The 57,671-nt window shown below is 43.6% G+C and carries 45 protein-coding genes and 3 tRNA genes (1 of these 48 cut by a window edge); 31 read left to right on the top strand and 17 right to left on the bottom strand.

From position 1 onward, the window contains the following. Together potB and potA are read right to left on the bottom strand one after the other, a co-directional pair. A protein-coding gene (gene potB, locus GYK50_RS11450) for a spermidine/putrescine ABC transporter permease PotB (RefSeq protein WP_212563978.1) crosses the window boundary here: on the bottom strand, window positions 1-40 show its 5' portion. Its footprint begins 839 nt before the window's first position; the window shows 40 of its 879 coding nt (coding positions 1-40); its start codon is at window positions 38-40; the stop codon falls past the left edge of the window. After that, complete coding sequence (potA, locus tag GYK50_RS11445) at window positions 40-1,281, bottom strand: spermidine/putrescine ABC transporter ATP-binding protein PotA (RefSeq protein WP_093067429.1); 1,242 nt, start codon at window positions 1,279-1,281, stop codon at window positions 40-42. Before potA ends, potB begins: the two co-directional genes overlap by 1 nt. Before the next feature lie 431 nt (window positions 1,282-1,712). Between potA and GYK50_RS11440 the strand changes: the two genes are divergently transcribed. The 3 genes from GYK50_RS11440 (at window position 1,713) to GYK50_RS11430 (ending at window position 4,116) form a co-directional block, all read left to right on the top strand. Further along, window positions 1,713-2,351: a carbonic anhydrase gene (locus tag GYK50_RS11440; protein WP_093067434.1), complete on the top strand. Its 639-nt coding sequence runs from the start codon at window positions 1,713-1,715 to the stop codon at window positions 2,349-2,351. 152 nt (window positions 2,352-2,503) lie between these two features. Continuing rightward, complete coding sequence (gene gloA, locus GYK50_RS11435; RefSeq protein ID WP_201587571.1) at window positions 2,504-3,064, top strand: lactoylglutathione lyase; 561 nt, start codon at window positions 2,504-2,506, stop codon at window positions 3,062-3,064. A 77-nt stretch (window positions 3,065-3,141) separates the two neighbouring features. Beyond that, a complete protein-coding gene (locus tag GYK50_RS11430) occupies window positions 3,142-4,116 on the top strand; it encodes a mechanosensitive ion channel family protein (protein WP_212563977.1) in 975 nt (324 codons plus the stop codon). A 270-nt stretch (window positions 4,117-4,386) separates the two neighbouring features. On the opposite strand, the gene GYK50_RS11425 is transcribed toward GYK50_RS11430, so the two are convergent. The 3 genes from GYK50_RS11425 to ribA form a co-directional block, all read right to left on the bottom strand. Continuing rightward, a complete protein-coding gene (locus GYK50_RS11425; protein WP_212563976.1) occupies window positions 4,387-4,860 on the bottom strand; it encodes a c-type cytochrome in 474 nt (157 codons plus the stop codon). 290 nt (window positions 4,861-5,150) lie between these two features. Next, window positions 5,151-6,149: an oxygen-dependent coproporphyrinogen oxidase gene (gene hemF, locus GYK50_RS11420; protein ID WP_212563975.1), complete on the bottom strand. Its 999-nt coding sequence runs from the start codon at window positions 6,147-6,149 to the stop codon at window positions 5,151-5,153. A 7-nt stretch (window positions 6,150-6,156) separates the two neighbouring features. Further along, window positions 6,157-6,828, bottom strand: a complete 672-nt coding sequence (gene ribA / locus GYK50_RS11415; RefSeq protein WP_093067447.1) for a GTP cyclohydrolase II — start codon at window positions 6,826-6,828, stop codon at window positions 6,157-6,159. 533 nt (window positions 6,829-7,361) lie between these two features. Between ribA and dxs the strand changes: the two genes are divergently transcribed. Then, window positions 7,362-9,419 (top strand): 1-deoxy-D-xylulose-5-phosphate synthase, encoded by a 2,058-nt coding sequence (gene dxs, locus GYK50_RS11410; protein WP_212563974.1) that lies wholly within the window; start codon window positions 7,362-7,364, stop codon window positions 9,417-9,419. A gap of 353 nt (window positions 9,420-9,772) precedes the next feature. Beyond that, window positions 9,773-10,600, top strand: coding sequence for an inositol monophosphatase family protein (locus tag GYK50_RS11405; protein ID WP_071003709.1), 828 nt, complete (start codon window positions 9,773-9,775; stop codon window positions 10,598-10,600). A gap of 57 nt (window positions 10,601-10,657) precedes the next feature. Here the strand turns inward: GYK50_RS11405 and GYK50_RS11400 are convergent, their stop codons facing one another. Then, window positions 10,658-12,085 (bottom strand): WS/DGAT/MGAT family O-acyltransferase, encoded by a 1,428-nt coding sequence (locus tag GYK50_RS11400; protein WP_212563973.1) that lies wholly within the window; start codon window positions 12,083-12,085, stop codon window positions 10,658-10,660. A gap of 134 nt (window positions 12,086-12,219) precedes the next feature. Continuing rightward, complete coding sequence (locus GYK50_RS11395; protein ID WP_201587609.1) at window positions 12,220-13,002, bottom strand: thiazole synthase; 783 nt, start codon at window positions 13,000-13,002, stop codon at window positions 12,220-12,222. A gap of 384 nt (window positions 13,003-13,386) precedes the next feature. On the opposite strand from GYK50_RS11395, the gene gspE reads away from it, so the two are divergent. Next, a complete protein-coding gene (gspE, locus tag GYK50_RS11390) occupies window positions 13,387-14,940 on the top strand; it encodes a type II secretion system ATPase GspE (protein WP_212563972.1) in 1,554 nt (517 codons plus the stop codon). Window positions 14,941-15,087: 147 nt separating this feature from the next. Here gspE and GYK50_RS11385 read toward each other — a convergent pair whose 3' ends face one another. Further along, the gene (locus GYK50_RS11385) at window positions 15,088-15,564 is read right to left on the bottom strand and encodes a RidA family protein (RefSeq protein WP_284718980.1); all 477 of its coding nucleotides are present in this window, start codon (window positions 15,562-15,564) and stop codon (window positions 15,088-15,090) included. 87 nt (window positions 15,565-15,651) lie between these two features. Further along, window positions 15,652-16,380 carry a DUF4442 domain-containing protein gene (locus tag GYK50_RS11380; protein ID WP_212563970.1) on the bottom strand — a complete coding sequence of 243 codons (729 nt, stop codon included), beginning with the start codon at window positions 16,378-16,380 and terminating at the stop codon, window positions 15,652-15,654. A gap of 309 nt (window positions 16,381-16,689) precedes the next feature. Between GYK50_RS11380 and GYK50_RS11375 the strand changes: the two genes are divergently transcribed. From GYK50_RS11375 to tfpZ, 22 genes are all read left to right on the top strand, one after another. Continuing rightward, entirely contained in the window at window positions 16,690-18,153 is a 1,464-nt protein-coding gene (locus GYK50_RS11375) for an McrB family protein (protein ID WP_212563969.1), read from the top strand. Between the two features lie 12 nt (window positions 18,154-18,165). After that, a complete protein-coding gene (locus GYK50_RS11370; RefSeq protein ID WP_420070461.1) occupies window positions 18,166-19,716 on the top strand; it encodes an McrC family protein in 1,551 nt (516 codons plus the stop codon). 233 nt (window positions 19,717-19,949) lie between these two features. Further along, window positions 19,950-20,026, top strand: a tRNA-Pro gene (locus tag GYK50_RS11365). A 108-nt stretch (window positions 20,027-20,134) separates the two neighbouring features. Further along, a tRNA-Arg gene (locus GYK50_RS11360) sits at window positions 20,135-20,211 on the top strand. Window positions 20,212-20,253: 42 nt separating this feature from the next. Then, window positions 20,254-20,329: transfer RNA gene (locus GYK50_RS11355), tRNA-His, on the top strand. A 434-nt stretch (window positions 20,330-20,763) separates the two neighbouring features. Beyond that, window positions 20,764-21,699 (top strand): AraC family transcriptional regulator, encoded by a 936-nt coding sequence (locus GYK50_RS11350; protein WP_212563968.1) that lies wholly within the window; start codon window positions 20,764-20,766, stop codon window positions 21,697-21,699. Window positions 21,700-21,990: 291 nt separating this feature from the next. Next, complete coding sequence (locus tag GYK50_RS11345; RefSeq protein ID WP_186475189.1) at window positions 21,991-23,046, top strand: hypothetical protein; 1,056 nt, start codon at window positions 21,991-21,993, stop codon at window positions 23,044-23,046. A gap of 228 nt (window positions 23,047-23,274) precedes the next feature. Beyond that, window positions 23,275-24,477, top strand: coding sequence for a type II secretion system inner membrane protein GspF (gspF, locus tag GYK50_RS11340; protein ID WP_071002395.1), 1,203 nt, complete (start codon window positions 23,275-23,277; stop codon window positions 24,475-24,477). Window positions 24,478-25,035: 558 nt separating this feature from the next. Further along, window positions 25,036-25,476 (top strand): type II secretion system major pseudopilin GspG, encoded by a 441-nt coding sequence (gspG, locus tag GYK50_RS11335; RefSeq protein ID WP_058025683.1) that lies wholly within the window; start codon window positions 25,036-25,038, stop codon window positions 25,474-25,476. Window positions 25,477-25,717: 241 nt separating this feature from the next. Further along, window positions 25,718-26,284, top strand: a complete 567-nt coding sequence (locus GYK50_RS11330; RefSeq protein ID WP_212563967.1) for a protein-disulfide reductase DsbD domain-containing protein — start codon at window positions 25,718-25,720, stop codon at window positions 26,282-26,284. A gap of 47 nt (window positions 26,285-26,331) precedes the next feature. Next, the gene (gene dsbD / locus GYK50_RS11325; RefSeq protein WP_212563966.1) at window positions 26,332-28,506 is read left to right on the top strand and encodes a protein-disulfide reductase DsbD; all 2,175 of its coding nucleotides are present in this window, start codon (window positions 26,332-26,334) and stop codon (window positions 28,504-28,506) included. 369 nt (window positions 28,507-28,875) lie between these two features. Beyond that, on the top strand, window positions 28,876-30,288 hold the full coding sequence (locus GYK50_RS11320) for a phospholipase A (protein WP_212563965.1): 1,413 nt from the start codon (window positions 28,876-28,878) through the stop codon (window positions 30,286-30,288). Window positions 30,289-30,340: 52 nt separating this feature from the next. After that, a complete protein-coding gene (locus tag GYK50_RS11315; RefSeq protein WP_420070460.1) occupies window positions 30,341-31,165 on the top strand; it encodes a ComF family protein in 825 nt (274 codons plus the stop codon). Between the two features lie 268 nt (window positions 31,166-31,433). Next, window positions 31,434-31,931: a GspH/FimT family pseudopilin gene (locus GYK50_RS11310; RefSeq protein WP_071002390.1), complete on the top strand. Its 498-nt coding sequence runs from the start codon at window positions 31,434-31,436 to the stop codon at window positions 31,929-31,931. Further along, the gene (gene pilV, locus GYK50_RS11305; RefSeq protein ID WP_075105693.1) at window positions 31,931-32,497 is read left to right on the top strand and encodes a type IV pilus modification protein PilV; all 567 of its coding nucleotides are present in this window, start codon (window positions 31,931-31,933) and stop codon (window positions 32,495-32,497) included. Before GYK50_RS11310 ends, pilV begins: the two co-directional genes overlap by 1 nt. Beyond that, the gene (locus GYK50_RS11300; protein ID WP_212563964.1) at window positions 32,497-33,480 is read left to right on the top strand and encodes a prepilin-type N-terminal cleavage/methylation domain-containing protein; all 984 of its coding nucleotides are present in this window, start codon (window positions 32,497-32,499) and stop codon (window positions 33,478-33,480) included. Before pilV ends, GYK50_RS11300 begins: the two co-directional genes overlap by 1 nt. Before the next feature lie 69 nt (window positions 33,481-33,549). Then, window positions 33,550-34,377 (top strand): pilus assembly protein PilX, encoded by an 828-nt coding sequence (locus tag GYK50_RS11295; protein ID WP_212563963.1) that lies wholly within the window; start codon window positions 33,550-33,552, stop codon window positions 34,375-34,377. Then, window positions 34,353-38,555 (top strand): pilus assembly protein, encoded by a 4,203-nt coding sequence (locus tag GYK50_RS11290; protein ID WP_420070459.1) that lies wholly within the window; start codon window positions 34,353-34,355, stop codon window positions 38,553-38,555. Before GYK50_RS11295 ends, GYK50_RS11290 begins: the two co-directional genes overlap by 25 nt. Window positions 38,556-38,567: 12 nt before the next feature. Then, window positions 38,568-39,119 carry a type IV pilin protein gene (locus tag GYK50_RS11285; RefSeq protein WP_212563962.1) on the top strand — a complete coding sequence of 184 codons (552 nt, stop codon included), beginning with the start codon at window positions 38,568-38,570 and terminating at the stop codon, window positions 39,117-39,119. Beyond that, window positions 39,119-39,547 (top strand): type IV pilin protein, encoded by a 429-nt coding sequence (locus GYK50_RS11280; protein ID WP_212563961.1) that lies wholly within the window; start codon window positions 39,119-39,121, stop codon window positions 39,545-39,547. Before GYK50_RS11285 ends, GYK50_RS11280 begins: the two co-directional genes overlap by 1 nt. Window positions 39,548-39,947: 400 nt before the next feature. Then, on the top strand, window positions 39,948-40,436 hold the full coding sequence (locus tag GYK50_RS11275) for a pilin (RefSeq protein ID WP_212563960.1): 489 nt from the start codon (window positions 39,948-39,950) through the stop codon (window positions 40,434-40,436). A gap of 94 nt (window positions 40,437-40,530) precedes the next feature. Further along, on the top strand, window positions 40,531-41,265 hold the full coding sequence (tfpZ, locus tag GYK50_RS11270; RefSeq protein WP_212563959.1) for a TfpX/TfpZ family type IV pilin accessory protein: 735 nt from the start codon (window positions 40,531-40,533) through the stop codon (window positions 41,263-41,265). A gap of 58 nt (window positions 41,266-41,323) precedes the next feature. On the opposite strand, the gene GYK50_RS11265 is transcribed toward tfpZ, so the two are convergent. The 3 genes from GYK50_RS11265 to mutS form a co-directional block, all read right to left on the bottom strand. Next, a protein-coding gene (locus tag GYK50_RS11265; protein WP_212563958.1) for an IS3 family transposase occupies window positions 41,324-42,411 on the bottom strand; the annotation gives its coding sequence in 2 pieces (ribosomal slippage) (window positions 41,324-42,159 and window positions 42,159-42,411; 1,089 coding nt in all). 171 nt (window positions 42,412-42,582) lie between these two features. Beyond that, entirely contained in the window at window positions 42,583-42,906 is a 324-nt protein-coding gene (gene fdxA, locus GYK50_RS11260) for a ferredoxin FdxA (RefSeq protein ID WP_075101791.1), read from the bottom strand. Between the two features lie 97 nt (window positions 42,907-43,003). Next, a complete protein-coding gene (mutS, locus tag GYK50_RS11255; protein ID WP_212563957.1) occupies window positions 43,004-46,087 on the bottom strand; it encodes a DNA mismatch repair protein MutS in 3,084 nt (1,027 codons plus the stop codon). A 459-nt stretch (window positions 46,088-46,546) separates the two neighbouring features. Between mutS and secA the strand changes: the two genes are divergently transcribed. Next, on the top strand, window positions 46,547-49,348 hold the full coding sequence (gene secA, locus GYK50_RS11250) for a preprotein translocase subunit SecA (protein ID WP_212563956.1): 2,802 nt from the start codon (window positions 46,547-46,549) through the stop codon (window positions 49,346-49,348). A 232-nt stretch (window positions 49,349-49,580) separates the two neighbouring features. Then, on the top strand, window positions 49,581-50,111 hold the full coding sequence (locus GYK50_RS11245; protein WP_212563955.1) for a hypothetical protein: 531 nt from the start codon (window positions 49,581-49,583) through the stop codon (window positions 50,109-50,111). Between the two features lie 100 nt (window positions 50,112-50,211). Here the strand turns inward: GYK50_RS11245 and GYK50_RS11240 are convergent, their stop codons facing one another. From GYK50_RS11240 to GYK50_RS11220, 5 genes are all read right to left on the bottom strand, one after another. Continuing rightward, window positions 50,212-50,778 carry a YsnF/AvaK domain-containing protein gene (locus tag GYK50_RS11240; protein ID WP_212563954.1) on the bottom strand — a complete coding sequence of 189 codons (567 nt, stop codon included), beginning with the start codon at window positions 50,776-50,778 and terminating at the stop codon, window positions 50,212-50,214. A 242-nt stretch (window positions 50,779-51,020) separates the two neighbouring features. Further along, window positions 51,021-51,869, bottom strand: a complete 849-nt coding sequence (locus GYK50_RS11235; protein ID WP_093067530.1) for a DUF2382 domain-containing protein — start codon at window positions 51,867-51,869, stop codon at window positions 51,021-51,023. Window positions 51,870-52,325: 456 nt separating this feature from the next. Further along, entirely contained in the window at window positions 52,326-53,507 is a 1,182-nt protein-coding gene (locus GYK50_RS11230) for a thiolase family protein (RefSeq protein ID WP_071002379.1), read from the bottom strand. A gap of 143 nt (window positions 53,508-53,650) precedes the next feature. Beyond that, the gene (locus GYK50_RS11225; protein ID WP_212563953.1) at window positions 53,651-55,009 is read right to left on the bottom strand and encodes a homoserine dehydrogenase; all 1,359 of its coding nucleotides are present in this window, start codon (window positions 55,007-55,009) and stop codon (window positions 53,651-53,653) included. A 386-nt stretch (window positions 55,010-55,395) separates the two neighbouring features. Then, on the bottom strand, window positions 55,396-56,250 hold the full coding sequence (locus GYK50_RS11220; protein ID WP_420070458.1) for a DsbC family protein: 855 nt from the start codon (window positions 56,248-56,250) through the stop codon (window positions 55,396-55,398). Window positions 56,251-56,670: 420 nt separating this feature from the next. On the opposite strand from GYK50_RS11220, the gene GYK50_RS11215 reads away from it, so the two are divergent. After that, window positions 56,671-57,600: a DUF808 domain-containing protein gene (locus GYK50_RS11215; protein ID WP_071002377.1), complete on the top strand. Its 930-nt coding sequence runs from the start codon at window positions 56,671-56,673 to the stop codon at window positions 57,598-57,600. The last annotated feature ends 71 nt before the right edge of the window (window positions 57,601-57,671 follow it).

The raw sequence follows: 57,671 nt of genomic DNA, 5'->3' as shown, positions 1-57,671 counted from the left end.
TACGAAACGGACTTTTGCTGCCTAAGTGGTTGCGGGCCATCAGCTACCATCCTTTTGTACAGTCGCCTTGTTTGTATGGTCAGCGTCTTCTGGCAATACCCACTCCCAGCCATCTACCCATGAGACTTTGACGCCTTCGTTGAGTTTGTAATCAAAGCTTGGGTCGTCTTCATCAAAAAACTCAGAGGCCTTAATGATATGGCCATTTGCCAATTCAATAATCGAGTCTAACGTACTGCCTTTATAATTACTTTCGATGACGCGCCCCAGTAGTCCGCTATGCTCATTATCTTTTGGATCATATATGCGTAAGTCTTCGGGACGAAGTAGTAAATTGACGATATCGCCCACTTGTACATCATTGGCAAAATTGGGTCGACGCAAGTTACGTAGCGTTGTTGGCCCTTCTTGCGCTTGAGCCTCACAGACTTCAACTTCGATGCGTCCATTGGTCACGTTGCCATCACGATCTGGAAGGTCTGGATAGACACCCTTGACCTCAGCTCTAAACAGATTGGTCTCGCCGATAAACTTGGCAGTAAACAAGTTGGCAGGAGTCTCATAAATCTCAATAGGCGTGCCAATTTGCTGGAACATGCCGTCTTTCATCACGGCAATGCGGTCTGACATCGACAGCGCTTCTTCTTGATCATGCGTGACAAATACAAAGGTAATGCCCAGCTCACGTTGTAGACGCTTGAGCTCTGATTGCATTTGCAAACGTAGTTTGTGATCAAGCGCGGATAGTGGCTCATCGAGTAGTAATAGCTTGGGGCGATTGATCACCGCACGGGCGATCGCCACGCGCTGCTGCTGCCCACCAGATAAATCCTGCGGTTTGCGATTGGCCAAATGCTCCAACTGCACCATAGCCAGCATCTCGCTGACGCGAGCTTGAATCTCAGCTTTTGGCACTTTTTTTAGCTTTAATCCATACGCGACATTTTGGGCGACGCTCATATGTGGAAACAATGCGTACTGCTGAAATACCGTATTGACCGGACGTTTATCAGCGGATAAGCCTGCCATCTGTACGCCATCTAGATAGATTGTCCCCGCATTGGGCTGCTCAAAACCTGCAATCAAGCGCAGCAAGGTTGTCTTACCACAGCCTGAGGGCCCAAGCAGTGTCAAAAACTCGCCGTGCTTGATATCAAGGTTGATGTCTTTTAACACTTCAGTTTGATCGTAGGTTTTTTTGATACCATTTAATTGCAGCAACGTCTTGTCATTTTGAGGTGACGCAGAGGTTTTGTGCGTGCTTGGCGATGGGTCGGTCATAATATCTGTTCCTAAGCGTCAAATAGATCAGAGCAGTAAATCAATGCAGCCATCAAGGTATCTCGATGTCATCAAAAAACTGGCAAGAGCGTAAGCACGATTTGATTGCTGCCTGATAGCTGTCTGATTGCTGCGTATTATAACAAACCCGTGATATAAATCAGTGCAAGTTCGTTATAAGTTACGCGAGTCGTACCGTCATAGCAGCGATGGTTACGGCTATATTTTTACAGTTATAAGTTGGCGTATAACGACATTTAAACAAAATTTTTTACCGTTTTTTGGCCTCTATTCCTATACAATCACGGTATGGCTGACAAACGTAAGGCATCTGATGGGTGAGTGTGAATAGTCATCTGCCCATTTATGTTTGCATACAAGTATATAAAGCCGTTTATAACTCTCATATTATTGATAATAAAGGATCTCTCATGCCTACTGATATACGTCCAACAACAGGTCAAGAAGCCCTTGAGCTTTTAAAAGAAGGTAATGCCCGTTACGTGGATAGTCTCACCAGTACCGATGAATATATGCAGCGTCGCCCAGAATTGGTCAAGGATCAAAATCCATTGGCGATTATTTTGGGCTGCTCGGATGCACGAGTACCTGTTGAGATTGTTTTTGATCAAGGCTTGGGGGATTTGTTTGTCATACGTGTGGCCGGCAATGTGGTGGCGCCATCACAGATTGGCTCAATCGAATTTGCCGCCGAAGCCTTTGGCACAAAGTTGGTGGTAGTCCTTGGACATTCAAAATGCGGCGCGGTCACGGCCTGCGTTGAGACCTTGATCAATCCTGATCAGAACTATTCTCCTAATTTGCAATCGATCGTTGATCGCATTCGCCCAAGTGTCTATAACTTGCATGAGCTGGCGACCGCCAATGGTCAAGACGTCGATGCCGATGAGTTGGTTGATCGTTCTATCCGTGCCAATGTGCGTATGTCAGTGAGTCAGCTCAGACATGGTTCGCGGGCACTAGAGGACTTGACCAATAGTGGTCAGCTACTTGTTGTCGGTGCTGAGTATGACCTAGAGACAGGTAAGGTGAGGTTCTTAGACAGCTAATATATCTAAATATGAACATACTTTGTTCATATTCTTACAAAACCCTATCAATTATTTTGCCAATTTTTATTATGATGAGAGACAGCAGTGAATCATGACAGTCGTGATTCGCTTATTTATAACACTCTTTTTTGAATAACCTTAGGATAACTATGTCTACTAACAATAATAATAATGCGACCATCGCACAGCCTGCAAGCAGTATCAGTGCAGATGGTGTTCAGTCAATCTCTACGCAAACGACAGGATTTACTTTCAATCACACTATGCTACGCGTCAAAGATCCTGCCAAGTCATTGGCGTTTTATACTGGCGTGTTGGGAATGACGTTGCTGGCGGTCAAAAAATTCCCTGATATGGAATTTGATCTGTATTTCTTGGCAAAGCTAACTGAGAGCGAGCGTGAGAACCTGCCTACTGGTGATGATTTAGAAATTTTTGCGTTCCGTCAGCGCGGTATCTTAGAGCTGACCCATAATTATGGCACTGAGACAAAAGCTGACTTTAGCTATCATGATGGCAACCAAGACCCTCAAGGCTTTGGACACATTTGTTTTAGCGTACCGAACCTAGATGAAGCCATCGCTTGGTTTGATAAGAACGATGTTGAGTTCAAAAAACGTCCAGAAGACGGCAGCATGAAAAACATTGCCTTTATCAAGGATGTTGATGGCTACTGGATTGAAATCGTACAAGCTGATTTGATGTCATAACTGGCAAAACAGCAGTGAGATGTTCATTTATTTATCCCCTTAAACGCGCGCTAAAACAGCAATAGGAGCAACCCTTTATGCCCACCCCCGACGTGAGTCGCCTATCGAACACGCTAACCGATGGTGTGACCGTCTATCAACAAGTGGTCTATACCACGCAAGACTTGGCAAGTGGCTTTATCGAGCGCATTCCATATTTTATAGCGGCGCTCATTGTGTTGGGGATTTTTTGGCTGTTGTCGATTATTTTCAAAAAAGTCGTGCATAAAACCTTAGGCGCGCGCGTGCGTCATCAAAACTTGGTGAAGGTGTTTCAGCGCATAGGCGGGGCGCTTATTCTGTTTATTGGCTTTATGATCGCCATGGTTGTCGCTATTCCAGGATTTACACCAGCCAAATTAATCGGCGCGCTGGGTATTGGTTCGGTTGCGATTGGTTTTGCTTTTAAAGATATTTTTCAAAACTTGCTCTCTGGTATTTTGTTGCTGATTTCAGAACCGTTTCGTATTGGCGATCAAATCGTCTCAGGGGACTACGAAGGAACGGTAGAAGATATCAAAATCCGTGCAACGACCATCAAGACTTATGATGGTAGGCAAGTGGTTATTCCAAACTCGGAGCTATATACCTCGGCATTGACCGTCAATACCGCTTATAAGCAGCGCCGCTTGCAGGTAGAGGTCGGTATCGGCTATGAGGATGATATTGAAGAAGCAAAGGCTAAGATTCTACAAGCTTTGGATAAAGTTGAAAGCGTATCGAGAAAAGCGACGCCAAGCGTGATTGCGACAGGGTTTGGCGGCTCTTCTATAGATCTGACAGTACGTTGGTTTATTGATAACGGCACTCAGGCTAATAAAGTCGCTTCTATTCATCAAGTCATTGTAGAAGTCAAAAAAGCGCTGGATGCAGCCGGTATCAATATTCCTTTCCCTATACGTACAATAGATTTGAGCGATCCTTCAGTGAAATCTATTGTTAAGCAGATAAATAAGCAGCAAGATGACAATGTTAATAATGATGATAATGCCAAAAAAGCGGAGACAGAGTAATTTGCTTAGAGCGTTATTTCAAAGAGCTGTCTTCACGTGATGTTTTTTGAGCAATAAAAAACCGCCATATTCAATGATATGGCGGTTTTTTTGTCTTTCTACAAACTATAGTGAATTCAGTATAAAAACGATACAGTGGGACTGGGATAAATTTTTCGCAGCATCGAGCAGCGTAGGCACAGCACGTAAGGAAAATTTAGACCAGTTCCACCTTGATATATAATGTATCTGTTTTATTTAGGATTGATTATACTAGGCCAGTACAAAAAGTTAGTCATTCTTTGCTCTAAATTCGGTATGGCACGATTTACAACTTGCACCCACTTCACCAAAGGCAGCCTGGACGTCTTCGACACTAGTAGCCGACTGTGCAGCAGCATTTAGCTCAGCCGTCACTTTTTGAAAGTTGTCCGCTTCAGCACTGAAACCATCAGCATTTGACCATACGGCTTCAGTCGCGTTGCCCATGGCTTCTTGGTTTTCAAAGTGACTCCAAGGGTTTGCCGCATCTTCTGCCAAGAATGATGCTTGCTCTTTGAAAACCGCCGCATCAAAGGTATCAGGGGCTTTGACCATATCACCCATGACGCCCATCGCATCGCCCCAGCTTTTCATGCTGTCTTGGCGCGCTTTGATATCAGGATCGTCGCCTGCACCGCTACACGCTGTCAAACCCAGCGCCGCTACCATTAAGGTGATGCTAAAAAAAGATTTCAAAGATTTTTTGGTATAAACCTGTGCCATATGACTTACTCCTTTAAACGTGGCTAATAGTAGGCATCGCTATCACGCTTGCCTTACCTCAAATATTATTATAAAAATATTTCTTAAGATTCTTTTGCGCACAGTGGCTGCGAAAAAGTCTCTACTATTGTAGCGTTTATCGGCAGAATGGGAGCAATATAATGTTATATCCTCGTAATCATCGGATGATATAAAACCCCTTTAGCAAATCGTTTGTTAGATATAAAAAAGGCCAACGATAATTGCTGACCTACACTCTCAAACCTAACATTCTTGAGCTTTAAAAAATCTTAGAGAGCCAACCAATCACGCGGCTTGAGATAATAATCAGTCAACTCAAACTCAGGTGTGCCCTCAGCCGGCTCAAACCGATAATGCCAGCTGGCAAGAGGTGGCATACTGACTAAGATCGACTCGATACGGCCGTTACTTTGTAAGCCAAATAAAGTCCCACGATCGTAGACCAGATTGTACTCTACATAACGGCCACGGCGATAGAGCTGAAACTCACGCTGTGCTTCGGTATAAGGCATATCTTTACGCTGCTCAAAAATCGGCATGATACCGTCAAGGTAACCATTGCCAACGGCCTTCATAAAGTTAAAGCAAGTCTCAAAATCCCAGCCGCGACTCTCTGTACTGACGTCGTCATAAAACAAACCACCGATACCACGCTGCTCATCGCGGTGACGCAGATGAAAATACTCATCGCACCACTGTTTGAAATCAGCATAAATATGGTCACCGAAAGGCGCACATAGATCATGACAGACCTGATGCCAGTGTACACAATCGGCGAGTACGGGGTAGAAAGGCGTCAAATCAAAGCCGCCGCCAAACCACCAAATCGGCGCTTCGCCTTCTGCTTCTGCCACGAACAAACGTACGTTAGCGTGGCTGGTTGGGACATTTGGGTTTTTGGGATGTACCACTAAGGACACGCCCATGGCTTGCGCTTTGCGACCAGCGATATTGGGGTGGCGTGCAGTGGCAGAAGCAGGCAAATTGTGGACATGGATATGACTGAACATCACGCCTGCTTTTTCGATGACCGTGCCATCTGTCAATACGCACGAACGACCGCCGCCACCCTCTTTGCGCTCCCAATCGTCAGGGACGAAAGTTGCATTGCCGCCGCCATCGCGTTCTTGTGCCTCTAAGGCGTCGCAGATACAAGCCTGCAGGTCCACCAAAAACGCCCGTACGCGCAGGATGTCTTGATTGGTTGGCGTGGTCTCTGACGCTACGGTTGATAGGTCTGCTTGGTTATCTATATTTGAAATACTCATAAGACATCTATTTATTTAGGTGTATGGCTGTATTAAAATCTTTATCGAGCATGTGCCCCATACGATCGCGTTTGGTCGCTAGATATTCAGCGTTCATATCGTTGACACCGACCAACAATGGCACCCGTTCGACAACGTCAATACCATGCTCAGTCAAATAAGCAACTTTGTTTGGATTGTTAGTGATGAGTCTGACAGCGTTGACACCGATATGGGCAAGCATCGGACCACACATATCATAGATACGCGCATCAGCAGGCAAGCCTAACATGAGATTGGCATCCAGCGTGTCGTGTCCCTGATCTTGGAGGGCATAAGCACGAATCTTGTTGGTCAGACCGATACCGCGACCTTCTTGACGCAAATACAAAATCGCACCGCAACCTGACTCTTGGATGGCTTGCATGGCAGTATTGAGCTGTGGTCCGCAGTCACACTTTAATGAGCTAAACGCATCGCCTGTTAGGCACTCAGAATGAATCCGAACCAGCGGAATTGGTCTTTGCGACGACGTGTCATCTGAGCTAGGTGCTGTCATTGTGCCTGTCGTTTGATCGACCACAGACAGACCGACGGTCAGCATGACATGCTCTTGGCCTTCGTCGTTTTCAAAGATATGAATATCAAACTCGCCATGACGAGTGGGTAGTTTGGCACTAGTGATAAATTGATATGACATTACTGTCCTGCATAAGCCTAAAGTCGTGGCGGTGAAGGGTTTGTGATAATGCTATTAAACCCGCGATAACATTCTAGCCTGAACGATAAGGCCAAGATGATAGCAGTATAACCCTTTCATAAAGAACGCGTGCTTATTGTATTTATTATAAAAACACACAAAGTTCACAGACGACGCACGATGATTAAAGCGACAATTAAAAAAAAATGCTATTATGCCATACTATTTTGGTGGATACAGTGACAAGTCTTTATCCTTACATTACTATGTCGTCACTAACATCCGATATTGATGCAAAATAATAGGGCATAATAATAGTCCTTGGTATTAAAGCACGTAGTTTTGAGGCACGATCTACTGTGGTAGCGTGTTCATATGATACGTAGCGCAGCTATATACACGTAAAGTTGCATGAATAATTATATGGTCGATTACATCAATAATGATGTAGATATTATTGACGTCTCTCAATTGTAGCTATTGCTATATTGGAGACACGTCTTGTCAGCAGATTGGTAGGTATCGTACGGTTTATGCAGCAGTCACTTCATTCCCCAAAGTCTCAGTCCTCATCTGCATCAGTATCTGATTCTGCCGCCCAGCTATCGAGCTTACAGCAGACTTATACTGTGATTCCTCGCGTACGTCCGCATACGCCATTGCTTGATGCCATTAACACACCTTCTGATATGAATACGCTTTCAACCACTCAGCTGATTACGCTAGCTGATGAACTGCGTCTTTTTTTGTTGTATTCAGCAGGACAAAGCGGTGGGCATTTTGGCGCCAATTTGGGTGTGATTGAGCTGACGATTGTATTGCATTATTTGCTAGATGCTCCGCAGGATCAGATTGTATGGGATGTGGGTCATCAGGCCTATGCACACAAAGTCCTGACCGGTCGCCGTGAGCAGCTGGCAACGATCAGATCAAAAGATGGTCTGACTGCATTCCCAGAGCGTGCAGAGTCTATCTACGATACATTTGGCGTTGGGCATTCATCAACCTCTATCTCAGCCGGTTTGGGCATGAGCTTGGCGCTGCGCTATCAAGGCCTCGCGCAAACGGTTGCTTGTATCATTGGTGATGGTGCGATGACTGGTGGTATGGCTTTTGAGGCCATGAACGATGCAGTCCAACAAGATGCCGATCTACTAGTCATTTTGAACGACAACGATATGTCGATTTCTTGTTCTATCGGTGGTTTTTCGCGGCATTTAGCGATGCTTTGGGAGTCGGGCTACCAAGTCGATATCTCTGAGTCAGGTGAGCCTGTGCTTTGCCAGCGTCCTGATATGCAAGCATTTGATCGCCGCAAACGTCACAAAGAGATGCGTGATGTACCGCAATTAGAAGATAACTTATTTAAAGCGATTGGCTTTACCTATTTTGGTCCGTTTGATGGGCACAATATCCCTGAGTTACTACGTGTGTTGTCAATTGCCAAGCAAGTCAAAGGGCCTGTTTTGGTACATATCTATACCACCAAAGGCAAAGGCTTTGCACCAGCAGAACTAGATCCGGTCGGCTATCACGCGATTAGTAAGCTACCAGCAGAGATTCATAATGAGTCTCAGAGCAAATCTGCAGAAGCATTAAAGCAAAACACAAAACCTGCGCTAAAATACTCGCAAGTATTTGGTAATTTCTTATGCGATAAAGCGGCCGAAGACGATAAGTTGCTCGCGATCACTCCTGCTATGGAAGAAGGCTCGGGCATGATTGACTTTGCTCGTCATTTTCCAACACGCTTTTTTGATGTGGCTATTGCCGAACAACATGCGGTCACGCTAGCGGCCGGTATGGCAACGCAAGGTGTCAAACCTATTGTGGCGATTTACTCGACGTTCTTACAGCGCGGATACGATCAGCTGATTCATGACGTGGCGCTACAGAATCTCGATGTCATGTTTGCAATTGACCGTGCAGGCCTCGTTGGTGAAGATGGTGCCACGCATGCAGGCGTGTTTGATTTTAGCTTTTTACGTTGTATCCCGAATATAGTGATTGCTGCGCCAAAAGATGAAAACGAATGCTATCATCTGCTCAATACTTGCTATGAGTATCAAGGTTGTACGGCGGTGCGTTATCCACGTGGTACCGGTACAGGCGCCATTATCGAGCAGCCAGCACAGACTTATAAAATCGGTGAAGCCGTTATTGAGTCAGTATTGGGCAGCAATGATGCGCCTTATAAGCTAGCACTATTGGCTTTTGGTACGATGGTTGCGACTGCTCAGCAAGCGGCCGAGAGCTTAACCAGTGATGATACAGCGTTAGAGTGTCAGGTACATGTGGTCAATATGCGCTGGGTAAAACCGTTAGATACAGCTATGCTTGAGAGTTTACTGGCGCAAGGGGTGACGCATATCGCAACCATAGAAGAGCATGTGATTATGGGTGGCGCGGGTAGTGCAGTGAATGAATACTTGCTCAATGAATCGGCTGCTTTTAAACGTCAGCGTCCAGCTGTTGGCAACATCGGTATTCCTGATCGCTTTATCGCGCATGGCTCACAGGCAGAGCAGTGGGCTGATTGTGGTTTGGATGTGACAGGTGTTATTAAGCAGCTTAAGCAACTGTTGTCGTAAATTTTACTTTTTAGATTTGCAGTATTATTTACAAATTATTGTTTTAAAAGCCATTACTGTAAACAGATACTCGCTCTTTAAACAGAGCAAACGCCTGCTAGCCGTAGGTGCCAACTTTTTTACAACTTGCGCAGTTTGTATGACCACCAAAATACTGGCTTGGTCAGCGTGACGGTTTTTTCGTTTTTATCGAACAATTTTAGTATAATGCGGGTGTCGTTTATAAGTTTTTATTTATAAAAGACACGTTTCTAATCGCATAGATGTGGTGTGATGCGGCGGCTGTTTGGCATGTTGTGGGCACAGAGTTGGTTTTATTTTTTATATTCATTCATCAAGCAAATAGGTTATTTATGGAACCCATGGTCGTCATCGCAGCGCGTACTGCTGAAAAAGTTGGTAAAGAGATTTTATATGCGCATCAAAACCGTCACAAAATCGAGTTAGATATCGAGTCTAAAGGACTTGATGGTCTGGTGACGCGCATCGATCGCTTTAGCGAAGAGCTCACGATTGAAACCCTAAAAGCCAGCTATCCGAATCATTCATTTTTGGGTGAAGAGTTTGGTATGCAAGAAGGTCGCGGCGAAGACGCCGACTGGTGCTGGATTATCGATCCGCTAGATGGTACTAAGAACTTCGTTCATGGTGTACCGCAGTTCTGCGTATCTATCGCTGTACAGCACAAAGGCGTGACGCAGCACGGTGTCATTTATGACCCAGTCCGTGACGAGATGTTCTCTGCTAGCCGTGGTAAAGGCGCACGTTTGAACCAACGCCGCATTAACGTCAGCGAACGCAAAACCATCGATGGTGGTTTCTTTACCACAGGTCATCCGCTTGAGCGTAAGCGTAATGGTGAAGTGATCTCTTATGCCAAGCAGCATTTTGAGAGCTTACAAAAGATCTCTGAAGCTGGTGGTCAGGTACGTCGTCTGGGTTCAGCGGCGCTTGATTTGTGTTATGTTGCTGCTGGACGCTTTGATGGCTATTTTGAAATGTCGATTAAGCCTTGGGACATCGCAGCAGGTGAGCTTATCGTCACTGAAGCACGCGGCGTTGTTGTCGATCATACTGGCGCGCACAACTCTATGACCTCAGGCTCTATCTTTGCTTGTAACGTCAAACTGCTCAAGCCATTGATGCAAACCGTCGTGCCAATTTGGGGCGATGTGCTCTAATTATAAAATAAGCAGGCTTAAACGCTGAGCGAGTCAAACATAAAAAAGCTGGTTCCGTTAAGGAGCCAGCTTTTTTGCTTTTTTAGCGCGTTTGTCTTCGACCGTAATACCTTGAAACGCCAACTCTTGACTGACAGTTTCTAACAACTGTAGCTCTTCTTCTATCAGCATGAGCATGTCTTGGACACGCGGTAATGCTTTACTGCAAGCAGTGATGCCAAACTCAATTCTATCTAAATAACTGGCCAAAGTAATATTCATGGCTTGACCGTTGAATACGATAGAAGCGGGATACAGTGATTGTAAGCGCGCGCCATTCCAATATAGCGGCTTCTTAGAACCAGGAACGTGAGAGATGATAAGGTTGAAGGCTTGTTTTTTGGGAAAGATACCAGTCGCCAAGTTGATACCTTGCCATGCATAGGCGATGACGCTGTAATTAATGACTTGCGCTTGATTCATACGGCGAAAGCGACGTTTGCCATTATTCATACTACGATGGATCAGCTCCAATCTGCGTAATGGGTTGTCCAAATGTGTGCCCAAATTCGCTAGTACAAATGACAGCTGATTGCCCGATATACTATCATCAGTACGCAGTGACATCGGTACAAACGCAATCAGCGGCTTGCTGGGTAGCGCATCCATTGAGATCAAATAACGACGAATAGCGCCAGCACAGACGGCTAATACCACATCGTTTCTACTGATTTTTAATCTTTCGGCAATTTTATTAAAGCGCTGTATGTCATAAGACTGCGCCGAGATACGACGCGATGCGGAAATGCGCCTGTTCAAAATGCTCATCGGCGCGTCAAACGTACCGACATAGCCTTCATCACCATAGTTTTTCAGATTGTCTATCAGTTCTGTAAATACCGGTTTGATGGTAGATATCTGCTCTTTCATGATGCGCCTGATAGATCTTTCGGCAGGCAAAATAGCATTCATTTGATTACGGTGACGCGCCATCAGTGACCATACTGGTAGCGAGACGGGTTCGGTAGGGGATTGTGATAAGGATTTTTTTACCAAACGCATGGCAGCGATACCATCAACGAGCGAGTGATGAATCTTAAAATACCAAGCAAAACGTTCAGGCCCACCTTCTACTTCTGGCTCAATTCCTTCTATGACATGGCATTCCCAGAGAGGCATCGCACGATCCAGCAGTCGCCCATGCTCTCTTGAGACATACATCAACAGCTCACGAATACGCCCAGGACTCGGTAGCGCCACGTGATGTAAATGATGCTCTACATCAAAATCTTTGTCTTTTTTCCAAAACACCAAATGCTCTAGCACCTGATTGAACGGAAAGCTCGGCGGTACATCGGATTCTTGCATTTGTTTTACTAGCTGATAAACAAAGTCGCTATCAGCGCCCTCGGGTAATTCAAATAAAAACAATCCGCCAACGTGCATTGGTTGTTTACGCGACTCAAGAAGTAAGAACAACTGGTCGACTGCTGTGAGAAGTCGCATAATAAATCCTTTTATGACGATAATGAATAAACGATAATGAATAAAAATGATAGCTGACGGCGTGCTGACCCAACCAGATTTCCGTCTTATTATTTTATAATCGGTTTTTTGTTAGGGCTGACCCGAGCAAGCGCTTACTGGAAAAAATAGCCCGTCTGCGGTGAGCTAGCAGTTGCCATCTTACGCATTGGCATACGACCTGCCAAAAATGCGGCGCGGCCTGCCCATACGGCATGTTTCATGGCATGTGCCATCATCACAGGGTTTTGTGCATGGGCAATTGCTGAGTTCATCAGAACGCCATCACAGCCAAGCTCCATGGCAATCGCAGCATCAGAGGCAGTACCGACACCTGCATCGACCAACACAGGTACTTTGGCGTTTTCGATGATGAGGCTGAGGGTGTGGCGATTAAGCAAACCAAGTCCCGAGCCAATCAAGCTACCAAGTGGCATAATAGCGACGCAGCCCATGCTCTCTAACTCTTGGGCGACGATAGGATCATCTGAGCTATAGACCATGACTTCAAAGCCATCATCGACCAGTACTTGCGCCGCTTTTAAGGTCTCAGTGATATTAGGATAAAGGGTTTTTTCATCGCCCAATACTTCAAGCTTAACCAGATTGTGCCCGTCCAATAACTCGCGCGCAAGTTTGCACGTACGAATGGCAGTTTCGGCATCGAAGCAGCCAGCCGTGTTCGGCAAAATCGTGTATTTGTCAGGGGAGATGACATCGAGCAAGTTTGGCTCGTCGCTGTTTTGTCCGATATTGGTACGGCGAATAGCGACGGTCACGATTTCTGCTGCCGAAGCGGCAATGGCTTCTCCAGTCTCGCTCAGGTCTTTATATTTGCCCGTACCGACCAGCAGGCGAGAGGAAAAGGTACGACTACCAACGGTAAAGGTATCTTGCAAAAGTGGTGTCGGGTGAGTAGCAGTGCTAACGGTCTCTGACATAACTAAAAATCCTAATGGCAAGCGGGCAAGGTGGACAGAAAAAATATAACGAGATTTCTAAGTAATATTAAAAAAGTGCAGTAGACAATAATAGCGCACTGTTAGCAAAATAAAAAATCGCATGATAAGTTGGCTATATATACCGTAAAAATAGGCGAGTGGCGATACATAAAAAACGCCGACCACATAAAATAATACGCGTCTAAAACAAAATGTTATTATAACAAACTCATGCAATCTTACTTGCAATCTTTTTGGGCTTGGTCAGTCAAGCTCAGTGTATTTACAGTGCTTTGGTGTGATTGTCTATTTGACACTATCTCTATTTATTAGGTTGTCTTTATGATGCAGTTGCCGTACAGCTTCGCGAAACGCCATCAGATTTTGGCCATACTCGCCATTGATCCTGAGTTGCCGCCAACTTTGGTATTGACGAAAGCCACCCCACTGTCTGCGATTAATGAAGCGGTGCGGTTTTTGCAGCAGCAAGGCAGTCGCGGCGTACCAACTTACGAAAGTGTCAGCTCGGATGATTTTGAAAAACGTATGAACGCGGCTTACGCTGGTAATACCGGAGAGTCGCAGCATATCGCTGCTGGGCTTGAGGATCATCCGGATCTTGATAGTTTAGCAGATAGCGTCCCTGAGACTGAAGATTTGATGGATCAGCAAGATGATGCGCCGATTATTCGTCTGATTAATGCGCTGTTGTCAGAAGCCATTCGCCTAAATGCCTCAGATATTCATATCGAAACTTTTGAAAAACGCTTGGTGGTTCGCTTTCGAGTCGATGGCGAGCTTAAAGAAATTATCACGCCAAAACGCCAACTGGCGCCATTATTAGTCTCGCGTATCAAAGTCATGGCCAAGCTGGATATCGCTGAAAAGCGTGTACCGCAAGATGGGCGTATTAGCTTACGACTGGCAGGGCGAGAAGTTGATGTGCGTGTATCGACACTGCCGTCGAGCTTTGGCGAGCGCGTAGTGATGCGTCTACTAGACAAGCAAGCGGGACGTCTTAACATGACGTATTTGGGACTATCTGATAATGACTATACCGAGCTGAAGCGCTTGATTCATCGTCCGCATGGCATTATTTTGGTCACAGGGCCGACGGGGTCGGGTAAGACCACCACGCTATATTCGGCATTGACTGATTTGAATGACCAAACGCGCAATATCTTGACCGCCGAAGATCCCATTGAGTTCCAGCTCGACGGTATCGGACAGACACAGGTTAATAATAAGGTGGATATGACCTTTGCCAAAAGTCTGCGTGCGATGCTGCGTCAAGATCCAGATGTGGTGATGGTGGGTGAGATTCGCGATTTAGAGACGGCAGAGATCGCTGTACAGGCGTCTTTGACAGGGCATTTGGTTTTATCAACGCTGCATACCAACACCGCGATTGGCGCGGTCACTCGCTTGCAAGATATGGGTGTTGAGCCATTTTTATTATCGTCGTCACTGATCGGCGTGGTGGCACAGCGCTTGGTGCGTACTTTATGCTCACATTGTCGTGGCTGGCAGGCAGCGGACACCGAACAAGCCAAACTTTTTACCGAAATTGGTATTGAGAAAGTATTGGACAGCGATATTGAAAATGCAGCAAGTAAGGCGATTCGTCTACCCAAACCAGTAGGCTGCGATAAATGCAATCAGTCAGGGTTTAAAGGACGTACGGCGATATATGAAGTCGTACCAGTTGATGATACGCTGCGCCGTATGATTCATAGTAATACCGCTGAGTATGAGTTAGAAGCGTATGCTCGCCAGCAGACACCATCGATTCGCGCGGATGGTCTACGTAAAGTGATAGAAGGGCGCACGACACTAGAAGAGGTACTGCGAGTGACGAAAGAAAGCGCCCTAACGGATGATACGATACTGGTATAAATGCTTAGCTATAAACGATGAGAAACAGTATTTGGAGAACAGTGTCTAGAGAGCAATGTCTGAAAAGCAGAAAAAGATAACTGAGCGAAATAGCCAGTTATCTGATCTTTTTTTTCGAAATTAACAGGGTAACGTTTTCAACTGCTATTACTTGGCAGCGATGCACTCAATCTCAACGCTCGCTCCTGCGGCCAACTCCGATACGCCGAACGCTGAGCGTGCAGGATAAGGTTTGGACAGCTCTGCCTTATAGACTTTGTTAAAATCATCAAAGTCATCCATATCAGTCAGCATGGCTGTGCATTTTATCAGGTCGGATTTTTGATAACCGTATTTGGATAGCGTGTTCTGGATATTATCTAATGTTTGCTTGGTTTCAGCGTCGATACCGCCTTTGACCAACTTGCCCTCTTTAACACCAATTTGTCCCGACATATATAATGTATTGCCAACACGTACGGCTTCTGAGAAAGGGTAGGGACCGCCATCACCCAAAAAAGTTGGGCTAGATTTAATATTAGCGGCAGGAGCTATCGCTGGATTGGCGTTAGCACCAACAGCCAAGCCTAATGAGCACATAGCAACCAGTGGTACGATAGATAAATAGGTGCTAAGTTTGGACATCCTTGTCTCCTTATTAAATTGATGGATCATAAACATGCTAGATGCGCCACAAAATGCAGATAGCAAATGTTATGTCGGTTTAATCGATTATTTGTTATTAATAGTCTCGTCATCTGCAGAGAGTGCGTCGTCTTGCTCGTTATCTACTGTAGTATCCGTATTATTTTCTAAGGCATTTTCATGTGCTTTGCCTTGGCGGCGCGCCTCTAGTTCAGATTTTGGAATCCAAGCCCAAGTCATCTCCACTACAATCGGGTCGCGGTCACTATCAGATTCACGGTCATCAATGACGCAAGGGATAACCATTTCACCTTTTGGCGTATTTAAAATCTGTAAGCGCTGCTCATCAGATAGGCTGGCTACGGCTGCAATTTGACCTTTTTTGATCGGGCGATAAAAATTAACGGAATAAGATTTAATCAGTAGTACGCGATCAGAGGGTAAGTTTAACCCCAGAATGAAGCCTGTTGCTGTTTCAGCCAGTAAAGTAATGGCTACCGCATGGATTGAACCAATATGGTTCTGCACTGCTTTGACATTGTTTAGACTGACGATGACTTGATTGGGCTCAACCATTTCATAGTAAACGCCTGTTGTCCCTACGTAGGGTACAACTTTGCCAAAGGCTTTTGAGAGAATACTTGAGCGCGCACTGGCAGGTAGATATTTGGTCACAGACAACAGTTTGGTAAATTGATTACTGATTGGTTTTAGCGTGCTGCTGGGTTTTTCGATGGATGATCTTGTGCTGTTAGAGACTTTGGCTGGTTTTTTATTGGTCAGCTTGACGGGCAGTTTTTTTAATAATCCTGACATACAAATTTCCTTAACGTAGATAAATCGAATGTTGTTTTTGATAGTGGCAAACAGTCACTGTTAGCAAAGCCATTACAAACACTATGGTACATTAACCGCTGCTTTCCTACTATTATTAGCATGAACTGCTGCGCTTATAAAACAGCAGTCATCTATATTGTGTTGCTAGGATATAGTTTTAAATAATTAAAATGGCTCAATGGTGATGCACGGATCTGCTTAGTAGACAATCTCTTACGAGACCACCGCGCTATGATAGCGTGATGTTGGTACGTCTTATTTCATAAATTTTCAATACTGGATGATGCTATGTCTGATATGTCTACTCACGAGCCGACCAATATTATTTATACTGGCGTCGCGGGTACTGGCAAAACCTATCGATTGCTCCAAATCGCGAAGCAATATACCGATTACCTGCCTGAGACAAATAATGAAGCGCTACTTGGGCAGCTGTTGCAAAGCCTAAGCTGGCGCGAAGTTGTATGCTTGATATTTTTAGATCTTCAGTCAAAAAAGCAAGATTTGGTAAAAGTACCTGAATTGGTTAATCATATTTTCTTTGCTACAAAAGCACTGCAAAACGATCGAGAGAAAAACCTAAGCAATACCGCTTGGTCTGTATTGCAAATGCACAGTCCTACGACGTCAGATACAGTGAGTTATAAAAACCGTGCCAGCCAAGCGTATTTTGATAAAGATAACAGCGGCGCATGGTATTTACTGCCTGAGAGTATGGTGTTGCTAACAGAGTTGTCACAGCAATTGGCGGAGTTTCAGCAGGCACAGCGTGATAATCAGTCCAATCAAAATCAAAGTATGGGTCAGCAGCGTTTTAGTATGGTGAGCTTTCATCAGGCTTACGGTTATGAAGAGTTTGTCGAAGGTATTCGTCCTGTTATGAGCGGCTCTATCCATGCAAATAGTAGTCACTCGAGTAATACCCAGATGAGCTACGCCGTTCAAGATGGAGCGTTTTTAAAGCTATGTCAGCGTGCCGCGCGTGACCCTCAGCATCGTTACGCGATGTTGATTGATGAGATCAATCGCGCTAATGTGTCACGAGTATTTGGTGAGCTGCTCAGTTTGATCGAGCCAGACAAGCGCGCTGGCAAACCAAATGCGATGACGATTCATTTGGCGTATTCTGGGCGTGCGTTTAGTGTGCCTGCCAATGTTGATATCTACGCCACCATGAACACACAAGATCACTCCCTTGCGCCCCTTGATATGGCATTGCGTCGACGTTTCCGCTTTATTGATTGTCCACCGCAGCCTGAATTATTACCGATAATTGGTGATATCGCTAGCGCGACTGATCGTGCACAAGCAGACACGGTAGATTTAAGCAAATTGCTAACAGGCTTAAACATGCGTATCACACAGACGCTAGGAGCCGAGGCGCAGTTGGGGCATGCTTTTTTATTTTCAGTCGATGATTTAGCTCAATTACAAATGGTGTTGGTCGAACAGATCATTCCGCAGTTGGCGCAAGCTGCAGGCGGTCAAGTGGCTATATTGCAATATATTTTTAGAGATGAGCAGCAGCCGTTAAGCACCCAGTTTATCCACGACAGCCAAACAATGATAAATAATGATTTGTATGATCCGACGAGTAAGAACCATGCAACGACGCAACATCAAATGTTTGCAGAACAGGGCGCCTTTCTTGGTCAATCGATGAACGTAGGTGGCTATATGATGAATCCTGACCTTATTGCTAAGACTGGTGAGTTTGGCAAGCCCGCTATCTATCAGCGTTTGTACGAGTAAGGTGGCTGTTTAGTGAGAACTCATAATCAATACTATGCGCAAGGAAACTATATTAATGCAGATAATATTAATGCAGACAGTTTTTATGCTCGCATGCCTAACAGTCAGGCTCTCGTAGCAAATGTTATCACGGTATTTGAACATCAACGCCTCACAGCGTACGATTTCGCGCATGTCTCTGACTTTCATTGGCTAATGGCGCAAGAATTTGCCGTGTTTACCATCAAGCGTAAACAAGGACAGTGGCAACTCAAGGTTGGGCATCATATAGGAATTATCCTTTTGCCTAGTGGTATGACACTTGAGCTATTGCCAAAACTGAATCAATCCACTCGATATAATAATATTGCTCAGACTCGTCACTGGGTACAAGGCATGTTATCTGACTTAACTCGTCTTGATGCGCGTCAAAGTTGTAAGCTGCCTAGCATGAAAAACCTAGGTCAATTTAGTAGTCAGTCGATGGCGTTACCCATAGAGGCGCCGCCTTTGTCCGATTGGTTGGTGACGCAATTTTTACAGCGCTTGGTTCGTTATCAGCCAACCCAGCACTATCAGGCGCAGATCAATAACCAATCATCGCTACAAGGGCGCCTGCTCATCAAAGAGCAGCTACGACACAACAGCATGCAGCCGCATAAGTTTGTCTGTGAGCGTAGTGTGCTGAGCCAAGATATGTTGGCCAATCGCTTGATTAAAAGTGCGTTACTCTACTTGATGCCGCTATTGTCTCAGTCGTCTCAGTCGATGTGCTCAACTCTTTTGCAGCCATGGCGGCCGTTATCTGGGCTAAGTCGACAGGAAAGGCTGCGACTCTCCTCCATTTATACCCAAGCAAAGCGGCAACTAGATATTCAGCCACTTCAAAAACAAAAACTGCACGCCGCACAGCAGTTGGTAGACCTAGCTTATTGGCTGTTACAGCAGTCAAATGCAGCGACAGGTTATGGTATTGACCCCACTCGACCAAACCTACCTCAGCCAAGATTGTGTCTATTGATCGATATGAATCAGGCGTTTGAACAGTGGGCGAGTCAGCGTATCGCGTCGATGTTTCAGCAAGTGAGTAGCCATTATCGTGCTTTTTATCAAACCCAAAGTGTCTGGCTCAATGATAGCGAGGGTCAAGCATGCGTATCGATACGACCAGATTTGCTGATATATAAAGCGGCTGATAATGACCAAAATCAGAGTGACACCGCGGTTAGTAAAGAGACAGTAAACGGTTGCTATAGCCACGTCATCGATATCAAATGGAAATATCTGCCTCATGCTGGTGCCATTACTGCCAGTGATGCCTATCAGTTGACCAGTTATGCACAGGCCTATCAAGCAGAGCAAGTTTGGATGGTATATCCTGTATTAGGAGACAAGAGACGACCAGTGGCGCTTAAGCAGCAGATTTATCGCGACAATGGCGATAATAAAAGTAACATTAGCAGTGACATTAGCGATGGTACTAAAAGTAACCACTCAAACCATGCGGATTTATGGCTAATACCGTTTGATGTGCTGACAGGTATGGTCAACGGTGATTTACCTGCGAATTTGAATGAGAAATAATGATTTTATTAATGATAAGAATCATAATTAACGAAGGTTTTTAAAGAGACTATTTTTATAAGAATGCCTTTTTTGAAAGAATTTAGAGATTATTTAAAATTAATCGAAAATAGGTGTTGACACAATCGCCTTTACCCCTTAATATGTGCACCTCGATAGCGAGGAACATTAACAAGTTAGTGGCATTGCCAACAACGAGTTAATTGACAAACTATCGTGATAATAGAGAATTTCGGAGTGTGGCGCAGTTTGGTAGCGCATCTGGTTTGGGACCAGAGGGTCGTAGGTTCGAATCCTATCACTCCGACCATCTATTTTAAGAGCCTTACAGGCTTTTTTTTATGTATAACGATTTAGTTTCTGATACAGTAAATACTGTATGGGAAGTCTAAATTAAGTATATAAAAGTCCTCTAAGAGCGCCTGTAGCTCAGCTGGATAGAGCATCTCCCTTCTAAGGAGGTGGTCGCAGGTTCGAATCCTGCCAGGCGCGCCATTTAGCCTGCAAATCTTGCCTATTCTTTTGGCAATAGTTATGGCGGTTGTAGCTCAGTTGGTAGAGCCCCGGGTTGTGATCTCGGTTGTCGTGGGTTCGAGTCCCATCAGTCGCCCCATTTTATTTTGCATTGTCTGCATATAAATTCTATCTTTATACTAAACCTTATCGAATAAATAGCACTCGCCACTGTTGGCGTTTTTTTGTGCCTGCTTGATTTCTATTTCTCTGTATTATCCTATAATATTAAACGGTTAAAGCTTTCTGAACTTTTGATTGTTTAACGATTCACTGACTTCTTATTCATATCAATTTTGCGATAGGTTTTTCTTCAAAAACCTAAACTGACTGTGTCTACTCTACTATTTATTAGTACTGCTTATGAGTAAATAGACATCATGTTTTAAATCGGGCATTATGCTTAGGTCTTGATACATCCTGCTGATTGAGACATCGTATTGGCTAGATCTAAAAAATTTAAAGCATTTTGGATACACACCCGCCTTTTTAAGATTTGTTGTTATTGACCCTGTATTATTGAGGAACTGATTGATGGACGCATTGAGCGTATTGCTACAGAATGTGCACCTATTTGAGACCAAGTATTATCGTTTGAATGGTGCTGGCAATTGGTCTTATTCTATGAGTAGAAAAGACACCATTTTATTTTACTTGGTGATGTCTGGTGGTTTTTGTATAGACGTTGGCAATAGCCTACGCGAAGCTCGTGCTGGTGATATGATTATGATCCCGAACGCGCATAAGCACGTAAGCTATGCACTCAATCATCATGGTGACGTGGCTGAACCCCTCGATGAATTACTGACCAACTGTCAAGATCGCACGCTTGAGATTGATGGCAATGGCGATCCTAATTCCTCATTGATTTTGATTGAATGTAAATACGATAAAGAGATGATTAGCCCTCTACTATCTGTGTTACCACCGATATTGCCTGAGCTCAATGATGCGGCTGATGGTCGGTTTGAGGTAATTGATGTGGAAATCAAGCTTTTGACCTTGGAGTCTGAGCGCGAACGCATGGGCAAAACGGCTGTGATCAATCATTGGGCAAGCATCATGATGATTGAATGTTTGCGCGTTTATATTGAAAGCTTACCTGAGGCGACTGAGAATTGGCTAAAGGCCATGAAAGATCCGTTTTTGACCAAGGCGCTTGCAGCGATGCATGAGGCACCAAGTCAAAGCTGGACCATTCATAAGCTTGCAGAGGTGGCAGGTATGTCGCGCTCGAGCTTTGCCCAGCGCTTTAAAGATACGGTAGGGATGCCGCCGCTCACTTATTTGATTGATTATCGCTTGCGTTTGGCAGCACGTTATTTGCGCTTACAGCAAAATAGTATCAGCCGTATCAGTGATATGGTGGGCTATGCGTCAGATTCAACTTTTAGTCAGGCGTTCAAACGCGTTTATGGTGTCTCACCAAAAGCGTACCGTAAACAGTATCAACAACAAAAGCTTGCATAAGTTAATATTTTAACGTCCTCAGTGTTCATTTATTAAAAGCGTTAAGGCGACCAAGGTATCCTTAACGCTTTTTTTGATTGATATATATCTAGCATTTGCCTAGGTAAAATACTTGGCAGTCAACTGGCGCTATTTTGGCTAGGCAAGGCTGACAATACGCTTGTGTTCAGGTACTATGGAATAATGAATCGTCGAGGTGTGAGCGTTCATATTTGACGCATGATATGTGACTGTATATCCGTTGCATAAAAGGATCGAGACGATGTTTATTTTTGCTGCTGATGGTATGTTATGACTGAACCGACCGCAAAGCCAAGTACAGAAGCCAATAGCCACCAAGGTACTACTGCAACTGCTAAAAAAGAACAGAAATCTGATAAAGCTAATGCGCAAGATAACGTGCATGCTAGCAAAACGATGTTAGCTAATACGGCTGAGATGCCTGATAAAGCGGCATTATTAACGCTATTTACTTTGTCAGATACCAAGGAGAGCATTGATGAAGTAGGCGCTAGCGAACAGCCTGACACCGATACATCAACCATACAGCCTACTGCCAATGAGTCAAACGTGGCTGCGCAGCGTGTGGCTCTTTATCATACCCAGCACGAGCGCACTCGACTGCTATATATGGCATCCGCCAATACGCGCCCCACGTATTTAGTACAAACCCTCAAATCACAATTTGCAGAATATCAGCAGTATTTGCTTGCTCAGCAGCTTGATAAGCGTGGTTTGATGGATACAGAAATGCTTGAACGACTTTGGCAGCAGCTGCATGTGGTCGATGATATTATTGCAGATATCGTGCATCATATGCCCGCTCAGCAGCCAGCAGGTTGGCAGCTTACCACGCAGGATGGGCGCAACCCGCTGTGTTTTGCCACTGTCGGTAAGCTAAAACATGGCAAGCCAATCCGCGATCAAGGCAGTCTCAATAGCTACGTGCTAGGTCACTTTGGCGTGAGCAGCTTTACCTATGATCGCGGTTATTATATCGGTCACGTGGTTGGGTATTTATTCAGCTGTTATTTCTGCGCGCACTTATCTATCAGTTATGGTGTGGCAGCGCTGGGTCAGCAAGTCGTTGCTGATTATGACTATGCTAGTCTTGAGACGCCGCACATGGTCAGGCTGTTACAAGGTCTGGATGGGTATTGTAAAAAACGTGTCTATCAATTGGCAGTGATTTGTGCGCGCTTGAGTGTGTTTGCAAGTGATAAACGCATTGAGAGAATGCTGATCGCTGAGGTCAATGACTTTGATAAAAAGTTACAGCAGCAGCATTTGGATGTCTTACTATTACAAGGCTTGATGCCTGACAGTAATGACTCAACGCCGCTTTGATATAGTCAATCCTAAATAAAACAGATACATTATATATCAAGGTGGAACTGGTTTAAATTTTCCTTGCGCGCTTTGCCTATGCTGCTCGATGCTGCGAAAAATTTATCCCAGTCCCACTATATCGTTTTTATACTGAATTCACTATAGATAGTTTTTATAGACATTACCCTTTTTGTTAAGCCATACATCCAAACCCCTACCTGTGACTTTTTTAGGATATCTGCCGCTATGCCCGCTTATCATTTTAAAGCGCTTGACGACCAAGGTAGTGTCCAAAAAGGCTTACTAGAAGGGGATTCTGCTCGGCAAGTTCGGCAGCAGCTGCGTGATAAGCAGTGGACACCAGTCGAAGTCAGTGCGGTCAATGACAGACAAAGCCAAAACAAAAGCCGCTATAAAAAACCATCTGCTTATGAGCTTGCATTACTCACACGCCAGTTATCTGTGTTACTAGCGGCCGGTATTCCACTTGAAGAAACTTTGGCTGCTGTCGCTAAACAATCGCCAAAGACGCATATCAAATCTCTGATGCTGGCGGTACGCTCACATGTCCTCGAAGGTTTAAGCTTAGCACGAGCATTACAGCAGGCCGCGAGCTTCCCACCGTTATATATTGCCACGATTGCCGCAGGCGAAAAATCTGGTCACTTGGATTTAATCCTTAATCAGCTAGCCGACTACACTGAAAACCGCTTTGCCCTTCAAAAGAAAATCCAAGGGGCGATGGTCTATCCGATTGTACTGATGGTTATGGCAATTGGCGTGATCATGGGGCTGATGAGTTTTGTGGTGCCCAAAATTGTCAAAGTCTTTGAGCAGTCCGAACAGGCCTTGCCATTGATTACTCAAGTCGTTCTGACGTTATCAAATATCATTACGCAGTGGTGGTGGTTAATGCTGCTGGTATTGGCAGGTACTGCGTTTTTGTTTTACCGTTTTGCCCAAACGCAGGCTGGGAAACTGGCAATAGATAGTATGGTACTCAGGCTACCGATATTAGCCAGATTGTCTAAGGGATTGAATGCGGCACGTTTTGCTAGTACGCTTGCGATTTTGGTGCGTTCAGGGGTGCCGTTGATTGAGGCGCTACATATTGGTGCGGCAGTGACGACCAATCTGCACATCAAGCAAACGATCATGAGCGCTGCTGATAGGGTCACAGAAGGCTCAAGTTTATCCAGCCAACTCGAAAAATCCACTTACTTTCCGCCCATGATGGTACAAATGATCAAAAGCGGTGAGAACTCAGGCGAGCTTGAAAGTATGCTCAGTCGTGCCGCCACAATGCAAGAAGCGGAGGCCACCAATTTTATCAGTACCTTACTATCATTACTTGAGCCTTTGATGTTGGTTTTGATGGGTGTGGTGGTGATGATTATCGTGATGGCAGTGATGCTACCAATCGTTAATATGAATGACTTGGCAGGCTAGTCAATAGTTAACTGACTAGCTGAAAAACAACCGATATGCTCTTCTCAAATTATCAACTATCTGTATTTTTATCCTCTCTTAATCCCCTATCTTGCTAAACCCTACGTTAGCTTTCTTAAGATTTGCTTACTGTTGTATATTGTTGACCAAGCAAGATTTTTGCTATGGTAAACCTAAGCACCACGTTATAGTGAAAGCGGGTCAAAACGATAGTGATAAATATCGATGATTATTTGGTGACGGCTACTTGCTGCTGATTACTTGTTGCTGATGGTTACTTGGTATTGACTGTAATGACAATCTGAGCACAGCGCTGGATAAAAATAAAACCATGGTTTATAGTGACAATAATTTAGGGTTTTATTGATAAGCTCCTAAATGCATGAGTGCTACTAGAACGCCACTTTTACTATTTACATAACTGTGATGACCAAAGCGATGACTATGACTGACACCCTTCAAGTAAATATTAGCCCAAAAAGTGCCAATACCAAAGATGACAATAATAATATTCAAGCCCATGGTGGCATTGTAAATGACCATCAGAGAGTCCATTCAATGACACATCGCAGCTTGATAGGTAAGTCTAGACAATCGGGATTTACGCTTATTGAGATTATGGTGGTTATCGTTATCTTGGCTATTCTTGCAGGCTTGGTCGTCCCAAAAGTAGTCGGGCAAAGTGACAAAGCGCGTGTCAAAACCACTGAAACCGCGCTCGCTACCGTCTCCAACGCGTTAGATATGTATAAAGTCGACAATTCACGCTATCCGACGACAGCGCAAGGGTTAGAGGCGCTTACCACACCGCCAAGTGACGCCAAAAACTATCCCGAAGGAGGCTATATAAAAGGTGGCTATCCTACTGATGGTTGGGAGAATGAATTGCAATATGTGTCGCCAGGTAGTGAAGGGCGAGCTTATGACTTGTTTTCCTTAGGTGCAGATGGACAGCAAGGTGGTGAAGGTCAGGATGCGGATCTTTATGCTCAGCTATAGAATTTAGCTTTGTCTGCATCTAAAAAATCTATACCAATAAAATATCGTTAAACGCACTTGCTATCGTGCAATTAACGACCTATCAATATCAACCAATATCTTTTTATTGGTTGATATTTTTTATCGATACGTAAAATAAATACCATCTGATATGACCTTTGTATTGAGGGTCAGTAGTTTTATCAGTAGGTGTATGTCCGTACTGCCAGTCACTGGAAGCTAACATCAAAGGTAATAACTTATGTCAATAAAAATACCAACACTACAATCAGTCGCTATCAATAAACGCGCTACTAAGTTCCATGTGCTTGCGTTTACTGTTGCAATCACCTCGTTGATGACAGCTTTATCAATGACATCAATCAGCGCACAGGCGGCAGGATTGAACGACTTATTTAATAGTAGTAGCGCATCCCAATCAAAATTTTTACCAGTGGATGAAGCTTTCCAAGTGACTAGCAGCACCAAAGCCATATCTAAGGGCACGCGTTTATCCATCACGTTTGATATCACGCCAGGACATTATGTCTATAAAGAGCAGCTCGCGTTAAGCTTTCCCAAAGGAATAAATGCGACACCATTTACCTTTAATCAGACACCAGTGTCCATTGATGATCCAACCTTTGGTAAAGTTCCTGTATTTACGCAAAGGAGTGTTGTTGCCACCACGATGCTGACGACCAATAATGGTAAAGGTGCAAAAAATGCCCCGATTATCATTGGTTGGCAAGGCTGTGCAAAAGCTGGGCTATGCTACCCACCCGAAAAGATCAAAACTAAGGTAAATATTGCTGCGACACGTAGATAAGTATTGAGAAGTTTGATTCAAATATTGGTAATAACAGGTAGCTATTCATGCTCATGAAGATATCACAACAATCGGCATCATTGACTGCAAATACACATGCAAAAAAAGCGTATATCTTAGCATGTGTGATTGCTAGCGGCTCGCTATTGACAGGGTTGTTAGCGACCTCAACGACAGCGCAAGCGGCAGGATTGGGTGATCTATTTGGCAGCAGTCAAAATACAGCGCAATCGAAATTTTTGCCAGTAGATGAAGCCTTTCAGGTGAGTAGCAGTAGTGCCTCTACCAAGTCAGGTACGCGTCTATCTATTAATTTTGATATCACGCCTGAGCATTATGTCTATAAAAGTCAAATCAAACTGACGCTACCTGCGGGCGTGACGGCGGCACCTTTTACCTTTAACCAAAAGCCATATTCAATCGACGATCCGACATTTGGTAAAGTATTGGTGTTTGATCAAGCCAATATGGTCGCAACTACCACATTGACCAGTAACAACGGCAAAAACATCGATGATGCAGCGATTATCATTGGTTGGCAAGGTTGCGCCAAAGCAGGATTGTGCTATCCCCCTGAAAAAATCAAAACTACAGTCAATATCACAGCAGCATCGTCACAGAGCGCGACAAGTAATGCCAACACTGAGGCAGAACGTGCGTCTGTTGGCGAGACGGCCACGAGCGACAATCTGACTGATGCGACGATATCTGCTGGGAATACTGAAACGACATTTGCAACGACTGGTACTAATAGCAACACGGCGCAAGCAGAACAAGCGCTGATGGATGATGAGGTTATTGATTATGATCTAATCGATGACAGTACTTTGGAGTACGACTCTTTAGATGGTAGCACTGCAACGACCACGATTTCTGGAGCAAATGCTAACGTATCAAGTGACGCGACCAATAGCGAGAATGTAAATGCTAGCAACCTTGCTGATGGTGATCCCTTTGGTTTGGCATCGCATCCTTGGCTCGCATTGGTGCTGCTATTCTTAGCAGGTCTAGGTTTGGCCTTGACGCCGTGTGTCCTACCGATGCTGCCCATCGTTGCCAATATTGTCGCCCGCGAGCAAAACCCAACGGTCAAACGCGGCGTCATCCTAACCACCAGTTACGCGATTGGTGTGGCGACTGCCTATGGTATTTTGGGCGCTGTGATTGCGGTATTTGGTGAGTCATTAGGTATTATTGGCTGGTTACAAAATCCTATTATTTTGATTGGCTTTGCGATTGTTTTTGTCTTGTTAGCACTATACATGCTGGATGCTTTTACCATACGTTTACCGCAAGCACTCAGCCGAAAAATGCAAGGGCTTAGCCAAGCAGGTGACAGCAAGCTTGGTAGTACAGGCGGTAGTTTGATTGCTGGATTTTTATCTGCATTAGTCGTATCTCCTTGCGTCTCTGCGCCATTATTCGGTGCGCTACTGGCAGTCTCTACCATTGGTAGTCCGCTCTTGGGTTTCGCCGCCTTATTTATGCTGGGCTTTGGCCTATCAGCACCGCTTATTTTAATTGGTGCTACTCAAGGCAAGATCATGCCAAAGGCAGGGGAGTGGATGAACTGGGTCAAGCAGGGCTTTGCGCTACTATTATTCGCGGTAGCATTGCTATTAGTTGAGCGCGTGTTTATATCGCCAGTGATGCTTATGGTATGGGCATTATGGTTTATGGTGGTGGCGACATGGGCGTGGAGCTGGATTGGCAAAAGACGCATGTTAACCCAAGCCATGAGTCTGATCGCTGGTATTTGGGCGGCTTGTTTGATAGTGGGTGCAGCACTAGGAAACGATGACAGCTTGCATCCATTAGCCTCGTTGAGTGCCGCGCCGATGATGGTACCATCCACGGCTGGTCAGCCATTGGGTAACGATAATATGGCGACAGATGAGACCATTACTACATTGGCAGAGCTAGACGCCATTGTCGCTGACAACTCTAAAGTGATTGTCGATTTAACAGCAGACTGGTGCGTTGAGTGCCGTATTATGGACAAAAATTTATTCCATAATCGCCCCGCACAAATGCAAGATTGGCAGTTAGTAAGGCTTGATATTACCGAGACCACTGACGACTCCAAAGCCGTTTTGTCACGCTACAAGCTGTTTGGCCCGCCAGCATTACTCTATTATCAAGATGGTCAATTGGTTAATCAGCAAGTGGGCGAAATCGGTCGCGTGGAGTTCGAACAAACCTTAACGACGCTAAATAACTGATGGCTCACAACCCGTACTTAATAACCTGAGTAATTCTTTTGCTAAAGCTTAATAATGAAAAAAAGCCAGCGTACGCCAATAATGGTACGCTGACTTTTTTCATCCCATAAAATTATTTTAATAATATCTTCTAAACGTTTGGTTTTACACACAATATGTCTTTTTAAGCAGATTTAATATATCGATAACGCTAGTATAGTGATTATATTTTCATTACAATAAAGTAACAATACTGAAGGGGTATATCAGTTTGTCATAACTGCTTCTGATGTTCTCATTTTTTCTAGTTTTTTAGCGGCGACGCTAACAGTTATATTAATTAACTCACATACTCTGCTGGCGATAATGCTGGTTAGATAAAGGACATTTATGTTTGCCCACATCACCACTCAGCGTCAATTACAACGTACTCATGTAATCAGTCGTAACGCCAGTAGTCGCACGATACATACTCATTTGAGTATCGCAGTCGCTATCGCGTTGAGTTGTACGGCGGTACAAGTACAAGCAGCTGACAATAGCCAAACTTATAACGAACTGCCAGTACCAGAAGCGGCGTTTGAATATGAAACCGTTGAGATGCCGCAGAGCTTAACCACACAGAGCGGTAAAGTAATCAGCAAAGAATTTATTGCTCAACAAGCGAAGCTGTTTTCTGAATGTACGCAAGTGCAGAGCAGTGCCGCTCGTTTGGCTTGTTTTGATAAGGTAGCTGAACAAGGTAAAACACCAAGCTACACCACGTCCAAACAACCAGTTGATTTGGCAAAAACATTCAAGACGACTATTTCGGGTAATCCACAAGTTGTTTTTGTGGAAGAGAACTCGACCAATACTTTCAGTGATGAGAGCGCGACTGCTAATCAACAGTCTGCTACTAATAGTTTGGATACGGTCACAGACAATCAGCAAGAGGCTCAAGTTCTAGAAAGTGTGGGTGTCACTCAAGCAGATATTGAAAAATACACACCACTCAGTTTGGCATATGATCTCGATCAAAACAGTGAGCGCGGTACTTGGACGGTAAGACCATACCGTCCGACTTATCTGCTGCCATTGTTTTACACTTTTGATCCTAATTTAAGCCCAAGCACCCCTTCTCAAGAAATTGAACCTTTTGACTCTAATGACATACGTGAGACGGAGCTAAAATTTCAGTTGTCTCTAAAGAGTAAAGTCGCAGAGGATTTATTCGATACCAGCGCTGATCTGTGGTTTGGTTATACCCAAGAGTCACATTGGCAGGTGTATAACGAAGACAATTCACGACCATTTCGTGCTACCGACTATCAGCCTGAGATATTTTTGACTCAGCCTGTGACGGCAGATCTACCTTTCGGTGGACGTTTACGCATGTTAGGTGCGGGCGCTGTGCACCATTCTAATGGACAGGATGATCCATTATCACGTTCGTGGAACCGTGCTTATTTAATGGCAGGGGCCGAGTGGGGTAAGCTGTCAGTCATACCGCGTCTATGGGCTCGAGTAAATGGTAATAGCAGTAGCGACGATGACAACCCAGATATCGAAGATTACATGGGTTATGGCGATATCAAGTTCTTATATGATTTGCCTGCTGAGCAGAGCATTAGCGGTACCTTGCGCTACAATCCAAGCACCAATAAAGGCGCTGCCCAAATCGACTATATCTATCCATTGTCAGAAAACGTCAATGGTATGGTGCAGCTATTCCAAGGTTATGGCGAGTCCATTGTTGATTATAATCATGAGAATACCTCTATTGGTTTCGGTATCGTGCTGAATGACTGGAAAGGCCTCTAATATAAGCGAGTCTTACCATATTTATGATAATCAATAGTCTATGCACCGCTTAGTGCCTTATCAAACCGGACTGTGGCTGGCAGAGTATTTAAATGTACGCTGCCAGCTATGCCGTATTTATCGCAGTACACCACAGTCTCAGCTATTGATGCAGCATTCACAGGCTAATAGTAATGACGCATCGAGCGAACATTCTGAATTTTCCCTTTCAAGCAATCCATCCTCGTTTGCTCATATTTTTCATCAAATCAATCACCGCTTAAATAGAGGTCTACTCTGCACTTATTGTCACAATAGTATCGCATGGCTGCCACAGCCTTTTGATGTTGACATTGCTGCTGGTATATCCTTATCTATCCAAGTATCTACCTATTATGAATATCCAATCCGTCAAGCGATTCGGGCGTTTAAGCATCATGAAGACATGACAAAATTGCCATTGTTGTTACATGCATTACGCCAGCTACCACGGCCACATGGCTGTCATCGTAATAATAGCGTGATTGTTGCCATGCCAACGACCAATCAGCGGCTAGTAAAACGAGGGTTTGATCCTGTCAGTATTTTATCAGCACAACTGTCAAAGCATTGGCAAATTCCTCTATGGCACGGTGTGGAGCGCATTGATGATACGGTCAGTCAGCAAGGGCTCACACGCGCTGAACGTCTAAGCAACCTAGATAACGCTTTTGCACTGACCGAAAAGCCTCCGGTAAAACGCTTACTATTGTTCGATGATGTCGCGACGACAGGCGCAAGCTTGCAAGCATTGGCACGTGCATTCATCTCATCTGAGCAAACAGTGACAATAAATGCTCAAAGCCATAACAATTATCATATTTCTGCCTATGCGTTAGCTCATGGCAGTCAGTCCTAAAAATCATCTATCTAATTGAAATTGTTAATATATTGCTAATATATCATCGTAACGCTATATTATTAAATACATATATATTTACTGGTCTATCAAGTATGTATTATTGTTCATCCGTATATAACATGAACAGAATGTTGTGGAACAAAAATTGCATATTATTAGTTAAGCTAACTATAAAATTATTAGCAAAACTGACACCAGATTTTAGTTATTTTAAAACAAAAACTGATCAGAGACAGACATTAGCAGTGCTAAATAGGGATTTGATGTGAACGCATCTATGAATAGTCTACCGACCTCGCTAAGAACAGCCAGTTTAGGGTTTACCTTGATTGAGCTCATGGTAACGATTGCTGTGCTAGCTATTATTGTGAGTATTGCTGCACCCAGTATCAGCACACAGCTTGCTAATCAGCGTGTTAAGTCGACGGCTGCGACGCTTGAGAATGCGTTAAAAGAGGCAAAAGTCGAAAGTGTTATTCGCCGTCAAGATATTCGAGTCGTATATAATAATAGTGCCAAAACCATTGTCTTGCAGAACACTAGTGGCACTGTGTTGGCGACTTATAATGTTAATTCTACAAGCACAGTATCTATCAATCCTAATACAGTAACTGCGGTGACTTTTCAACCAAATAAAGTGACATCTAACGTTGGCAAAGTTACTTATACTATTTGTGATAGCAGTTCAGTAGTAACACCACGACAAATTGAAGTTAACACAGTAGCAAGCATTAGTAACAAGAAGTTAGGAGGTACTTGCTAATGAAAAACATCAATAACCAGTATGGAGTGGGCTTAGTAGAGGTGCTAGTGGCACTGTTACTATTAGCAGTTGCAGTGCTTGGGTTTTCAGCTATGCAAATGACTGCTGTAAAAGCTACTGATGAAAGCCTCATGCGTACGCGAGCATTAACTATTATGAGAGGAGGCGCGGAAACAATACGTGCGAACTCAGGTGGAATAAGCGCTTTCAAAACTGCTGTAAATGGCAGTACTGATTCTATAACGATAGATGGTGTCACAATCACAAAAGATAGTTGTGTAAAAAATACAGCTGGAGCACCTGCTGCCACAGATAGCTGTACTATTGAGCAGCTAGGGGCACGTGATGGCTTGTTGATGAAATCATATGCGGTGCAAAATGATATTAAGTTGGGCTTAGTACCTAACGGCTGTCCTGGTACATCAGGTAATCAAGAGCGCCAATGCTTTGTAGCTAGCTGGGGTGATACTACTGTAACTCTAAGCGATAGTGATGCGAATGCCTGTGCCAATGCAAATGGCACTTATAAAAATGGTGCAGAGTGCTTTATTATGGAGGCCTACTGATGCCAAACCTTAACAGTTATGAGCGTAGTAATTGCGATCAGTCTGGTTTTACCTTAATAGAGTTGATGATTTCATTAGTCATAGGTTTGATTGTCTCAGCCGCTGTTATACAGATATACGTAATTAGTGTTAAGACGAGTAGCGTGCAATCTAGTGGTAGCGAGTTGCAAGACGCTAGTGTGTTTGGGCTACAGCAATTAGAAAAAAAAGTTCGCTTGGCTAATTTAGGAAACCCTATTAATAGAATAGATGGAACGACTGCAAAAGGTGGTATCGTCTTAACAGGTGCCAACCTTGGGGTTGCTACCACACCTTATACCGATACTGGTTATTTGACAAGGCGCGCAGGTGATCCTACTAGCGGTACAAATGGATGGACAGGCATCTCAAATACTACTGTTCCTAGTGATCAACTGACAATCCAATATACTAACATAACAGGTAGCCCGTTCAGTGATTGTGAGGGCTCGGCAGTTGAGGTAAATGATATCGCTATCGAGCGTTACTTTTTGCGACCTGCTACGAATGATAGCAGTAGTGGCGCTATTAAAAACCTAGTACTAGCGTGCGATGCTGGAAGGGTAGATTTTGCAGCAGGCAAGATTAGAACGATAAGTGGTACAGATCCGCGTAATTTTGGTCAAGCTGGTCAAGAGTTTATTACTAATGTGGATCAGTTCAAGATCTTGTTAGGTGCCCAGTATGATTCGGGTAGTAATGCAGGTCAAATTATGTATTTACCAAGCAGTGCCTATTTATCGATAACTGCTAATAAACCAGCAATAACGGCAGTAAAAATAGGTTTAATCGTTCATGGTAGTACTCCTATATTAGGTAGTGATGATCAAACATCTTTCATGCTGTTAGGTCAAAATAATGTACTGAAGACAGACACTGCGCGCCAGAAGCAAGTACGTACGACTTATGAGACAACAACCTTCTTACGCAATGCTCGTGTAGTCAACGTAAAAACCAGCCTATAAACTCTGGTAAGGAGAGTAAGAATGACGATCCATCGCTATTCACCAAATTCAACCATAAAAGATGTCAAAATGACTATTGGATATCGGAGTGCTGAGCGAGGCGCAACGTTGATAGTAGTGCTACTATTCTTAGTGTTGATTATGCTAGCTGGTGCTATAGCGGTGAGACAGAGTAATACTGATCTTAAGATTGCTACGAGCGATCAGATCAACACAGTATTATTGCAGTCTTCAGATAGTGCCAATCAAAAGCTCGAAATGATGCTGAATGGTAGCTCAACATCCACTGAATACCTTGATGTAACGAGTGCGGCAGGCGTATTTGGTCATTTCTTACTAAATCCTGAAAATGCAACCAATGAGTTTATTTACTGCTTTAATCCGCGCACCAAAAAGTATTTGGCATCTAATGCTACCGTCATGGTGAAGGGCACGACCGCCAATCCAACAGCTTATTGGAGTGGTTTGAATAATGGTATATGTGATTACAATAGCGCTGATGGCTATACCAGTGCTAGACAAACGGTGGTTACTCAAATGAGCGTGACTGTTGCACCTGTCGACCCAAATGCGGAAAGATTTGGACATGTGGTTATTGGTAAAGAGATTGAGGATAGGACCAGTAAAAAATTTACGTTCGATATCAGATCTGCTTCAGCGTTACCGTCTTACAGCGAACCTAAAGCTAATGGTGATAATTGTTTTGCACAGACCAGTATTAAAGCCAATGTGATTGGTAGCAAGAAATCGTTAAGCGACTGTATGCTCGCCGCCAACACTCCAAGTAAAATGCTATATGAGCAAGCGGATGTCGAAAACATCTCTTCGTCTACGAAGTGTATCCCGTTTGGTAGAGGCACATTAAATGCAGAATGCGTCCTCAAAACTACGCCATAAATAGTTTACTTATTATACAAAGGATAGATGTTATGAAACGACTAAATACTATATCGCCCATGAGTGGCAAAGTTGCGTTACCTTTGAAGCATCTAGTCGTTGCCATGGCTGCTATGGTCGCTCTACCAGTCGCACAAGCTGATGTCGCGGGCAAAAAAATCGGTGATTTGGAAATATATAAGGCGGCTGAAGGTGGTAAGACGACTATCATTATGATGCTTGATACCTCAGGTAGTATGACTCTGAATCAGGTGAATAATGCTGCTACGTGCGACCTCCCTACGGGTACAAGCTATACTAAAGGTTCCGAGAACTCGACTACCATACCTATATATAAGAAAGATTATTGTGAAACGACAAAGATTTATTATCGCAAGAAAGGTAACGAGTGGTACAGCTGTGGTGCGAACGATGGCTCAGGAAGTTTTACTTATGGCGTTACGGAATGTGATACTAGTATAACCGCTCCAGAAACTAATGGTTATCTCTCCGAAACTGTTAACGGCAGTAAATACTATTATAAGAATAATATACGTATTTATGATCGACTTACTCGCTTGAAAGATGCAATCTTTACCTTAATGGATAATACGCAATTAGATCCAAAAAAAGTCGCTATTGGCATTGGTCAGTTTTCTTCCCAAAGTAATAGTGATAATGTGGTGGAGTTTAATACTAATGGTACAGCTAAGAACGCTGATGGTAGTAGTGGTAAGATTTTAGTACCTGCAGGTTTATTAGATGATTTACAGCGTACGAAGATTAAGATCGCTGTTGCGGCTGCTGGGGGAGGGAATGGAACACCAACAGCTAACGCCTATGCAGAAGCAGGCGCCTATATGTTGGGCAAAAACACCTCTGCTTTGTATTCTTCCTCTAGGGAGGAATACATTAAAATAAATAGCAACAATAGATATTATGAATGCTCAAACTGGGGTAATAGCGGTTTAGACTGCACACAATATTTCACTAATGTATTTATTACGAGTACTGCTGGTTTTACAACTGCACCGTGTCAAAACGCCAGCTCGTTGACTTGCTTACTGAAAACGACTTCAAAAACAGCAGAAGAACTAGGATACAGCGGTTTTGCTAAATCTGTTACTAGTTCAAAATCTGGATCTAACTATATTAGCCCACTTTCTTCACCGTCTAGTTGCGATGGTCGTGGCATATATTTCTTAACTGATGGTGAGCCAAATAGCTCTCCTAACGTTTTACCTTTGATGAAATCTGCTTTAGGATCTTCATCGTTTGCCTTACCTGCAGTTACACTTCCTAATGGTAGTCAAAATGGTCATGGTATGCCTGAGGTTGGCGCATTTGCAAAAGCATTGCGTGACCCAACAATTAACCCACTAGGTACCGATAGAGAGATATTTACAGCAGTAGTTGGCTTTGGTTCGGTATTCAATATTGATAGAGCAGAAGATATTAAAAAAGATCCGGCAGATCGCATTATTCGCAATCTTCCTTATACCAATCCAAAAACAGGTATCACTGCCAATCGAGATTTTTATAATTGCACAAAATTCACAGATATCGACGCAAGAAATGCCTGTAATTGGGGCGAAAAGACAACTGCAGCATTGCCAGGGGTTGGTGGATTTGGTGAGGGTGGTTTCTTTTCAGCACAGTCTACCGAGGATATTGTCAATAGTATCACAACTTTCGTAAGCGATTTGAATCAAACTCTACCTTCTACGCCATCAGGCACTATTATTATTCCAGATGATCCGTATCGTGCCGACAGTCAGCTTGCTGTCGCCTACTATCCAACTATACAGCCCAAAGTTGCTGAAAACTCAGTGATTTGGGAAGGTAACCTAAAGAAATATAGTTTAAATGAAGGCACGCTATATGGTAAGAGTAATACTAAGCTCTTCAAAAATATAGCAGGGGAGTTGAACCCAGCAGCACAGGATCTGTGGTCAGACACTAACTATGCTGGCGCCAATGACAAAGTAGAGTCTGGTGGTTTTTATTCTCAGCTAAGTACACCATCGACGGGTGTTGCCTCTGTTAGAACTTTATATGTAGAAGATTGGGAAAACAGTACTAGCAAAAAGCCAGTATTAAAAAAGGTGAGTGTCAATGCTGCAGGTAAAGTGTTGGTAAATAATGCTGCTTTAACAAATACATCTTTTGTGGATACAGCAACCTATAATGAAGCGACGTTGAGAAAATTACTAAATTTTTTAGGTTTTGCCAATCTTCCAGCGACAACAGTCAATGTGAAGGATATGACGTTGACGAGCGCCAATGCAACTCAGCCTATCAAGGTACTAGGAGCGACGATACACTCGACTCCTGCTTCAGTATCATACTCAGCAAACTTAGATGAAGATGGTAGAGTTAACACTACTCGTGATGATTATGTACTATTTGGTTCATCGGAAGGTGGTCTGCATTTGGTTAATGCTGACAATGCCAGTACGAGTGGGAATGGTGGTAAAGAAAAATTTGTCATTATTCCAAGAGAGATGCTGATAGATCCCGAAAAATCAGCAGCATTAGTGAAAGATGCTACTAAGACTAGTACGGGTTCACCTAATTTTGGTATTGATGCACCTTGGCTGGTCAGTGCGGACTATAAGTATGATTTTGAAGCTCGCCGCGTCAACATTGACACGACAGATAATAAAGGCATCTATGCTTATGGTGGCCTACGTATGGGTGGTGAGGCCTTATATGGCCTGAACCTTATTAATAACGAAAGTCCAAGTATGATGTTTGCGATTACGCCAGCGACTTCAGGTTTTAATCGTATGGGCCAAATTTGGGAAAAGCCTACTAAAGCTAAGATAAAAATGAGCACAGCTGCTAGTGATAAAGGAACAGATGTTCTGGTATTCGGTGGTGGTTATGATATGTGTTATGAGTATGAAGGCTTTCAACTAGGAGTGACTAACTCAGAACTAAAAGAATGCTCAGGTAAAACTTCTGTCAAAGGTAACGCAGTATATATCATTAATGCCAAAACAGGCGCACTCATCTGGTCAGCTTCTAGTGACTCAGGGGCAACAACGTCAGTACCTACTATGAAAAATAGTATCGTTGCTGGCGTGACCACGCTAGATCGTGACAATGATGGCTTTATGGATCATATCTATTTTGCAGATTTAGGTGGTCAAGTCTTCCGTGCTGACTTTACCAATGCAGGATTTGTAAAGCCTTCTACGACAGCCACAGCATCATCGCCTGAGACCTCTTTTACTAACACTCGAGTTACTCGAGTTCTTCAAAGTGCTTATACTGGCTCTGATACCAAGTACAATCATCGTTTCTATGAGCGCCCAGTCGTCAGTTTTTACCGAAACCCCGTTAGCAGCAGTTTATTTGCACTCGTAAATGTCATATCGGGTGATCGTAGCTCACCTTTATCTAAGATACGTGATCTTAGTAAGTCTGATAGACTCTATGGCATAATGGATACCGATGTCACAAAGGCGGACAATATTTTTTATGCGAGCAACTTTACGACAGCAAGCAATGCTAACGGTCAAAAAATAGCTGATTTGACAGCCAATAATTCAGCAAGTAGTAATTTAGTCGAGTTGCCTAGTGCTATCGGCACTTTGAGCGCTACGGGCTATACAGTAGCGCAAAAAAATACTGCTATCTCAGTGTTACAAGGTACAACAAAGAATGGCTGGTATATTCCGTTAACGAACTTTGACGGTTATGGCAATGTTAGATATACCAAAGGTGTCGGTAAGTCTGAAGTGATCGATAGCTTCTTATATACGACTGCCTATAATCCAGATATGAATTATGGAACGGTAGATTCTTGTTCTGCTAAGATTACTGGTGGTTCAGAGAGACAACTATATTGTTTGCCTTATGGTATTTGCACTGATGATGCCTCCAAAAATGGCTTAGGCGGATTTGTCAGAGCAGGTAAGGGTATTCAAGAGCTTACTTTAGGGCCGCGAAGCTCGACGCTTTCTAACCAACGCTTGCTTATCGGAACCAGAACTCTGGCAGAACGTGCAAATGATCGAGTAAATTTCGGCTCTGATACAGGTAAGGGTATTTTTGACGTAATATCAAAGCCGTATGGTTTAAATCAAAACCTGTCAGCTACTGATCTTGTTGCAGGAAGTGGTACTGCTCCTGACTTGATATTCAATGATCGATTTACTCTTCAGCCAAAAACATGGTATGAAGTAGACTGATGAGACAGCAATATGAAGAAAGAAGTGTTTAGGCAACAGACAGGCTTTACGCTCATTGAGCTAATGGTTGTGGTCTTTATCATCGCTATTCTGGCTGCGATAGCTATTCCGTCGTACAGACAGTATGTTGTTCGCAATTCAGAGCACCAAGCACAAGCACGTCTGCAGCAGCTTGAGATAGAACTTAATCGTTGGCGTGCCACTGCTCTTACTTACAAAGGATTTCAGCCTAGAAAGACAGCCAGTGATGGTACAGTCAGTAACGGTTATGATGACGCACCTACTAATCAAACTATATATGTGCCAGCGGGTAGCAATAATGGTAATTACAGTTATAGGATTAGTCTAGTTGATGCTAGTACGAACGGTACTCTAGCGCCTGCCACTACTAGCTTTTCTACCGCGGGAAACTCATGGCGTATGCTTGCTGAGCCTAGTCCTAGCCTCACAAGCTTTGACGCGCACCTCTTTATGCTAAGTAGTAAGGGGTTACGGTGCCAGAGCAAAGATAGAACGGTGCAAATAACTTCTACGGACTGCGGTGCGGGAAAGGAGAGTTGGTAATGTCTACGATTACTAAAGTATTTAAACAGCAACACGGTTTCACCTTAATTGAAATGATGATCGTCGTCGCCATTCTTGGCGTACTCGCTGCGATTGCCTACCCGAGCTATCAACAATATGTCATCAAGACCAAACGCACCGATATGATGAGTGAGATGCACAATATAGCAGCGCAAATAGAGAGTCGTAAATTGGCTCAGGGTAGTTATTCTAACGCGTTGCTAACAGGTCTGGGCGGCGATTATCCTAGACAAGGTCCAGCATTATATGACGTCACATTCACACCAACTACATTAACGAGAAAATGGGAAATAAAATCTGAACCGAAAACTGGGATGCAAATGGCAGGTGACGGTGTTCTTACCTTGAATTATCAAGGGGTCAAATGTCGTGGCAGTGTTTGTGGTATGGGAGATGAATGGAAGTAAAGGGTTGCCTATCAATTTTTTTTCTTTCAAATAGTAGCTATATTTGATATGAACTGACAAAAATTGTCAGACAAATTACAGAAAAACATCTAAAGGACAATGACTGACAATTTTTAGTAATTGATTAGTAACACTAAATTATAAATAGTGATAATAAAACAAGTGAATCCACTATATCAAATATTTGTTAGTGATTGCCAGTAGTATTAAAGTATATAGGGATCAAAATCGTCACTTTTAGCATAACGAGCAATGTTTTTTAGAAAAACTAAATGTTATTAGCGTTTAATAATAAAAAGTTGGCATAGTATCTGCAGCAGTTATAATAAGAGAAACATTATATTTATAGCTGGCAAGTAGATAATAATTCTACTGCCATATTATCCAAAAGGACAAATCTATGAACGCTCAAAAAGGTTTTACACTAATCGAACTAATGATCGTTATCGCCATTATCGGTATCTTGGCGGCGGTTGCTCTACCTGCTTATCAGGATTACACTAAACGTGCTAAAGTTTCGGAAGGCTTATCACTGGCCTCGTCAGCTAAAACATCAGTTACAGAAAATGCGTCGAATGCAGCTAAGTATAGCTTAGGCTGGACAGCTCCTTCTGCAACTGTAAACGTTAAAAGTGTGGGTATTACAGATACTAATGGTGAGGTCACGATTTCTTATGATACTCCTGTAGCTGCGGCTAAAGCTAATACATTGATATTAGTACCATATACTGGCCCTAATACTAAGCCTGTAGCCTTACCTGACTCTACAAGTGCATATACTCCACCTTCAGGTAATATTAGCTGGGCTTGTAAAGCAGCTGGTAGTTCTTTTACTATTGGAACAGCAGGGACCTTACCTTCTGAGTTAGCACCAAGTAACTGTCGTTAATAGTTAGTTTAGGTAATAGCTAATTGATATATAAAAGACTGGGTAACCAGTCTTTTTTTTGTTCTCACAAATATAAAAGCATGGTAGTCAAAGAATGAGTGATAAACTGAAGTTTAGTGTGATGTATCTAGCGATAGCGACAGTGGTGCTTCTAGTAGCTGTTACAGTCATCTATAGTTTATGGTACCCATTTCCTTTGCTACTCGCTACAGGTACTCAAAAATTGTTACAGACAATAGCTTTGGTTAATATAGGACTGGCTGTTGGCTTAGCATTGATGATTTTTAGAAAAACAAAGGCGGACTTTATAGAAGATATGATTGTATCTGCCCTAGTGCAGCTGATATTTTTAATGATTTCTATTTATGGTGTTTATCAAATAAGGCCTATATGGATAGCTTATAATGTTGATCGTTTTGAGCTTGTTTTGCATACTGATTTGGTCACTACTAAGATTAACGACGCTGATAATAGATTTAAAAAACCCAGCTATTTATCTCCACAATACGTTGGCGTTGAGTTATCAGCAGATAATGAAGAGCGCAACAGTAATATGTTTGATGAGGTGCTTCATGGCATTTCTATTGCTCAAAGGCCAGAAAGATATATACCAATTGAGCAAGTAAGCACACAAATAAAAGAGCGTGCACAGGATTTAGTACTACTAGAGAAGTATAATAATAAAAATGACGTCCAGTCTCTATTGAAAAAATATCCACAAGCAGATAGTTTTGTACCTCTGCAAGCAAAAGCGGTAAATATGACGGTACTTTTAAAGAAGAGTGAAGATAATCAAGTAGTGGCAATCGTAGATTTGAGACCTTGGTAGAGTTAAAAAATACAGACTACGGAAATACCCCCAAATTTAAAACACAAAATAAGTAGAACTAAGCTGCCATATTAAGTTTCTGAATCGGCGTAAAGCCACCATTACCCATATTGGGTCTTTCGTTATTATAGTGATACAGCCAAACTTCAGCTTGCTGTCTTACTTGATCTAAATTATCAAACAGTTCTTGATTAAGCCAGTCATAACGCACTGTCTTATTAAATCGTTCAACATAAGCGTTTTGCTGAGGATTGCCAGGCTCAATGTATTCGATAACGATCCCTTGCTTAGTTGCCCAATCCTTTAAATCATTGCTGATATATTCAGGGCCATTATCACACCTGATTTGATTAGGCTTACCTCGGTACTCTATAAGCTGGTTTAAACTGCGTATTACTCTTTGAGCCGGTAGTGAGAAATCAACCTCTATGGTTAATGCTTCACGGTTATGATCATCAATGACATTAAACAGTCTAATAGCACGACCATCAGTTAAGGCATCGTGCATAAAGTCCATACTCCAGCTTTGATTAATGCAAGTGGGCACAGCAAGTTTTTGCGGTTTGTCTCGTTTAATACGGCGTTTAGGCTTTATTCTAAGGTTTAATTCAAGCTCACGGTAGATGCGATAAACACGTTTATGGTTATAAGGCAGTCCCAATACATTTCTTAGATATAAGAAGCACAGCTTAAAGCCCCAGTTTTTATAACTGCTTGTTAAGTCAGTCAATAGCTTAGCTATCTGCTCATTCTCATCCGCTGTCTTTGGCTGATAGTAATAGCAGGTTATGCTGATATTAAAGATCAGACAGGCTAGACGGATGCTTATATTACGATCATCAACATAATATTTAGCTAAGTCTTTGCGCCTAGAAGGCGCTACCACTTTTTTGAAATGGCATCCTGTAAGATGTCTGATTTAAGCCTTTCCTCAGCATACATTTTCTTTAAGCGAGCGTTCTCAGCTTCTAATTCTTTAAGACGGGTAATCAGTGAGGCATCCATGCCACCATATTTGGATCGCCATTTGTAAAAAGTACTCTGACTAATATTGTGCTCACGCAGTATGTCACTGACAGGTACGCCTTGTTCTGCTTGTTTGAGTATATTAACTATCTGGGTGTCGGTAAATCTTGATTTTTTCATGTCGAAATCTCCTGCTGGTATTTTAGCAGTTAGTTTCTACTTTTAAGTGTTATTATTTTTTGGGGTGATTACCCTACGAGATAAGTATTAGAGTAGAATTTAGATAAAAAAAGACCGCAGCAAAAGCCACAGCCTTATTCATGAAAAATAAATCATTTATAGCATAAAATTCTACTTCTCTAAATACTGAATCTTACCTTCGACACCGTCCCATTTGGCGGCTTCTGGCATCTGCTCTTTCATTTCTGTGATGTTTGGCCATTTTTGCGCCAGCTCTTCATTTAGCTGAGTGAATATCTCTTGCCCCTTCGGCACCTCGTCTTCTGAGAAGATGGCATTGGCAGGGCATTCAGGCTCACACAGCGCGCAGTCGATGCACTCATCAGGGTCGATGACCAAAAAGTTTGGTCCTTCATAAAAGCAGTCCACAGGACAGACTTCCACACAGTCGGTGTATTTGCAAAGAATGCAGTTATCTGTAACGACAAAGGTCATAGTAATGTCTACCTGTTATTGATTTGGCTTTTGGCTAAATAGAATAGTCTAAAATAAAGCGTATTTTAGCGCCTTTACTACGATTTGACAATTCCCTTTAATGACTAATGATTTTTTTTAAATAATAGATCAAATCGTGCGCTTGTTTGGGTGTCAGACTATCAGGATCAATGTCGCTTAGTTCGTCTTCTATGCTAAATAACTGATTTTGCTTTAGATTATCTACTATATTTGGTGATTGAAGCGTGTAACTAGCCTGCTGCTCTTGAACCAAGTTGTTGTTAGACTTTTGCTGTTTATCCGTTACTGACTTAGCTAAGTCATTTTTATCATCAATAGTTTTTTCATTTTCTGCTTTTAGATTGTCTATCAAGTAACGTTTGGCATCATTTAATACTTGAGTGGGGATACCTGCCATTTTGGCGACATGCAATCCAAAGCTTGAGCTTGCAGCGCCCTCACAGATCTGATGAAGGAGGAGTAGCTGACCATCGATTTCACTGGCGGCGACGTGGACGTTACGAATATCGTCACTTGTCTGTCCCAATTGCGTCAGTTCAAAATAATGAGTGGCAAATAACGTCAGGCAGCCAATATCGATTAGACGGTTGACACAGGCATGAGCGATTGCCAAACCATCAGTGGTGGCGGTGCCGCGTCCGACTTCATCCATCAATACCAGTGATTTATGGGTCGCTTGATTTAATATATTGGCCGTCTCTATCATCTCCACCATAAAGGTAGATTTGCCACCAGCCAGATCATCAGCCGAGCCGATACGGGTAAATATTCGGTCAATATCACCAATATGTGCATGCTCGGCGGGCACAAAGCTGCCGCAATGCGCGAGTAGAACAATCAGCGCTGTTTGGCGCATATAGGTAGACTTACCACCCATGTTAGGGCCAGTGATGAGGAGCAGTCTTTCAGGATGTCCTTGATCAGCATTGGGGCTACCCAGCACGCAGTCATTGGCGACAAAATAATTTGTACTTGATGCAGCACCGTTTCGATTGTTCGCGTTCGCTTGATTTAACGCCGCTTCGACCACGACATGACGACCTTGGCGGATATCAATATGTGTCTGATTATTGGCTATAGATTTATTTTGATTTTCTGAAACTCCTCCCATAACTGGGCGTTGCCAATGGTAAGTCGTCGCAAGCTGCGCCCAATTACTGAGGACATCTATTTGGGCAATAGCCGCACTCAGCTGTTGTAGCTCAGCCAAATGCGTATTTAATTGATTGAGCAGCGCTTGGTACAGCGTTTTCTCACGAGCCAATGCCAGAGATTGCGCACTCAGATATTCTGTCTCGACCTCTTTTAATTCATCAGTAATAAAACGCTCACTACTCTTGAGCGTTTGCCGACGGATAAAGTGGGCAGGGGCATTTTTCGCTTGCATCTTGGGCAATTCAAAGTAAAAGCCACTGACTTTATTAAAGCCGACTTTTAGACTCGGTAATTGATTGTCTTGACGCGCTCGCTCTACCATCTCATCCAATGTCACTTGGATATTGTCGTGAAGATGGGTGAGGCGATCGAACTCTTCATCATAACCGGCAGCTATCATACCGCCATCACGGATATGTGCAGGTGGTTCAATGACAATGGCGCGCTCGATTAACTCAGCCACCGCTTGAACGTCTGGCAGCCTGGCAGGCAATTGCTGCATCAACATCGGCAATAGACCAGCGTCTTCATGGCTGATACCTGACGCTGTCAGTAGAGTGGTAATCTGGGCGCTGCTAGCGATACCATCGGCGAGCTTGCGTAAATCACGAGGTTTGGCACTCATCAGCCCGATGCGACTGCTGATTCGCTCAATATCGCCAATGGTATTCAGTGTTTCTCGTAAACGTGTCACCAGTGAGCTATTTTCTGAATTTTGATTCGAATTACCATCCGCATTCAATAGGGACGTTATCGCGTCTAGACGCATATTGATGCGTGAATGCTGACGCAGTGGACGCTTCATTTGCTGTACCAATAGCCGCTTGCCCATTGGCGTTTGACAATGGTTAAGGACGGATATTAGGGAAGTACCGCTACTACTGACTGGACTAAATAACTCAAGGTTTTGCTGACTATTGGCATCAATAATCAAATAATCGTCACTGTATTCAACGATCAGCTGATTGACTTGTGGCACATGGCGCTGCTGCGTTTGCTGTGCATAATGAATAAGCGCAGCACAGCTAGTTTGCGCCAGTACGTTATCTGCGATACCCAAACCATCAAGACGTTGCACCTCAAACTGCTGACAAAGCGTGTCGCTCGCGTGCGTACGGTGAAAGTCATTGGCCGCGACTTCTATAATAGGGCAGTCCAGATGTTGCCGTAACCACAGCATCCACTCTGCATCAGTGCCATCAGTGCCGCCAATGCTATCGCTGAGTGCTTCACTAATGATACATTCACTAGGCGCAAAACGAGCAAGTACCGTCAGCATTTGAGTTTGCAATCCATCTATATCGTTTTTATCTGCTATTAGCGTCTGGGTAGTCAATGTACCTGCAGCTAGATCCATTTGGCTAACAGCTGCTTGTAACGTCTGGCTATTATCTTGCGTTTTTAAATGAGCAATATCGATGGCGACGACAGTCGGTGTATGGTTTGGTGCGATTAATGCATCATCAGTGATGGTACCTGCTGTCAGCGTTTTGACCACTTCACGGCGCATGATGCTACCAGCCGCCGATTTACTTTTGTCTTTTTTTTGCTTGTCGCCCATCGCAGGGATATTGGCCTTATTGTTAGCGCTGCCAGCATTGGTCGTTGTCGACTCGTCAATTTGCTCACACACGACGACCGTTTGCCCAGCCGCGATGAGGCGTGCCATGTAACTATCTGCTGCATGAAAAGGAACGCCCGCCATCGCTATCGGGTTGCCCGCTTTATCCGTACCACGACGCGTTAGGGTGATGTCTAATATTTGCGCCGCCCGCTTAGCATCATCAAAGAACAGCTCATAAAAATCCCCCATCCGGTATAGCAGCAATGCTTGTGGATAGTTGGCTTTCATGGTTAGATATTGCACCATCATTGGCGTATGATCTGCTAAGTTATAGACGGTATCGCCGATGCTTAAACAGTCAGATGTATTTGGTTTTGATAAGGCATTATCTGATTGAGTAGAAATAGATGAATGATTTTGGACGGACGGCTTTACGGTCATGCAGAGTCTCTTATTGTGTTTCGATAGATTTTTATTAAATAGCATTTGCGGCAGCTGGTTTCGGATTAGCGCCAGTTTTATAGATTGTTTTGGTACGATAGAGTTGATATAACAAATGCGCCTGGTACGTACCGAAGAAGGATATAACGATTAGATTTAGGCTAGATTATATCGACAGCGCCATATGACAGCTACCTTATAGCTATCACATACAGGCACCAAAAAAGCTAAGAAATTTAATAAAGTAAGCGCTATTTTAACACGTCCTGCTCGGTTTTTGCCTTGGCAAATATCTACTCACCGCCCTTGTATCCATCAGCGCCATAACCATATATAATGACGGCACACTTAATTGGGCGATACTAAATTAGGTAGTACTTAGTCGGGTAATGACAAGGCCACGAGCTAAGCTTTGGCTAATGCGCACTAATTATCGAATATTCCATAGGTCAAAAAATTATGTTATCAAAGATTATAGGCAGTGTGGTTGGCACCAAAAATGACCGCGAACTAAAACGCATGCGTAAAGTGGTCAGCAAGATCAACGCACAAGAGGCTGAAATACAAGCCCTGTCTGATGAGCAACTACAACAAAAAACGGCAGAGTTCAAAGCCCGCCACCAAAAAGGCGAAAGCTTAGATGCACTATTGCCAGAGGCGTTTGCCGTCTGCCGCGAAGCCTCATTGCGTGTCAATGGTATGCGCCATTATGACGTACAGCTGATCGGTGGTATCACTTTGCACGAAGGCAAAATCGCTGAGATGAAAACGGGCGAAGGTAAAACCCTAATGGGCACCTTGGCGATGTATCTCAATGCCATCAGTGGTAAAGGCGTTCATTTGGTCACGGTCAACGATTATCTTGCGGCGCGTGATGCGGAGCTCAACCGTCCGCTCTTTAACTTTTTGGGCATGACTGTCGGCGTGATTTACTCACAGCAGCCGCCACAAGAAAAAATCGACGCCTATCAAGCCGATATCACGTACGGTACCAACAACGAGTACGGTTTTGATTATCTGCGTGACAACATGGTCTTTAGTCTAAAAGAGAAAAAACAGCGCCCGCTAAACTTCTGTATTATCGATGAAATCGACTCGATCTTGATTGATGAAGCTCGTACGCCGCTTATCATTTCGGGTCAAGCTGAAGATTCATCACGCATGTATGCGCTGATTAACACCATCATTCCACGGCTTAAGCGCTCAAAAGACGAAGAAGCAAACAAGAATAACGAAGATGAAGATTTTTGGATTGATGAAAAAAACCGTCAGATTGAGATTAGCGAAAAAGGCTATGAAAAAATTGAGCGCTTCTTAGTTGAAGTGGGCGAGCTGGGTGAAAACGAGAGCTTATATAGCCCAAGCCGCTTGCCGTTGTTGGCTCACGTTCAAGCTGCCATCCGTGCGCATCATGTATTTGTCAAAAACGTCCACTACATCGTCGATGAAGGCGAGGTGGTCATCGTTGATGAAAACACAGGCCGTACTATGCCTGGTCGCCGCTGGTCAGAAGGTCTGCATCAAGCAGTAGAAGCCAAAGAAAATGTTGAAATCCAAGCAGAAAACCAAACGCTTGCGACCACGACATTCCAGAATTACTTCCGTCTATATGACAAGCTGTCTGGTATGACGGGTACCGCTGATACTGAAGCGGCAGAATTTAAATCTACTTACGATCTCGATGTCATCGTCATTCCAACGCATGAGCCGATTGCTCGTATCGATATGGATGATCAGATTTTCTTAACCAAGTTAGGCAAATACAAGGGCATTATCCGCGAGATTAAAGACATTCAAGCCAAAGGTGCACCTGTGCTGGTCGGTACAGCGACCATTGAAGCCAGTGAAGAACTGTCTTATTTGCTCGATCAAGAAGGCGTGAAGCATAACGTCTTAAACGCCAAGCAGCATGAGCGTGAAGCTGAGATTATCGCACAGGCTGGTAGCCCAAAATCAGTGACGATCGCCACCAACATGGCAGGTCGTGGTACGGATATTATCCTTGGTGGTAATTGGCAGTCGTTTATCGAAGATGTCGATTCGGTCAGTCCAGAGGAGATGCAGCGCCTAAAGTCTCAGTGGCAAGTGAAGCATGACCAAGTGGTAGCGGCGGGCGGTCTACATATCATTGGCTCTGAGCGTCATGAGTCACGCCGTATCGATAACCAGTTACGTGGTCGTGCTGGTCGTCAGGGGGATCCTGGGATGTCGCGCTTTTTCTTATCGCTTGAAGATGATTTGATGCGTATCTTCGCAGGCGATCGCGTGGTCAATATGATGCGTGCCATGGGTCTAAAAGAAGATGAAGCCATCGAGCACAAGATGGTGTCAAAATCGATCGAAAACGCGCAAGGTAAAGTTGAGAGCCGCGATTTTGATGCACGTAAGAATCTGTTGAAATATGATGATGTTGCCAACGAGCAGCGTAAAGTTATCTATGGTCAGCGTGATGATTTGCTCGCCGAAATGGACTTATTAGAAGCCATTGAAGTGATGCATCATGAAGTTTATAACGCCATGATCAACCAGTTCATTCCGCCTGGTTCTATCGACGATCAGTGGAACATTGACGGATTAGAAGATGAGCTTGAGGACGAGTTTAAAGTCACGATGCCGATCAACGATTGGCTAGATGAAGACCGCCGTCTAGATGAAGAAGGACTGCGTGCCAAGATTATCCAAACAGCCATAGACCGTTATCACAGCCGCCGTGAACAAATGGGTGAGCAAGACGCCGCCCAGCTTGAGCGTCATTTTATGCTACAGAGTCTAGATAAGCACTGGAAAGAGCATTTGACACAGATGGATCAGCTGCGTAAAGGTATCCACCTGCGCGGTTACGCACAGAAAAACCCTGAGCAAGAGTACAAGCGTGAATCATTTGAATTGTTCCAAATGATGCTAGGTGCCATCAAGTCTGAAACGGTACAAGATTTATCACGTGTTCATATCCCAACCAAAGAAGAGCTAGAGGCGTTGGAAGCTCAGCAGCGTGAGAATGCGGCTCATATGCAAATGCAGTTTGAACATGATGACGTAGATAATTTAGATAGCAACGTAAACAGTGCCGCCGCTCAGCCGCAACCACAAAACCGCAGCCTTAGTGGTACGGCAGCAGCTGGCGCTGCTATGGCAGCCAGTGGTGCCAGTGGTAGCAATGCCAAAGAGCCAAACCCGTATGCTGGTATGAATATCAGTCGTAATGCCCCTTGTCCTTGTGGTTCAGGGCTCAAGTACAAGCAGTGCCACGGCAAAATCTAATCAGTATGGTCTTTTAATCATTAGCAACTATGATTAAAGTCTGTAGACTGCTAAATAGCAAGCCCTTATCTCAACCAGATAGGGGCTTTTTTATATCTTATAAAGGCTGCTTGTTCTATAATTTACTGTTCTATAGCAGATGAATACTTTGTATTGATTGCTTACAAATTCAGCATAGGCGTGAATTTATGGACACGCTATAGTGTTTAGCATATTTATTTGGGAGAGCGTTATGAGTTTAGAATTATTAAAAAAATTGCGTACCTCAGTCGCATTGACGGGGTTGCTCGCTGGTGCATTAACGATCAGTGCCTGTCAGCAACAATCAGAGCCAGAGTCAAGTATGGAAGATGGTGTCAATGCTGAAGAATCTGTACCAATGTCAGCTGAGCCTGCTGAGCCAAGTGATGTCGTTGTAAATACTGAAGATGCCTCACTTAATGAAGTAGAAGATGATACGGTCGCATCGGTAAACAGCAGCGTGACGCAGGTATCGTATCTGTGCTCACCTGAACTAAAAGTCGAAGCCACTTATAAAGAAGATGCCAATCAAGTGGTCGTTGCCACTGATATGGGAACAGTAACACTGAATCAGACCAATGAAGGCAGTAATCCAGAAGTGTTTGAAGTTGCCACAGGGTTAGATGGCGGTGAAGGTTTTACTCAGTGGCGTGTGGCGCATGAAGAACGTGAAACTGGTGTCATGCGTACGGCGGGTGCGGATGAGTCAACCGTGAATACGTTTGAATGTAATAAAGTATAAAAGTTTGACTGCTGTAAATGTCATAATAAAAAAGCAACGCGAGATTAGCGTTGCTTTTTTATGTCAGTAATTTATATGCTTGCTATCAACGCCAAAGGGCTTATTTTGGTCGAGTAGCATTGGCCTCATGTGCCAAAAACCCTTCTTCAGTCACATCGAGCTCTTCATGTTTCAACTCTACTTGAATACTATCGGTATGGATATGTGTGCTCTTATTGACATCAATTTCTTGGACGGCGTAGGTATCTTTAGTAATAGTTGCTACTTGGCGTGATAGAACGATTTCAATCGGCTCGTTACCAACCTCTATTTGTTTACCATTGACGGTCACCACGGCTTTACTATCTAGTGAGGGTTCAACATGACGCAATATATCTCTGTCATCATAGTTACCTGACAGTAATTCTTGACTCTCTGCATCATGATACTCAGTGCGAATGGTAATGTATTCTTCTATAAGCTCAATAGGCACTTCAATGGTCTTGGTGCGGGCATGCTTGGTAACAGTCACTTTACCAACGTCTAGGCGCTCTTTATTGATGACAGGTCGCTCTTCTAATAGCTCCAAATGCCCAACATTGACGACATTGGAGGTTTTATCAGCTAGTGTGCTTTTTTGGCTTTCCAAATCGTCTTGGTATAAGTTTTCTGTGTGGTCAGTAGTCATTTTTATTTCCTTATAATTATAAGATGATGAATCGGGCAAAATGCAATGTTAACGAATGATATTGAATTTATTACTATCATTAATCATTACTATAATAACTCACGTCCCCATATTATCGATACAAAAAAGACCAGAGACATGCTCTGGTCTTAATCTGCTAAGTCAAAATGCTTAGCTACCTATTATTATCACATCTCATAATGAAATCACAATGTCATTAAAAGACGCAAAGTATCAGGGTATTACATACCACGAGCGCGGCGTACATCATCTGCTGTGATGTCATCACGGTCAACTAAGTTGCCTTCACGGTCGACCACATTACCGTCATTATTAACGTCTAGCTCTTCGCGCTGGATAGTCTCAACGATAGTTTCAGTATGACGCTCTGTTGTTTTACCAACATTAACTTCTTCAGACACATAAGTGTCTTTACCAACACGAGCACGTTCTGCTTCTAGCTCAACTTCAACGGTATCATTAACGTCCATATCACCGATGCGGCGGTCTGTTGGGCGATCAACGCTAGTGCGCTGAATATCAGCATGTTCTTCTTCTAGCTCAACCTCGACATTGCGCTCTTCAGTCACAACATGTTTGCCAACTTTTACAAGGCCTGCAACGATACGGTCTTTATTGACAGTCAAACGCTCTTCTAAAAGCTCTAGTGTGTTTGGTGCATCATAAGAATGGTCTGCGATGTCTACGCGCTCTTCAGCTGGAACGGTATCAGCAGTAAACGCTTGACGGTCTTTTTCGTACTGTTCTTTATAGCTGTACTGATAGTCGTGGTCATATACTTCCATGGCTTCTACTTGAGACTTGGTCAAGCTATCGAAGAAAACATCATCACCAACAATACGAGCAAGACCCGCTGGTACTAATACCTCTTTTGAGCTAAACCAGCCACCTGCATCAACGATTAGGTAACGAATACGGCCAGTAGTGTCTTCTACTAACGCACCTTCGATTTTACCAATTTTTTCTTCATTAACGCCGTAAGCAGTTTTGTCTGTTGGATCATAATAGTCATCACCGATTAGGTCACGATGAGTGGCTTGAATATCTTTTAAACGGATTAGTTGGCTCATTATTGTCTTCCTTTTTTATGAGTTAGTATTTGTAAAAATTATTTTATAAATGGATATTCTTAAAATTGCTGATGAATACTTATTTTAAATTCTAGGCAAAAATTACTTCAATAATCGAATTTCAATAAGTAAGTTAAGAGATATATCACAACATCTCTGCATCAACTTGTAGCCATCCTAACACTATGATTTTGGAGGAAATACATGAGCAAGGTAGCAAAATGTGCGCTTGGGGTAATTACATGTAATAGGCTGTAAGTGGTATAACATAGGTGGGGTACAACTTAACGAGTCTTAACACAAAGAAATGTTTGAAGTTAATGTTGAATCAATAGACACAAAAAAACCGCAGAGCAATGAGCAATGCGGTTCTTGAACAAAAAATAAATACCAATAAATGCGTGAAGTTAAATGTTACGTATTATCTGAACAAAGACACGCTAGTATTACTTTTACTTAAGGAAGCTCAATAGCAACGGCAACTGCTTCGCCGCCACCAATACAAAGTGTCGCAACGCCTTTTTTGCCGCCGGTACGCTTGAGAGAATTGATGAGTGTCACTAGGATTCGTGCACCTGAACAGCCTACTGGATGACCAAGCGCACAAGCGCCGCCTTCAACGTTAACTTTGGCGTGGTCGATGTTTAGCTCGTCCATAGCCGCCATAGTGACCATCGCAAAAGCTTCGTTAATTTCCCATAGATCCACATCAGCGACTGACCAGCCAGCATTTGCTAGTACTTTTTCGATGGCACCGATCGGAGCGATGGTGAATTCGCTTGGGTGACGAGAGTTTGAAGCAGTGGCAACGATGCGAGCTTGATAATCCAGACCTTCAGCCTTTGCTTGTGACTCTTTCATGACGACGACAGCAGCAGCACCGTCTGAGATTGAGCTGGCATTGGCTGCAGTGATCGTACCGTCTTTTGCAAATGCTGGGCGTAAGCTTGGGATACGATCAGCATTCGCTAGGCCTGGTTGCTCATCAGTATCGACCGTTTGCTCGCCTTTACGAGTTTCAAACGTCACAGGCTCAATTTCATCTTTGAAGTGATTGTCTTTGATAGCGGTTAGCGCGCGACTGAGTGATTCGATGGCAAACTCATCCATCTTTTCACGTGTATAGCCTTTTTTATCCGCCATTTCTTGAGCGAACATACCCATGAGCTTACCAGTCTCAGCATCTTCTAGGCCGTCTAAGAACATATGATCTTTGACTTCTTTGTGACCCATGCGGTAGCCACCACGCGACCCTGGCATCAGATACGGTGCATTGGTCATTGACTCCATACCACCAGCTACAGCAACATTGAAGCTACCAGCTTTGATGCCATCATGTGCTTGCATGACGGCTTTTAGACCTGAGCCGCATAGCTTGTTAATGGTGACCGCGCCAGTCGCGTCAGACAATCCAGCTTTGCGCATGGCTTGACGGGCAGGGCCTTGACCCAAACCTGCAGTCAAGATACAACCCATGATTACTTCATCAATATCATCGACACTAACGCCTGAGCGTTCGACAGCGGCTTTGATTGCAGCAGCGCCCAAATCGCTAGCACTCATGTCTTTTAGTACGCCTTGGAAGCCGCCCATTGGTGTACGTGCGCCGTTTAAGATTACAATTGCATCATTTGACATCGTTATTATTCCTTATTTACGTATTTTAAATGAAAGTGCCTCATAGAGAGGTAAGGGCTGGTTCGCTGTTACTCTTTATCAGTTAGCACTTGCCTGGCTCACTGATAAAGGGGGTGATAAGCGTGGCTTGCTAAAATTATGTTTTAAGCCAGCTCATCTAAGCGAATGCGTACTACTTTATCAGTAATGGTCTCTAATTTTTCAATTTTTTCGATAGCGATATTCATCTGACTCTCGACCACAGGTAGGGTTAAGATAATGACAGGTACTTGACCCACTTTATGCGCAGGTTTCTGTAGAATGGCATCGATATTGATACCTGCATCGCTTAGGATGCGAGTGATGTCCGCTAAAACACCTGGGCTATCATAAGCATGTACACGTAAGTAGTAACCAGTAATCATCTGCTCAGCACGTAATATTGGTGTGTCTGAGAGTTGCTCAGGGATAAATGCTAAGTGCGGTACATGGTGTCCACGATTGTTTTGCTCGCTGCTGTTTTGCTCGTCGCCACTTTTGCTACCTAATACACGGACGAGATCCATGACGTCGGCCATCACTGCCGAAGCAGTAGCACCAGCACCAGCGCCATCACCGCAGTAGAGTGTTTGCCCAAGTGGATGTGAGTTGACCAATACCGCGTTTTTTACGCCGTTGACATTGGCAAGCAACGCATCTTGTGGAATAAGCGTTGGATGTACACGCAACTCAACGCCAGCATCATCACTGTTGCCTTGACCATCACGGCGTACTGCAAATCCTAAATGTTTGATGCGATAGCCAAGCTCTTCGGCGTAGTTGACATCTTGTAGTGTGATACCAGTGATGCCTTCACAGTAGACTTTGTCAAACTGTAGCGGGATACCAAAGGCAATCGAGGCAAGCAAGGCTAGTTTGTGCGCCGCGTCGATGCCTTCCACATCAAAAGTTGGATCTGCTTCTGCATAACCCAGCTCTTGCGCCTCCTCTAGTACGTCGGCAAATGGGCGACCTTTGTCACGCATTTCGGTCATGATAAAGTTGCCAGTACCGTTAATGATACCTGCGAGCCAATCAACTTTATTGGCAGCAAGCGCTTCGCGCATCACTTTGATAATTGGGATACCGCCTGCCACCGCTGCTTCATAAGCAACATGGACATTATTTTCTTCAGCAAAGGCAAAAATCTCATTACCGTGTTCAGCCAATAGCGCTTTATTTGCAGTTACGACATGCTTACCGTTTTTAATAGCTTGCATGATGACGTCTTTAGCCAAGGTCGTACCACCAATCACTTCGATAACGATATCGACATTGTCGCTTGCCGCAATTGCCATCAAGTCACTGTTTTGCATGATGCTGGTATCAATATCATCACGCTGACGGCGCGTACCCACTTCGGTAATAATAATATCGCGTCCACTACGGCGTTTTAGCTCATCTAAATTGTCATTGATTAGGTTGATCACACCTGTTCCGACGGTGCCTAAACCAAGTATCGCTAGTTTGATGGAATTGCTCACAGTATCCTCAAGAGGTTAAATATAATGAAGCGGGCATAACGCTGGGGCAATAGCAAATGAGTCTGCGGCATAACACCGGCAGTCTATAGGCATTTTCTAGTGCTACTTTGCATACATACTTCATTATAGTTGAATAAAAAATGCTCAGATAAAAGGGTATTGCTAATTTTGCATCGCGCTTTATCGTATCATACCGACAAGCAGTTGTGACGTCTACACAATGTCGATAAGGTTATATAGGGTATAGATTATAGAATAACTATCGTGCTCATCTGTACTTGGCATACTCAGATATTGCTCAAGCGGTGCTGTCTTATATTTAAATCCATTCATATAAACGGTAGATATTAGAATATATTAAAAATATCACATGTTAGGATTAAGTATTAGTTTGCACCGACAGCTTGCGCCAGTTGTGCTGCAGGTAAATAGCCACCTACTTGCTCGCCTGCTTCAGTAAAGATGGCAGGGGTACCGCGTACACCCAGTCTTGATCCTAGAGCCATATGCGCTTGCACAGGGGTAGCACAGCTAGGCGCTTGCACATTGGCACCCATTTTTGCTTGATCCATCGCTGCGTTACGATCCTGACTACACCAGATAGCTTCCATCTTTGGCACAGACTCTTGACTGCGTGGCCATGCGAGATATCGCACTTCGATACCGCGCGCATTGATATCATCCATTTCTGAATGTAGTTTACGGCAGTAGCCACAGTCGGCATCAGTAAAGGCATAGACGACCGCTTTGGTCTCACCTTTTGCTGGATAAATGATCATCTCTTTTTTATCAACAGCTTTTAACGCTTCTTGCGCGGTACTGGCCGCCAAAGCAGCACTGATATCAACTGGCGTATCACCACCAACGGCAACGATCTGTCCTTGGATAATATGCTTACCCGACTTATCGGTAAAGAAAGAGGGTAGCCCTTCAGCAGTCACCCAATAAATACCGTCCATATCTGTTGGTACCGCTGAGACGATCGTTTCTTCGATACCAGAGGCCTTTAGGTTTGCTTGTAATGCACTAACTACTGCAGAGTCATTATCAGCTGACGCTTTGGCTGGTGCATCCTTGGTCTGCGCCGCGTTGACAACACTGGTATTACCGGTTGCATCCGCTGCATTGTTTGAGCAGCCAGCAGCAACACCTACTAGCAAGGCACTCATCACAAAACGAGATAGGGTAGTACGAGAGAAAAAATTATTCGTCGTGGTATTTTTGCTAATGGATGACGGCATATGGATTTCCTATAGGCATCGCGCCTAGACATGAGTTCGTTATATACAAAGCGTTGTGGATTACAATATATAGTAAGGTGTCTGTATAGTGTTTTAAAGGTTTAATTTTACAGAAGTTTTTATAAATGATTGATAGTAAAGATAAGCGGTAAAATCGCTATATTAGCATATTTATGGATAATGACAGCTCAAATGCACTGTCTAATAAATGCAAATAATCCCAACTTTTAAGAATAGCTGACAACACAAATTCAAAAAATAAGATACATTTGTACTATGTAATATATGGACGTGCCCTTGTAGTCTACTGCTAACAGCATTGTTATTATAAGAATTGTTTTTATAAGAACTCTAATAAAAAACTTTGTTTTAATGATTTCAGTAGTACTTACTTCAACAAATTTGCTTTAAGGAGCACACATGGCAGGTGCCAGTTTATTAACCTTACTTGATGATATCAGTGTGATATTGGATGACGTCTCCGTCATGACCAAAGTCGCTGCCAAAAAAACCGCTGGGGTATTGGGCGATGATTTGGCGTTGAATGCTGAGCAAGTTACTGGTGTCAAAGCCAACCGCGAACTACCTGTTGTCTGGGCAGTTGCTAAGGGCTCGTTCATCAATAAGCTCATTTTGGTACCAGCAGCGTTATTGATTAGTGCGATTTATCCACCGCTTGTCACGTTTTTATTGATGTGTGGCGGTCTGTTCTTGGTTTATGAGGGGGCTGAAAAAGTCATACATCGGTTTTGGCCACATGCATTGCCACATGATGAAGAACAAAATGCTCGCCGAAAAGCCAATGCCGATGAAACAGTCGATTTAGTGGCATTTGAAAAAGAAAAAATCAAAGGGGCCATACGTACAGATTTTATCTTATCCGCTGAGATTATCGTGATTGCACTAGGCGCAACGGCAAGTGCTACTTTGCTAGAACGCAGTTTAGTATTGTCCATCTTGGCAATTGGTATTACGATTGGTATTTATGGTTTGGTCGCTGGTATTGTCAAAATAGATGATGCAGGCCTACATCTGATGGAGCAAGAAAGCACGTTTAAGAAGAAATTAGGTAAGGTGATGTTTGCCGCCGCGCCAAAGCTCATGAAGTTTTTATCCATTGCAGGGACGTTGGCTATGTTCTTAGTGGGTGGCGGTATCTTAGTACATGGTATTGGCTTTTTGCATCACGGTGTAGAGGATATCGCACATCTCACTGGTATTTTTGAAGGAGTAACAACCACCGTATTAAATGGTGTTATTGGTTTTATTATCGGTGTGGCAGTTGTGGCATTGCTTACCATTATTGATAAAGTTCGCGGCAAAGATGATAAGGCTTCTTCTACTCATTAAGCTGGTTTGTGGTTTTATCTTATGTCCAATTTTATTCTAAATAGATAATTAAACAAAAACCTATTAAAGCA

The organism is Psychrobacter pacificensis (assembly GCF_018336615.1).
Taxonomy (GTDB): Bacteria; Pseudomonadota; Gammaproteobacteria; order Pseudomonadales; family Moraxellaceae; genus Psychrobacter; species Psychrobacter pacificensis.
The sequence above is the reverse complement of the archived record's forward strand: the minus strand, read 5'-3'. Positions and strand labels throughout refer to the sequence as shown.

Coding starts and splice junctions, on each gene's coding strand:
- potA (WP_093067429.1), bottom strand. CDS start 1,281: ATGACCGACCCATCGCCAAGCACGCACAAAACCTCTGCGTCACCTCAA.
- GYK50_RS11440 (WP_093067434.1), top strand. CDS start 1,713: ATGCCTACTGATATACGTCCAACAACAGGTCAAGAAGCCCTTGAGCTT.
- gloA (WP_201587571.1), top strand. CDS start 2,504: ATGTCTACTAACAATAATAATAATGCGACCATCGCACAGCCTGCAAGC.
- GYK50_RS11430 (WP_212563977.1), top strand. CDS start 3,142: ATGCCCACCCCCGACGTGAGTCGCCTATCGAACACGCTAACCGATGGT.
- GYK50_RS11425 (WP_212563976.1), bottom strand. CDS start 4,860: ATGGCACAGGTTTATACCAAAAAATCTTTGAAATCTTTTTTTAGCATC.
- hemF (WP_212563975.1), bottom strand. CDS start 6,149: ATGAGTATTTCAAATATAGATAACCAAGCAGACCTATCAACCGTAGCG.
- ribA (WP_093067447.1), bottom strand. CDS start 6,828: ATGTCATATCAATTTATCACTAGTGCCAAACTACCCACTCGTCATGGC.
- dxs (WP_212563974.1), top strand. CDS start 7,362: ATGCAGCAGTCACTTCATTCCCCAAAGTCTCAGTCCTCATCTGCATCA.
- GYK50_RS11405 (WP_071003709.1), top strand. CDS start 9,773: ATGGAACCCATGGTCGTCATCGCAGCGCGTACTGCTGAAAAAGTTGGT.
- GYK50_RS11400 (WP_212563973.1), bottom strand. CDS start 12,085: ATGCGACTTCTCACAGCAGTCGACCAGTTGTTCTTACTTCTTGAGTCG.
- gspE (WP_212563972.1), top strand. CDS start 13,387: ATGATGCAGTTGCCGTACAGCTTCGCGAAACGCCATCAGATTTTGGCC.
- GYK50_RS11385 (WP_284718980.1), bottom strand. CDS start 15,564: ATGTCCAAACTTAGCACCTATTTATCTATCGTACCACTGGTTGCTATG.
- GYK50_RS11380 (WP_212563970.1), bottom strand. CDS start 16,380: ATGTCAGGATTATTAAAAAAACTGCCCGTCAAGCTGACCAATAAAAAA.
- GYK50_RS11375 (WP_212563969.1), top strand. CDS start 16,690: ATGTCTGATATGTCTACTCACGAGCCGACCAATATTATTTATACTGGC.
- GYK50_RS11350 (WP_212563968.1), top strand. CDS start 20,764: ATGGACGCATTGAGCGTATTGCTACAGAATGTGCACCTATTTGAGACC.
- GYK50_RS11345 (WP_186475189.1), top strand. CDS start 21,991: ATGACTGAACCGACCGCAAAGCCAAGTACAGAAGCCAATAGCCACCAA.
- gspF (WP_071002395.1), top strand. CDS start 23,275: ATGCCCGCTTATCATTTTAAAGCGCTTGACGACCAAGGTAGTGTCCAA.
- gspG (WP_058025683.1), top strand. CDS start 25,036: ATGACACATCGCAGCTTGATAGGTAAGTCTAGACAATCGGGATTTACG.
- GYK50_RS11330 (WP_212563967.1), top strand. CDS start 25,718: ATGTCAATAAAAATACCAACACTACAATCAGTCGCTATCAATAAACGC.
- dsbD (WP_212563966.1), top strand. CDS start 26,332: ATGCTCATGAAGATATCACAACAATCGGCATCATTGACTGCAAATACA.
- GYK50_RS11320 (WP_212563965.1), top strand. CDS start 28,876: ATGTTTGCCCACATCACCACTCAGCGTCAATTACAACGTACTCATGTA.
- pilV (WP_075105693.1), top strand. CDS start 31,931: ATGAAAAACATCAATAACCAGTATGGAGTGGGCTTAGTAGAGGTGCTA.
- GYK50_RS11300 (WP_212563964.1), top strand. CDS start 32,497: ATGCCAAACCTTAACAGTTATGAGCGTAGTAATTGCGATCAGTCTGGT.
- GYK50_RS11295 (WP_212563963.1), top strand. CDS start 33,550: ATGACTATTGGATATCGGAGTGCTGAGCGAGGCGCAACGTTGATAGTA.
- GYK50_RS11290 (WP_420070459.1), top strand. CDS start 34,353: ATGCGTCCTCAAAACTACGCCATAAATAGTTTACTTATTATACAAAGG.
- GYK50_RS11285 (WP_212563962.1), top strand. CDS start 38,568: ATGAAGAAAGAAGTGTTTAGGCAACAGACAGGCTTTACGCTCATTGAG.
- GYK50_RS11280 (WP_212563961.1), top strand. CDS start 39,119: ATGTCTACGATTACTAAAGTATTTAAACAGCAACACGGTTTCACCTTA.
- GYK50_RS11275 (WP_212563960.1), top strand. CDS start 39,948: ATGAACGCTCAAAAAGGTTTTACACTAATCGAACTAATGATCGTTATC.
- tfpZ (WP_212563959.1), top strand. CDS start 40,531: ATGAGTGATAAACTGAAGTTTAGTGTGATGTATCTAGCGATAGCGACA.
- fdxA (WP_075101791.1), bottom strand. CDS start 42,906: ATGACCTTTGTCGTTACAGATAACTGCATTCTTTGCAAATACACCGAC.
- mutS (WP_212563957.1), bottom strand. CDS start 46,087: ATGACCGTAAAGCCGTCCGTCCAAAATCATTCATCTATTTCTACTCAA.
- secA (WP_212563956.1), top strand. CDS start 46,547: ATGTTATCAAAGATTATAGGCAGTGTGGTTGGCACCAAAAATGACCGC.
- GYK50_RS11245 (WP_212563955.1), top strand. CDS start 49,581: ATGAGTTTAGAATTATTAAAAAAATTGCGTACCTCAGTCGCATTGACG.
- GYK50_RS11240 (WP_212563954.1), bottom strand. CDS start 50,778: ATGACTACTGACCACACAGAAAACTTATACCAAGACGATTTGGAAAGC.
- GYK50_RS11235 (WP_093067530.1), bottom strand. CDS start 51,869: ATGAGCCAACTAATCCGTTTAAAAGATATTCAAGCCACTCATCGTGAC.
- GYK50_RS11230 (WP_071002379.1), bottom strand. CDS start 53,507: ATGTCAAATGATGCAATTGTAATCTTAAACGGCGCACGTACACCAATG.
- GYK50_RS11220 (WP_420070458.1), bottom strand. CDS start 56,250: ATGCCGTCATCCATTAGCAAAAATACCACGACGAATAATTTTTTCTCT.
- GYK50_RS11215 (WP_071002377.1), top strand. CDS start 56,671: ATGGCAGGTGCCAGTTTATTAACCTTACTTGATGATATCAGTGTGATA.